The following is a 56,283-nucleotide window of genomic DNA, read 5'->3' as shown; positions in this document are numbered from 1 at the left end:
CCAACGCGCCGCCGCTCACTATCAAGTGAAGGATCTGTCACCTGATGACGCCCGGCGGGCGCCTCGCGTCACGCCCCGGGCCATAGCAGACTGGCAGGTCAGCCGCGTGTTGCTGCACGCCGTCAGGCAAACCCACCCCCTTTCTGGCGTGATGTCGCTGAGCCACAGCCATGGGCACGCCCTGTGTGGCCGGGCGCCTGCGGGCTGGGCGCTGGGCGTGGATCTGGAACGCCTGCGCCCGCGCAACTTTCTCCAATTGGCGGCCTGGGTGTGTTCCGCGCAAGAGGCGGCGGCGCTGTCCGCGCTGACGGGCAAGGCGCAAGCGGAACGGTTCTATCTGCTGTGGACATTGAAAGAAGCGTTCATCAAGGCCGCCGGGCTGGACTTTCCGGCGGACATGGCCACGGTGGGCCTGGAAACGGATGCGCAAGGCCGGTGGCGGCTGCGCGCGCCGGCAGGCGCCTGGCGCGCGTGCACCTGGCGGGTGGGAACGGAATGGATGGCGTCGGCGGTGTGGCTGGCGCCAGATGGTGACGCGACGTTTCCGTCGTGGCGTCCGGTGGCCGATTGCGGCTTGCCCGCGCTGACACAACTGGGCATCTGGTCTTCCTGAAAGTAGGGATTGGCGCCTGCGCAGCGGGCGTTTTGCCATTGGCCGTTAAAGATGTATTATGAATATATGTTTAAGAGCGAGCACGATCGCAATCCAAGGAGCAGCAGATGTTGAGCCCCCAAATCCGCGCGCTGGTCAAAGCCACGGCCCCCGTTCTCAAGACCCATGGCGTGGCGTTGACCCGCCATTTTTACGCGCGCATGTTCGAGCACAACCCCGAGCTCAAGCACATCTTCAATCAGGGCCATCAGGCCGGCGGCCAGCAGCAGCACGCGCTGGCGGGCGCGGTCACGGCCTATGCGGAACATATCGACGATCCCTCAGTGCTGATGCCGGTGGTGACGCGGATCGTGCACAAGCATGTCAGCCTGGGCATCCGCCCCGAGCACTACGCCATCGTGGGCAAGCATTTGCTGGCGTCCATCCGCGAAGTGCTGGGCGAGGCCGCCACCGACGAACTGGTGGACGCCTGGGCCGCCGCGTATGGGCAGTTGGCCGATCTGCTGATCGCCGAAGAGGCGCGGCTGTACGCCGAGTCGGCCGGCAAGCCGGGCGGCTGGACGGGGTGGCGCGCATTCCGAGTGGTGGGCAAGCAGCCCGAAAGCGCCGAGATCACGTCGTTCTATCTGGCGCCGGCCGATGGCGGCGCAGTGCCGGCATATCAGCCCGGCCAGTATGTGTCTGTGCGCGTCTACGTGCCGGAACTGGGCTTGATGCAGCCGCGCCAATACAGCTTGTCGGATGCGCCGGGCCAGGACCGCCTGCGCATCTCGGTCAAGCGCGAAGCCGCTGGCGTGCAGACGCCGGCCGGGCGTGTGTCCAATGCCCTGCATGACCGTCTGGAAGAGGGCGGCGTGCTGGATGTGGCGCCGCCGCAAGGGGATTTCCATCTGAAGCAAGACGGCGATGCGCCGGTGGTGCTGCTGAGCGGCGGGGTGGGGCTGACGCCGATGGTGTCGATGCTGAACCATCTGGTCAAAACCAACGACGCGCGCCAGATCCGCTTTGTGCACGGCTGTCGCAACCGCTCGGTGCATGCCATGAAAGACCACGTGAACCGCATCGCCGCCGAACGCGGCAACGTGCAAAAGGCCGTGTTCTACGAGGAAATCGCCCACGACGACCAGCCCGGGCGAGACTACGATCACGCGGGCCGCGTGGACTTGCACGCCATCCGCGACAACGCCATCGTGCCCGGCGCCGACTATTACCTGTGCGGCCCGGCGCCCTTCATGCAGGCGCAGCGCGCGGCTTTGCTGGAACTGGGTGTTGCCGCCGATCGCATTCACGCCGAGGCCTTTGGCACCGGAGGCGCGCCGGCCTGAGCGGTGTATCCTGGCGGGCTGATCCGGCTAATCCCGGCTGATCCCGGCTGATCCCGGCTGATCCGGCTGAGTCCGCCCGACCCGGCTGACCTGCCTTACCCGCCTGACCCGCCTGGGCTGACCGCAACCCCGCCGCCCCTGCCACTCCTGCCATGCAACTGACCCGATTCACTGACTTCGGCCTGCGCGTCCTGATGTACCTGACGCAATGCCGCGACCGGCCCGCCGCCGTGACCATTCCCGAAATCGCGGAACGGTTCGCGGTGTCGCGCAATCACCTGGTCAAAGTCGTGCATTTCATGTCGCAGCGGGGGTGGGTCAGCACGTCGCGCGGCAAGGGCGGGGGCATGAGCCTGGCGCGCCCGCCCTGCGATTACCGCGTGGGTGACCTGATCCGCGAACTGGAACAGCAAGGCCCGCTGATCGATTGCCGCGAACCGCCCTGTGCGCTGGACGGCGCCTGCCGCCTGGCCGGCGTGCTGGCGCAGACCTTGAATGCCTTCTACGACGCCCTTAACGGCTACACGCTGGCCGATCTGGTGCGCGACCCGACCGCCGCCGCCATCATCAAGCTGCACCGCGCCGCCTGAGCCGGGGCATGATGTTTTGTTATGGATGCTGCGGCGTTTGGCATTTGCCGGGCGGGCGGCGCGCGTTTCAGAATAGCGGCAACTTCCCGTTTTCTTGGATATAGGTATGCGCGTTTGCGTGATCGGTGCGGGCGTCGTCGGCGTGACGTCCGCCTATTTCCTGGCGCGCCAGGGGCACGACGTGGTGCTGGTGGACAGCCAGGCGCGTCCGGCCGAGGTGTCCAGCTACGCCAACGGCGGCCAGCTCAGCTATAGCTATGTGGCGCCGCTGGCCGGCCCCGGCGTGCTGCCCAGCGTGCCGGGCTGGCTGTTGCGCCGCGATTCCCCGCTGCGGTTCCGGCCCCGGATGGATCTGCATCAATGGCGCTGGTGCCTGCAATTTGCGCTGGCGTGCCGCGCATCGGTGGCCAAGGCGTCCACCGCGCAACTGTTGGGGCTGTCCTATCTCAGCCGCGACGTCATGCATACGCTGCTGGCGCAGGAAGACCTGGCGTTTGGCCATCTTAAAAACGGCAAGCTGATCGCGTATCGCAGCCCGGCCTTGCTCGACAAGGCGCGCGCGCTGGTGGCGTATCAGGCGGGGCATGGCGCCGAACAACAGGTGCTGGACGCCGCACAAACGCTGGCCATGGAGCCAGCGCTGGCCGCCATGGGCAGCAAGCTGGCGGGCGCCATCTACACGCCCAGCGAAGAAGCGGGCGACTGCCGCCAGTTCACCGAAGCCTTGTTCGACCGCCTGCTAGCCATGGGCAATGTGGAATGCGCCATGTCGAACCCGGTGTCGGGCTTGCAGCGCGAAGGCCGGCGCATTGTGGCCGTGAACACGCGCAACGGCGATATCGGCGCGGACGCCGTCGTGCTGGCTACCGGCATCGGCACGCGTAACTTGGTGAAGCCGTTGGGCCAGGACGTGCCGCTGTATCCGCTGAAGGGCTATAGCCTGAGCGTGCCGCTGGCTGATGACGAGACCGTCGCGCCGCGCATCAGCGTGACGGACTACGAACGCCGCATCGTCTATGCGCGCGTGGGCGGCGTGCTGCGCATCGCGGCCATGGTGGATATCGGCAGCGCCAACGCCGACATCGACCCTGCGCGCGTGGCCTTGCTGAAAGAACAGGTGCTGGAAGCGTTCCCCTCGCTGGACCTGCGCCAGGCCATTCCCTGGGCGGGTCTGCGCCCGGCCACGCCCACCGGCAAGCCCCTGATCGGGCGCAGCGGCGCGGCAGACAACCTGTGGCTGAACGTCGGCCAGGGCGCGCTGGGCTTCACCTTGGCTTGCGGCAGCGCGGCCTTGTTGACGGCCCAGATGGCTGGCGTGGAGCTGCCCTTGGACCCGGCGCCTTTCAGGCCCTGATGCGTCCACGCGGTGTCCGGCAGGCCTTTGTACGGCAGGCCCGGTCAGCGGCGCAATATCCCGCAGAGCAATGTCCATTTTGCGATAGTCCGTGCCATTTCATCGGGAGACGGGCTGAACGCCGCTCAATAGGATAGCGATCGTCCCCCGCGCCAACGCGCTTGCGCACGTTGAACGCGGGCGGGTCCGATCCCCTTCCTGCGAGCGTACGCATCATGTCCTATCTGTTCCCCTTGTTCGCCATTCTGTTCTGGGCGGGCAATGTCATCGTGTCGAAGATGGCCGCCAGCGCCATCTCGCCCACCGCCATCACCTTCTACCGACTGGTGCTGGCGCTGTTTCTGATGGGCCTGTTCACGGCCCGCCCGGCCTGGCGCAACCGCAAGGTCATTCTTCGCCACTGGCCCAAGCTGGCGCTGTACGGCGCACTGTCGTCGGCGGTGTTTCAGGCGCTGTCGTATCGCGCGGCCGAAACCACCACCGCCACCAACATGGCCATCCTGACGGCGCTGATTCCGTTGCTGAGCATGCTGCTCAGCGTCGTGATCCTTCGCGATCCGCTGACGCTGGGGATGGCGGCGGGCGGTGTGATGTCGTTTCTGGGGCTGCTGTACCTGGTGGGGCAGGGCGACATGCTTAGCGTGTTTCAGCACGGCATCCACGTGGGCGACGGCCTGATGCTGCTGGCCGCCTTGTCTTATGCGCTGTACGGCGTGCTGCTGCGTCATTGGAAGGTGCCGGTCCCGGCCTGGCAGTCCACGTTCGTGCAATCGATTTTTGCGCTGCTCTACATGCTGCCGCTGTATCTGCGCGTGCCGGCGGCGCAGGCCGCGCTGGATGTGAACACGATTCCGCTCATTCTCTACGCGGGCATTTTCTCGTCGGTGCTGCTGTCGTACCTGTGGATTGAAGGCGTGCACCGGCTTGGCCCCAACCGTTGCAGCATCTTCATCAACCTGCTGCCGCTGTTCACGGCGCTGGCGGCCTTCCTGATGCTGCGCGAGCAACTGCACGGCTATCACTTGCTGGGCGGCGCGGTGACCTTGGCGGGCGTGCTGTTGGCGCAGACGGTGCAACGTCCGCTGTTCGGCCGCCCGCCGGCCACGACGCTGGCCAGTGGCAAGGTGTAGGCGGAGGCGGTTCGATAGCCGCGGCTGAACCACGGGGCGTCCCGCTTCACGGGCGTCCCGCTGCACGGGCGTCTCGCTTCGCCTGGCGACCCGATTAGCCGGGCGACCCATTCACGGGCGTTCAATACGGACGCCCGCCAGCCCGCCATAGTGGTGCTCTCTAGCGGGAGCACCCATGAGCATTTTTCAAAGAACCACCATCGCGCTGGCGCGCAGCCCCCTGATGGGCCGCACGATGCGGGCGATGGCGGCCCGGACGTCACTGGCGCGCCGCTTTGTTGGCGGCGCGGACGTCGATGCGGCCGTCCAGACCGCCTTGCGGCTGCGCGACGCGCACGGCATCCGCGCATCACTCTTCTATCTGGGTGAGTACGTGGCCGAGCCGGTCGCGATCGAGCACAACGTGTCGCAAGCCATCGAAGCGTGCCACGCATTGGGCGCGGCGGGCCTGGATGTGCATGTCTCCATCGACCCCACCGCCATCGGCTTCATGGCAAGCGACGCACTGGGCACGGAAAACGCCCGGCGTATTGGGGCGGCGGCTAGTGCAGCGGCTGGGGCGACAGCTGACTCGGCCGCTCCCCACATCGGCGGCGCCGCCCGCAATTGGGTTGTGCTGGACATGGAAGACTCGGGCATCCGCGACCGCACCTGCGCGCTGCATCGCGACTTGCTGCAAGCCGGGCTACCCGCCGGGCTGACCTTGCAGGCGCGCCGCCGCCGCACGCCGGAAGACCTGGCCTGGGCGATCCGGCAACGCACGTCGCTGCGTCTGGTCAAAGGGGCATTCCCCGAGCGCGCGCTTGACCACGCGGGCCGCGCGCGCATCGATCAGGCCTATCTGGATGCGGCCAGCATCATGTTGTCGCGCGAGGCCCGCGAGTCCGGTTTCTACCCCGTCTTCGGCACGCATGACGACCGCTTGGCCGGCGCCATCATGACGCTGGCGCGCGAGCGCGGATGGCCGCCGGACGCGTTCGAATTCGAGATGCTTTACGGCGTGCGCCCCGACTGGCAACTGGCCCTGCGCGGCTTGGGCTATAACGTCAGGGTCTATCTTCCTTTCGGCGCCGATTGGTGGCCCTACGCCATCCGCCGGGTGGGAGAAAATCCTCGTAACGCGTGGCTGCTGGCCCGGTCGCTGACCTCCGACGGGCACTACTTCGGCTAGCCCCAAGATGGCGGTTTCATGGCGGTTTCCCAACACATCTGGCATTGCGGCGCGGGCCTGCCCGGCGACGTGCTGATCGCCGATCTGCGCGCGTATCGCTACGCGCCCCATTTTCACGACGCCTGGTCCATCGGCGCCATCGAACAAGGGCGCTGCTCCTTCACCGTGCATGGGCAAGCCCATGTGGCCGGCGAGGGCGATCTGGTGGTGATTGCGCCCGGCCAGGTCCACACCGGCGGCACGTCGGCCGCGCCGCTGGCGTATCGCATGGCGTATATCGACGCGGCCTGGTTCAACGACCATGCGCGCGCCCTGTTCGAAAGCGATGCGCAACTGCCCGGGCCGGTGATCAGCGCGCCCGCTTTGTGCACGCAGTGGCTGGCGGCGTTGGCGCCGGATGCCATGGCCGGGGCGGAGCGGGGCAAACAGCTATCCGCTGCCTTGTTCAGCTTGTTGGCGGCCCATGCCCATTGCGCCGACACCGCTTCCACGGATGCCCCCGACGTTTGCGAGCTGCTGCGCGCGCGCATGGCCGCCGATCCCGCTTGCGCGCCAGACTTGGAAGCCTTGGCGCGCGCGCAGCACCGCCATCGCACCACGCTCGTCAAACAGTTCGCGCGCCGCTATGGCCTGCCGCCACAGGCATGGCTGCGCAATTGGCGGGTGGCGCGCGCCCGCGTGTTGCTACGCGATGGCTTGCCGCTGGCGCAGGCGGCGCACGCGGTGGGTTTCGCGGATCAAGCGCACTTGACCCGCGTCTTCAAGCAGGTTTACGGCAGCACGCCCGGCGTGTTGCTGCGCGCGGGCGCGGCCGCTTCCCAGACGTTGTGAGGGCGGGGCGTTTCAACGCGGTAGTCTGAATACTTCCGTTCAAAGAACGACGCGCCCAATTGCTCGGCCGCCAGCAGCGGCTGGCGCGGGTCGGCCGCAATTTCACCCCGGTGGTTGCCCGCGCCATGCACGTAGCCAACAAAATCCGAATGCGTGTAGCGCGAAAATTCCTGCAACTGATGCACGATGCCCAGCGCCGCGCCGGGGTAGGTTTCCTCGGACGCCACCGCCAGCCCCAGCCGCTTGCCCGTCATGCGGGCCTTGACCCGTTCCGGCTCGGGCCCCGCGCCCGCGTAGTGGCTGAACGAGCGGTCAAAGAACGCCTTGGTCTGCGCCGACATCCCGTACCAGTAGATTGGCGTGCAGAACAACACGCCGTCGGCGGGCAGAAAATGTTCCAGGAATAGCTCGTCGTAGCGGTCGGCGGGCACGGGCCGGTGGCGCAGGTCGGGCAGGAAGCCCTGGATGTAGTCGTCCAGGAACAACAGGCTGGCGGGCGTGCCGGCCGCCTCGGCGCCGCGTTGCGCAGCGGCGCCCAATGCGGCGCTGTTGCCGTCTTTCCGGGGGCTGCCCACCAGGACGAGCAGGCGCTTTGATTGATGATGTGAATTCATGTCGGGGTCCTTGGTTTCGTAAGGCGCGCCGCGAAAGGGGCGGGATGCCTTGGTGTCGATGAATCAATATCGATGCCCCAATGTAGAAAACCCGGCTCGCCGCGACAAATGACGATTCCTTGATTAAGATGAATTCACTTCATCTATATAAGCCGCCTCATGTTCGCCTCATTGCCCGTGACCGCCTTGCGCGCTTTTGAAGCAGCCGCCCGGCTGCGCAGCTTCAAGCTGGCGGCGGCTGAGCTGTCGGTCACGCCCACGGCGGTATCGCATCAGATCAAGGCGTTGGAGCGCCAGGCGGGATGTGCGCTGTTTGACCGCGTGCCGCGCGGCGTGCGGCTGACGGACAAGGGCGCGCGCCTGTTTGTCAGCGTGCATGGCGGCTTGCTGGACATTGCGCAGACGCTGGACGCGCTACGGCCCGCGCCGGCATCGGGGGCGTTGACGGTATCCACCACGCATTCGTTTGCAGCCTTGTGGCTGGTGCCCAGGCTTGGCCGCTTCTATCAGGCCTTTCCGCAGTACCAGCTGAATCTGAATGCCAGCGCCGAGCCGGTGGATCTGCTGCAAGACGCCAGCGTGGACGTCGCGGTGCGTTACAGCCCGCATAGCTACCCGGCGTTGCACACTGCCTGTGTATTGCAGGAATGGTTTGGCGTCTACGGCGCGCCCGCGTTGCTTGCCCAGATGGGCAAGCGCAGCGCAAATCGCGCACCCGCGTTGGTGACCGTGCGCTGGCGTGATTCCGAGCTGTACGAACAGGGCTGGCAGGCATGGTGCGGTGCAGCCGGCTTGCCCGCCTGGCGCAAGCCGTCGGCCGTGCATGCCTATGCGGAAGAGCACTACGCGTTGCAGGCGGCCATTGCCGGGCAGGGGTTGGTGCTGGCCAGTTCCGTGATGGTGTCTGACAGCGTGGGCGCGGGCACCTTGGCCGCCGTGCGGCCAGACGTGCGCGTGCCGGGTTCGGCGTACACGGCGCTGTGCGCGCCGGGCCGCGAACGCCATCCGCCGGTCAAGGCGTTTCTGGGCTGGCTGAACCAGGAATTTCAGGCGTAACGCGCGATCGGGCAGGCGCGGCTGGCCGGGGCAGCAAGGGCAACGCGGCCAGCATGCACAGGCCAGCCACCGCCCAAACCAAGGGCCACGAACTTGCCGCAACGCCATGCGCAATGGCAAGCGGCGTCAGGAACAAACCCAGGTAGACGCAGGTGTTGGCCAGCCCCAATGCGGTGCCTGCGCGTTTGGCGCCCGCCAGCGTTGCCAGTTCCGTGTACGCCACCCCATGCCAGGCCGACGCGCAGATGCCCGCCACCGCCAGCAGGCACGCCACTGCCGTTACGGCCAACGGCGCCGATGCCGTGTCGTTGATGGCCCAGGCCAACGCGCCCAGCGCGGCAAACAATACAAAGCTCAACTGCACGCATCGGCGGAGAAAGGCGCGCCGGTTGCCACGGCGGTCGGTCCACCGGCCCGCGGCAATGCGCGCCACCATTGCACCTAGTTGGACGGCCACCATCACCGCCGTCAATGTGCCGATGCCGGCGTGGCTGAAGTCGTGGAGGAAGACGGTGGCGAAGGTCAGCACGGCAAATTGCGGGCAGCACATCACTCCGATGGCGACGGCCGCCCGCCAGACGCGAGCATCGCGTAACGGCGAGGCAGGGGCGGGGCCTGCATCGCGTGCTGACGTAGCGGTGGCCGGGTCCACATCGCGTACTGCCGTAGAGGTGGCCGGGTCCACATCGCGTACTGCCGTGGAGGTGGCGGGGGCCACATCGCGTGCTGCCGTGGAGGTGGCGCGGGTCACACAGCGTAGCGGCGTGGCGGTGGGCGAGCCGCCGTCAGAGGGCGCCACGCTGCCCCGCCTGACGGGTTCGCGCAGCCAGCAGACCGCAAGCAGCGCGGCCGTGGCGCACATCCCGGCCAGCACGCCATACACCGCCGCGAAGCCGGCGTGCGCCGCCAGCCACGGCAGCAACAACGCGCCCAGGCCGCCGCCCAACGGCACGGCGGTTTGCCGGATGCTCATCGCCAGGCCGCGTTCGCCTTCGTCGAACCAAGCCATCACCGCGCGGCCACTGGCGCCGTTGACGCTGCCGCCCAGCATGCCCACCAGCAACAGGCCCAGCGCCAGCAGCCACAAGCCAGGCACGTCGGCGCCGGCCGGGGCGGCGTATAGACTCATCCAGGCCAACGCCGCAGCGGTGGCGCCCAGGCCGGTCAGCAGCACCGGGCGGTCGCCCCAGCGGTCGGTCAGCAATCCCCATGGCAGTTCGAATAGCGCCACGCCCAGCCCCATCAAGCCCAATGCCAAGCCCAGTTGATCGTTGTCCAGCCGGTAGCCGGCACGCATGAACACGGCGGTGGTCGGCAAGCCTGCGGCGGCGGCGGAAAAGGCGGCGTTGGCGGCCACGCCCACGGCCAGCACTTTCCAGCGGTGGGCGGGGCGTTCGGCGGGGTCAAGAGTGACAGGCATGCAAGGCTCCAGCAGACAAATCAAAAAAAGACCTGGCCAGTCTGCGCCTCTGCTATCGTTCTGAAAATCAGGAAATATTGATTCAATAGTTTTGAAAATCAGGATTATTCATTGAGGACAACCATGCGGCAGATCACTTTCGACCTGGACGTGTTGCGCAGCTTCGTCGCAGGCGTGGACCTGGGCAGCTTCGGCCGGGCGGCGGATCGGCTGGGCCGGTCTACATCAGCGGTCAGCGCCCAGATGAAGAAGCTGGAAGAACAGGCCGGCGTGCCGCTGCTGCGCAAAGAAGGGCGAGGCCTGGCGTTGACCGACGCCGGTGAAACGATGCTGGCGTATGCGCGCCGGTTGCTGGACTTGAACGATCAGGCGGCGCGCGCCGTGCGCGGGGTCGAGCTGCAAGGCATCGTGCGCCTGGGCTTGCAGGAAGACTTCGGCGAAATGCTGTTGCCCCAGGTGTTGGGGCAATTTGCGCGGGCGCATCCAAAAGTCAGGATCGAAGCGCGGGTCGCGCGCAACACCGACTTGCTGGAACGCATTGCGCTAGGCCAGTTGGATCTGGCGCTGGCGTGGGATCACGACGCGCGGGTGCCGCATGCGCAGCATTTGCTGGACTTGCCGATGCGCTGGATCGGCCCCGCACAACCCGTGTCCGCGCCGCTGCGGGACGACGCAGGCGAGGTGCCGCTGGTGGCCTTCGAGGCGCCTTGCCTGTTCCGCAACTGCGCGACGGGCGCGCTGGACCGCGCCAATCAGCCGTGGCGCGCGGTCTACACCAGCCCCAGTCTGGCGGGGTTGTGGGCGGCGGTGGCGGCGGGCCTGGGGGTAACGGTGCGCACCCCGCTTGGGTTGCCCGCATCGGTGCGCGCCTTGGCCCCGGGCGAGCACGATTTGCCGGCGCTGCCATCTATAGCGCTATCGCTGTATCGCAGCCAGGCGCAGCCCGATTCCGTTGCGGCCGCGTTAGGCAATATCGTTCGCCAGTGCATCCAGGACAGCGCCGCCCGCCTGTAGGCCGCGCAAGACCGAGACCCCACCATGAATCAATTCCATGAAATGACCGTGTTCCTGGCCGTGGCCGACGCGCAAAGCTTCGCCGCCGCCGCCCGGCGTCTGGCCATGTCGGCGCCGACGGTGACGCGCAGCGTGGCGGCGCTTGAACGGCGGCTGGGCGCGTTGCTGCTGGTGCGCACCACGCGCAGCTTGCGTCTGACCGAAGCGGGCCAACGCTATGCCGCCGACTGCCGCCGCATTCTGGACGAGGTCGAGCAAGCCGACGACGCCGCCGCCGGCGTGATGGCCGCCCCGCGGGGCGCGCTGCACATCACCGCGCCCGCGCTCTTCGGCGAGCTTCACGTGATGCCGGCGGTGCTGGGCTATTTGCGCGCGCATCGCGAAGTGTCGGTGCGCACCTTGCTGGTGGACCGCGTGGTGAATTTGATGGACGAGGGCGTGGACGTGGCCGTGCGCATCGGCCCCTTGCCGGATTCGTCATTGACGGCGGTGCCGGTGGGGCAGGTGCGCCGCGTGGTGTGCGCCTCGCCCGCCTTCCTGCGCGAACACGGGGTGCCGGAAGATCTGGAAGCGTTGCAACGGCGCTGCACGATCACCGCCGCCATGGAAGGGCGCAGCGCGCAATGGCGCTTCATGCAAGACGGCGAACTGCACCGCCTGAGCATGGAGTCGCAGCTGACGGTCACGTCGTTTCAGGCCGCTGTGCTGGCCGCGTGCGAAGGGTGGGGGCTGACGCAGGTGGTGTCGTATCAAGTGGCCCGCCACCTGCAAAGCGGCGCCTTGCAGGTGGTGCTGCGCGAATTCGAAGCGCCGCCCATGCCGGTGCATGTGGTGTATCCCGAGGGCAGGCGCAGCTCGGCCAAGGTGCGCAGCTTTGTGGAATTCTGCGTTGAAGCCTTGCGCCGGGATCTGGCGGCGCTGCCGGTATAGGAGCCGCGCGTCCGGCGTTCTTTCAGTTTCTGTAATAGTGTCTTGCCGCCGCTGGCGGTTCACGGCAGGCGCGCATCGGCTCAAGATGCAGACATCGCTTATCCATTTGGAAACTACGCCATGTCTGCCGCTCCGTTGACCTTCTACAGCTTCCCCTTGTCTGGCCACGCGCACCGCGTCGCGCTGATGTTGTCTTTGCTTGACGTGCCGCATCGTTGCGTTGACGTCAATTTGCGCCAGGCCGAACAGAAGCGTCCCGAATTCCTGGCGCTGAACGCCTTCGGCCAGGTGCCGGTGATTGACGACAACGGCACCGTAGTGGCGGATTCCAATGCCATCCTGGTCTATCTGGCCAAGCGCTACGGGGGTGCTGCGTGGTTGCCCGAAGACGCCGTGGGTGCGGCTGCGGTGCAGCGCTGGTTGTCAGTAGCGGCCGGCCCCTTGGCCAACGGCCCCGCTTCGGCCCGCCTCGTGACCGTGTTCGGCGCGGCGTTCGATATCGACGCCACGCTGGCGCGCGCGCATGCCTTGCTGGCGGTGATGGATAGCGAACTCAGCCGCCGCGACTTCCTGGCGGGCGACACCCCGACCATCGCGGACGTGGCCTGCTACACCTATGTGTCGCATGCGCCCGAAGGCAATGTGGCGCTGACGGGGTATCCGAACATCCAGCAGTGGCTTGCCCGCATCGAGTCCCTGCCGCGCTTCGTGCCGATGGCGCGCACGGCGGCCGGCTTGCAAGCGGCTTGAATGGCTTAACGGCTTGAACGGCTTAATGGCTTGACCGCCTTAACGCCTTAACGGCTTAACGGTTCGAGCGGCTTGAACGGAATGTACCCCGGCCCCCGCGCCGGCAAGGAGCGCATCATGATCCCCGCTGATTCCCTACCCGAAGCCTCGCCCTGGCATGCCGGCGAACGCGCGCTGCATGCGCACGTCGGTATGGCCGAACGCATGGCGCAGATCGGCCCCAAGCTGCTGCGCGACTACATGCCGGACCAGCACCGCATGTTCTTCGCGCAACTGCCTTTTCTGGTGATGGGAACGGTGGACGAGCAGGGCGACCCCTGGGCGGGCGTGCTGGAAGGCCAGCCGGGGTTTGCGATGTCGCCGGACCCCCACCTGCTGCGCGTGGCGGCCGTGCCGGATGCCGACGACCCGCTGCGCGCGGGCCTGGCCGATGGCAAGTCGGTTGGCCTGCTGGGCATAGAACTGCATACGCGCCGGCGCAATCGCATGAATGGCCGGATCGCAGCCTGGGACGGCAAGCGTTTCGACGTGGCGGTGGCGCAGTCCTTCGGCAATTGCCCGCAGTACATCCAGTCGCGCGAGTTTTATTTTTCGCGCTCGCCCGCATTGCGATTCGCCGCCCCGCCGCAAGAAAAATCGCAGCTGGACGACGCCGCCCGCGCGCTGATCCAGGCGTCCGACACGTTCTTCGTGGCGACCTATGTTGACGACGCGAAGGGCGGCCGCTCGGTCGATGTGTCGCACCGGGGCGGCAAGCCGGGCTTCGTGCGCGTAGACGGCAACGTGCTGACCATTCCCGATTTTTCAGGCAACCGGTTCTTCAACACGCTGGGCAACATCGTGGCGAACCCGCGCGCGGGACTCGTCTTCATCGACTTTGAACGCGGTGATGTCTTGCAGGTGTCAGGCCAGGCGGAAGTGGTGCTGGACAGCCCCGAGATCGACACCTTCGCCGGCGCGGAACGGCTCTGGCGTGTGGACGTGCGCCGCGTGGTCCGGCGGCCCGGCGCGTTGGCGCTGCGGTGGAAATTCGATGCTTATTCGCCGACGTCGCTGGGGACGGGGGCGTGGCCGCCAGCGGCCTAAGCCACCTAAGCCACCTACGCTGCCTGCGCTGTCTTCTGCACCAGCGTGTCGTCCGGCTCCAGCAAGCGTCCGTCTTGCGCGCGGATTTCCAGGCGGCGTACCGGCTGGCCGCGCTTGCGGTCGATCAGGGTGGAATGGGCTTCGGACGGGCCGTAGTAATGGTCTTCGCCCCATTGGCGCAAGCCCACGATGACGGGGAAGAGCGCGCGGCCTTTGTCCGTGAGCACGTATTCCTGATAGGCGCTGCCGTCCGACGCGGGAGCCACGGCAAGGATGCCGTGGGCGACCAGGGTGCGCAGCCGGTCGCTCAGGATGTTCTTGGCCACGCCCAGGCTTTTCTGGAATTCGCCAAAGCGCCGCAATCCATCAAACGCATCGCGCACGATCAACAGCGACCACCAGTCGCCGATCGCGTCTAAGGAACGCGCCACTGGACAGGCGGCGCCTTCAAGGCTGGTGCGTTTGACCATGTCGAACCCTTAAGCAAGTAGAAGACGGGGGACTGCGCATCGGACTTAACGGTTGCATTATAAAACCTTAAGATCTAGCATTCTGGTTTCGTAATAAAACCATAATAGGAAACCTGATGCTKCCCCAATCTGACCCCGCAAGAGGGGAACCCGAGGTTCGCCTGCCCACGTCGACGGTGTTGCTGCTGGCTGTGGCTTGCGCGTTGAGCGTGGCCAACGTCTATTACGCGCAACCCTTGCTGGATGCGATCGGGCGCGAGTTCGCGCTGGACGACGCCGCGGTGGGCGTCGTTGTCACCGCCACGCAATTGGGCTGCGCACTGGCCTTGCTGTTCGTCGTGCCGCTGGGTGATTTGCTGGACCGGCGCCGCTTGATGATCGGGCAATTGGGCTTGCTGGTGCTGGCGTTGATGGCGGTGGCGCTGTCGTCCAACACGCCCTGGCTGCTGACCGGCATGGTGGCGCTGGGATTGCTGGGAACGGCGATGACGCAGGGCTTGCTGGCGCTGTCTGCCGCGTTGGCCGCGCCGGGGGAGCGCGGGCGTGTCGTGGGCGCGGCGCAGGGCGGGGTGGTGATTGGTTTGCTGCTGGCGCGCACGGTGGCGGGCGTGGTGGCGGATGCCGCGGGATGGCGTGCGGTGTATGTCGTGTCAGCGATAGTGGCCGCCGTGCTGGCGATGGTGCTGATGCGCCGCTTGCCGCAACGCCGTTTGCCCACGGCGAACCTGTCGTACTGGGCGCTGCTGCGTTCGCTGTACACGTTGCTGGCCACCGAACCGGTGCTGCGCGTGCGCGGCATGATCGCCTTGCTGATGTTTGCGGCTATCAGCGCATTCTGGACGGCGCTGGTGTTGCCGCTGAGCGCGCCGCCGCATGGCTTGTCGCACACGGCGATTGGCGCGTTTGGGCTGGTCGGCGTGTTGGGCGTGTTGATGGCGGCGCGGGCCGGGCGCTGGGCTGACAGTGGGTTCGCGCAGCGCACCACGGGCGCGGGCTTGCTGCTGTTATGCCTGGCGTGGGCGCCCATTGCGTTGCTGGACCACAGCCTGTGGGCGCTGGCGCTGGGCGTGCTGATTCTGGACGTGGCGCTGCAAGCGCTGCACGTGACCAATCAGACGATGATCTTCAGCATCAGCGCGCAGGCGCACAGCCGCCTGGTCGGCGCCTACATGATGTTCTACGCCGTGGGCAGCGGGCTGGGCGGCATTGCCTCCACGGCGGTGTATGCACGAGCGGGCTGGCTGGGGGTGAGTGCGCTGGGCGCGGGCATCAGCGTGGTGGCGTTGCTGTTTTGGGTGGCGACCTTGCCGCGCAAGGTATCGCAGCCGCTGCGGTGCTGAATCAAGCCCGTGATTTCAAGCCCGCATATACGCCCAGCCGTCCGCCTGACGCTGCGCAATATGCAGCACCGCGGCAGGCGCCGTTTGCACGTGGGCTGGCGCGGTGGCGCCCGTCGCGGTCAGCGTGTTCTGGCACAGCACCAGATGTTCGTCCGTGGGATGCGGTTCGGCCAGCGCGGCGGCCACGGCGCCGGCGTTGGCCACGATCTCCACCCGGGCTTGCGGGTCGGCCTTCTTCAGGTTCGCGGCGTTGCGGCGGGCGCGGTCCAGCGAGGCGGGAGTGGGGGCGTGTATCAGCAGTTGAATCATGTCAGTGGTGTTCCAGCGTGTGGGCGATGGCCGCCACCTGTGCGGCGAAGGCCGCCGCGCCACGGTCGCGGGGGCGCGGCAGGCCGATATCGTAACTGCCCACGATATTGGCGGGGTGCCCGCCCAGCACCACGACCTTGTCGGCCAGGAACACCGCTTCTTCGATGTCGTGCGTCACGAACAGCACCGCCGCGCCAGAAGCCTGCCAGACGCGGATCAGCTCTTGTTGCAGGTTGCGGCGCGTGATGGCGTCAACCGCGCTGAAGGGTTCGTCCATCAACAGCAGGTCGGGCTTGACCGCCAGCGCGCGCGCAATGCCCACCCGCTGCGCCTGGCCGCCCGACAGCTGATGCGGCCAGCGCCGGCCGTAGTCGGCCATGTCGGTCAGTTGCAGCGCCGAGGCGATGCGTTGCGATTTTTCTTCGCGGTCCAGCCCCAGGCCTTCCAGCCCATAGCCCACATTGCCGCCCACCGTGCGCCACGGCATCAGGCGGCTGTCTTGAAACACCACGGCGCGTGTGCGGCGGCCCGGGCGCGGCTGCGCCTGGAACTGGACGTCGCCGGAGGTCGGCTCGGTCAGCCCGGCGGCGGCGCGCAGCAAGGTGGACTTGCCCACACCCGAGCCGCCCACCACCGCAACAAAGCTGCCCGCTTCAATCTGCAACGACAAGCCCTGGATGACCGGCGCGGCCGCGCCCGGATGCTGATAAGACAGCTTCGAAAACTCAATTACGGACGCCATTGCAGCACCTTGCTTTCGACGGCGGAGAACGCCAGGTCGCAGATTGTGTAGACCAGCGAAATGATCAGCATGTAGACGACGACGGCGTCGTAAGCGCCGACGCCCGCCGCAGCGTTCATCTCTTGGCCCATGCCCGGCACGCCCAGCAGTTCGGCCGCGATCAAGGTCATCCAGGCCTGGCCAATGCCGGTGCGCACGCCCGACAAGGCGCCGGGCGCGATGGCGGGCAGCGTCACGGAAAACGCGCGCGCCAGATAGCCGCCGTGGCCAAACGCGCGGGCCAGTTCGTAATAGCGAGGGTCTACGTTGCGCACGGCGCTGTAGGTGGCGAAGTAGTTCACCCAGAACACGCCGATAGCGATGACGAAGGCCGCGCCCGCGTGGCTGACCTTGAACCAGGCAATGGCGAATACCACCCAGGCCAGCGGCGGAATCGGGCGCAGGATGCGGGCCAGATACGCCTGCATCAGATCAAAGCGCGGCAGCGTCGCGGCGGCCAGCCCCACGCCGAAGCCCAGCGCAGTGCCCAGCGCCAGCCCCCAGAAATAGTGCACCAGGCTGGACCCGATGGCGGGCAGTAAACGGCCCGATTGCCATTCCTGCGCCAAGGTGCCGGGCAGCGCGAACGGATCGGGCAGGGTGCCGCGCGGCGCCCATTCCCAGATCAGCGCGGCTTTCCAGATGCCTATGAAAATGATCAGCCCCGCAATGCCATAGGCCGCCCGGCGCGCGGCGGCCAGCCAGGGCGGCGGGCCGTTGCGGGGCGATGACTGCGGGGCTGTCCGCAGGGATGATGACCCCGGCGCGGCGGTCACGTGCGCGCCCTGGCTCATGGCTTGGCGGCCTTGTCGTAGTAGCGGGTGTCGAACAATTGCTTCACATCCACGGGCGGCGCTTCCACCGTGCCAAGCGTGGCCTGGAACGTTTGCAGCTCGGCCGTCGCATTGACGATGGCGTGCGGGTTGGCCTCGAATTGGTCGTGCGAGCTGCGGATGGCTTTCTCGACCAGCGCGCGGTCCAGGCGGCCGCCACCCACGTATTTCTGTACGTAGCCTGCGGCCTTGGCCGGGTCGTTCTTCAACAGCGCCGTGGCCGCCAGATGCGCGTTCACCAGTTGCTGCACGGTGTCGGGATGGTCGGCGATGAGCTTTTCACGCACCAGCAGCACAGCGCCCGGCTGCTTGGGAAACAGCTCGGACCCCCGTGCCACCACGCGCGATTCCGGGGCGCGGGTCAGCACGGTGGTGACGGTGGGTTCCAGGATGGCCGCGCCATCAATGGCGCCCGTCAGCAGCGATTGCTGAATCTGGGCTTCGCCTTGATAGATGAGTTCGACGCTGGCCGGGTCAGCCTTGATCTGATTGCGTAGCCAATATTGCAACGCGGCTTCCGGCACGGCGCCCTTGGGATAGCTGGCGATGACGGGCTTGCGGCCGTGATCCTTGGCGAAGCGGGCGAAGGCGGTGGCCGGGTCGCCCGACGCGAAGTAGGGCGCCAACGGGCCCAGCGCCACCACGTTGACCTGTTCAACGATGTTCGACGCCACGACCTTGATCGGCGCGCCCTTGGCGCGCGCCACCAGCGCCGGCCCAATGCCCACGTAGGCGGCGTCCAACTGGCCGGCGATCAGCGCTTGCGTCAGCGCCGGGCCGCTCTGGAATTGCACCAGCTTGGGCGCGGGGGCGCCCTTGGCTTGCAGCGTGCCTTCTTCCAGTCCGACGAACAATTGCGCGTCGGGCAAGATCGGCAGATAGCCGATTTCCAGGACGGGCGGGGCGGACAGGGCGGGGGCAGTGGCGGCAGCGGAAAGCAGGGTGGCAATCAAGAGCTTGCGGAACATGGGGAATCCTGTGAATCGCGCCTTGATACGGCTGGCGCTTTGCCTACGGGCAAAGGGTTTTCCGGTGTCCGTTTAATGATTTTAAATATGTTTATTCTCGTTCTTTATTCTTTATGGTTATATGCTTAATGACGGGGCCAGAGCGCATTCTGACCGCCCGCGCATGCAAAGAGACCGCCCTGAAGGCGGTCTCTTTGGGTAGCACACGCTGTCACGCTGGCTATTGCGCTCGTTGTCGCACGAGGGGCAAGCCAAGTGCCCAGCTGCCGCGCTCGTTATCCTTCCGGGCGCGAACCCCGTGCCGAGCCGGTCGCTTGCTGGCTTAAGGCTGGACCTCGTAATCCTTCGAACCCAGCACCACCGCTGCCAAGCCCGGCGCCTGCGTCAGCTTGTGCAAGGCGTAGCACTGCACGGTGGCGATCTTGGCGTCGTGGAACGCCGGGTCTTCCTGGCGATGGTCCAGGCTCGCGAGCAACGCGCGCGCCATCTGCCAACCGGCCAGCGTCGTGCCCGCCAGCAGCAGATACGGCACGGCCGAACCGAAGACGGCGTTGGGCGCGCCGGCCGCGTTGGCCAGCACGAAGTCCACCACATTCGCCAACGCCATCCGTGCCTGGCGCAGCGGCTTCAGCACCAGAGCAGCGGCCGGTTCGCTGCGCGATTCCAGCTCCTTTTCCGTTTGCTGGATGCCGGCGAGCAAGGCTTGCGCCACCGCGCCGCCATCGCGCAAGGTCTTGCGGCCGACCAGGTCATTCGCCTGGATGGCGGTGGTGCCTTCATAGATGGTCAGGATGCGGGCGTCGCGGTAGTACTGCGCGGCGCCGGTTTCCTCGATGAAGCCCATGCCGCCGTGCACCTGCACGCCCAGGCTGGCGACGTCGATCGACATTTCGGTGCACCAGCCTTTCACGATGGGCACCAGAAATTCCTGGATGGCCAACTGGTGTTTGCGTTCGGTGGCGTCGGGGCTGGCGTGCGCCAGATCGGCATGGCCGGCGGTCACATAGGCCAGCGCGCGGCCCGCTTCGGTCAGGGCGCGCATCGTGCCCAGCATGCGGCGCACGTCGGGGTGCTGGATGATGGGCACTGCCTCGCGCGATGAGCCATCAACCGGGCGGCTCTGCACGCGTTCGGCGGCGTAGGCCAGCGCATGCTGGTACGCGCGGTCAGCGATGGCGATGCCCTGCACGCCCACCGCGTAGCGCGCGGCGTTCATCATGATGAACATGGCGTCCAGCCCGCGGTTTTCCTGGCCGACCAGATAGCCCAGCGCGCCGCCCGCATCGCCGAATTGCAGCGTGGCGGTGGGGCTGGCCTTGATGCCCAGCTTGTGCTCAATCGACACGCACTCGACGTCGTTGCGGGCGCCCAGCGAGCCGTCTTCGTTCACCAGGAACTTGGGCACCAGGAACAGCGAAATGCCCTTCACGCCTTCGGGCGCGTCGGGCAGCCGGGCCAGCACCAGGTGCAGGATGTTCTCGGTCAGATCGTGGTCGCCATAGGTGATGAAGATCTTGGTGCCGGACAGCCGGTACGTGCCATCGCCCACGGGCTGTGCGCGCGTGCGGATCATGGCCAGGTCGGAACCGGCCTGCGGCTCGGTCAGGTTCATGGTGCCCGTCCACTGGCCCGAAATCATGGGGCCGATGAAGCGCGATTTCAGTTCGGGCGAGCCGGCCGTCAGCAGGGCTTCGATGGCGCCGTTGGTCAGCAGCGGGCACAGCGCGAACGACAGATTGGCGGCGTTCAGCATTTCAGAGCAAGGCGAGCCGATCAGGCCGGGCAGGCCCTGGCCGCCGTACTCAACGGGATGCGACATGCCCTGCCAGCCGGCTTCGGTGTATTGGCGGAAAGCCTGCTTGAAGCCGGGCGAGGTCGTGACCTTGCCGTCGCGCCAGGCGCTGGGTTCGCGGTCGGCGGCGTGGTTCAGCGGCGCCAGCACATCGGCGGCGAAGTGGGCGGACTCTTCCAGCACAGCTTGGGCGGTGTCGGGCGTGGCCTCCTCGTAACCGGGCAGCGCGGCAACTTGCTGCAGGCCGGCCAGATGGTTCAACACGAACAACATGTCTTTCACGGGGGCTTGGTACGTCATGGCCTCGGAGCTCCTGATTGGGGGTGTTGGCGCCGGCGTTCAGACGGCTTTCTTGGGATTGGCCACCGCGGTGGCGTCGGGATTGGCGTTGGGCTTGGCGTCGGACTTCGCATCAGACTTTGCGCCAGGATTGGCCACATCAATGGCCTGGGTCGCGCCGACCGCGGCGCGCAGTTCAAACTTCTGAATCTTGCCGGTGGACGTCTTGGGCAGTTCGCCAAAGCGCACCGCGCGCGGGACCTTGAAGCCCGGCAGCAGCAGTTTGCAGTGCGCAATGATTTCTTCGGCGGTAGCCGTGAACCCGGGCTTCAGTTCGACGAAGGCGCACGGCGTTTCGCCCCACTTCGGGTCGGGCATGGCCACCACCGCCACGGCGGCAACGCAAGGGTGGCGGTACAACGCGTCTTCGACCTCGATGCTCGAGATGTTTTCACCGCCCGAAATAATGATGTCCTTGCTGCGGTCTTTGATGCGCACGTACCCGTCCGCCGTCATCACGCCCAGGTCACCCGTGTGGAACCAACCGCCCGCAAACGCATCGTCGGTGGCGCGGTCATTCTTCAGATAGCCCTTCATGCAGATGTTGCCGCGGAACATGACTTCGCCAACGGTCTGTTCGTCGGCGGGCACTTCTTCCATGGTCTCGGGGTTGCGCACCGACACGCCCGCCTGCAAGTGATAGCGCACGCCCTGGCGCGCGGTCAGCATTGCGCGGCGTTCGTCGTCCAGCGCGTCCCACGCTTCCTGGCGGGCGCAGACGGCGGCCGGGCCATAGACTTCCGTCAAGCCATAAACGTGCGTCAGCTCGAAGCCGATGTCGCGCATCTTTGCGATGACGGCCGGTGCGGGCGCGGCGCCCGCGACCATCGTGCGCACGGTATGCGTGATGCCGGCGCGCATCTCGGCGGGCGCATTCGCCAGCGCGCTTTGCACGATAGGCGCGCCGCAGTAATGCGTGACGCCTTCGGCACGGATCAGGTCGAACACGGTCTGGGGATCAAACTTGCGCAGGCACACGTTCACGCCCGCGCGGGCGGCCACTGTCCAGGGGAAGCACCAGCCATTGCAATGGAACATGGGCAGCGTCCACAGATAGACCGCGTGCTTGGGCATGTCCCATTCCAGGATGTTGCTGATGGCGTTCAGGTAGGCGCCGCGGTAGTGGTAGACCACGCCCTTCGGGTCGCCTGTGGTGCCTGACGTGTAGTTCAGCGCGATGGCGTCCCATTCATCAGCGGGCGGCTTCCAGTCGAAAGTGGCGGGCGCGTCGGCCAGGAAGGCTTCGTAGTCGGTCGCGCCAGGCAGGGTGGCGGGCGCGGATGCCAGGTCGTGCACGGACACGATCTTCAGATGCGGGAATTCGGCGCGGGCGCGCTGCGCGACGTCGCCGTATTCGGTGTCAACGATCAGCGCGCGGGCTTCGCCGTGGCCCAGCATGAACAGCACGCTGGGCGTATCGAGCCGGGTGTTCAAGGTGTTGAGCACAGCGCCCAGCATCGGCACGCCGAAGTGGGCCTCGACCATGGCGGGAATGTTGGGCAGCATGACGGCGACGGTATCGCCGCGCTTAATGCCGGCCTGCGCCAGCGCGTTAGCCAGCCGCTGGGCGCGTTCATAGGTCTGGCCCCAGGTGCGGCGCACGTTGCCATGCACCACGGCCAGGCGGTTGCCGTAGACCTCGGCGGCGCGCGCGATGAAATCCACGGGCGTCAAGGCTTCGTAGTTGGCGTCGCGGCGCGCCAGGCCCTGGTCGAACATGCTGCTCATGCGTTGTCTCCGAATGGAACGCACAAGGCGCCCCTTATTTATTTCGGGGAAAAGGTTGATCCCCGTCGCTTGCGTGAGCGTAGGGCCGGCCGGAAAATACTGTCTGTCGTCTGCATGACAGACCGCCGTCTGAGCCCGCAAACTTCCAGTTTTACACGGTTTCCACCCATGTCCGATGTTTTAAACCCTGTTTCCGCCACGGAGCTTGCCCGCCTGTTTCGGGCCTGTGCCTGGTTCGGCGCGCTGGACGCCCGCCACCAGAATCTGGTGCTGGCGACGGCGCGCGCCGAACACGTGGGAAGTGGCGCGTGGATCGCGCGGCGCAATGCGCCGTCTGATTACTGGCTGGGCGTGCACACGGGCTTGCTGAAGCTGGCGATCTACAACGAATCGGGACGCAGCTGCACATTTTCCGGCGTGCCGCCGGGCGGCTGGTTTGGCGAAGGCAGCGTCATCAAGCGCGAGCTGCGCAAGTACGACGTGGTGGCGATTCAGCCGTCGCTGGTGATGTCGGTGCCGGCCGCCACCTTTCACGCGTTGCTGGCGGCCAGCCTGCCGTTTTCGCACTTTGTCATTGGCCAATTGAATGACCGCATGGGCGAGTTCATTGCGTCCATCCAGAACCATCGGCTGTTGGATGCGGATGCGCGCGTGGCGCAATCGCTTGCGCAGTTGTTCAACCCGCAGCTGTATCCGTCCACGGACTTGACGCTGGCGATTTCGCAGGAAGAGCTCGGCTATCTGACCGGCCTGTCGCGCCAGCGGGTCAACCAGGCGTTGCAGCTGCTGGCTGACCTGGGCATCCTGGCGCTGGCGTACAACCAGATCAAGGTGATGGACCTGAGCCGGCTGCGCCAATACGGCCTGGACCAGATTTAGCCGCAGTCAGCGAAGGAGTGAGCGCCGGGCAACGCCGAGTTGATGGCCGCCGTGAGCGCCGCGCGCGCCAGCAGCCGGGTGGAATCCAGCGTGGGCAGCACCGAATTCGTGTCGTTCAACACCAGCGGTAGTTCCGTGCAGCCCAGCACCACCGCATCGCAACCGGCATCGCGCAAGTGTTCGATGATGGTTTGCAGCCGCGCCACCGACTCCGGCTTGAACTCGCCATAGACCAGTTCGTCCATGATGATGCGGCCCATCGCGATGCGGTCGTCTTCCGAAGGCCGCACAGCCTCCAGCCCCACCGCGCCCAGTTTTTCCGGGTAGACCTCGCTATCCACCAGCCAGCGCGTGCCCAGAATGCCGATGCGCCGAAACCCGCGCGCCACGGCGTCGGCGGCCACCGCTTCGGCGATGTGCAGCCAGGGCAGCGGCGACGCCGGCTGCACATGGCCCAGCGCCTGATGGATGGTGTTGTCGGGGCAAATCAGGAAGTCGGCGCCGGCACGCGCCAGCTTTCCGGCAGACGACAGCATCAGTGCGCCCACGCCGGGCAGGTCGCCTTGATCCAGGCAGACCACGTAGTCGGCCAGTGAATGCGTGTGCAGTGAAATTTCCGGATGCGCGTGCGGCCCCATGCGCGCGGCGCCCTCCGCGCACAGCGTGCGATAACACAGCGCCGCGCCTTCGGCGGAGCAGGCGACGATGCCGATATGCAGCGGGCGGGCGTGGGAGGTCATTGCGAGAATTCCTGGTTCACATTGTGGGTGGTGCGCTTTTGGCCCGCACGTGGCGGGCGATGTGGCGAAAGCTCTCGGCCATGGCGGCTTGTTGCGCTTCGGGCAATTGCGACAGGAACAGCTCGTCGATGGCGGGGCCGTAAACCTTCCACATTTCGCGCCGCAGAGCCCGGCCCTTGGGCGTCAGCCGCGCATAGGTTGCGCGCCGGTCTTCATCGGAACGAAAGCGTTCGACCAGGCCAGCCGCTTCAATGCGGTCCATCAGACGCGTCAGGTTGTAGCGCGCGATCACCATGCGTTCGGCCATTTCGAACATGCGCGCCGTGCCATCGGGCGCGCGTTCCAGCGCCCACAGCGCGTCGTACCAGGCCAGCGGCGGCAGGTCGGCGGCCGACAGCCGCTTTTCAATTTCCTCGACGACCAGCGCATGCGCGGTCAGAAAGAGGCTCCACGCGTCAGGCTTGCCCGTGGCCATGCGATCCATTCCTTTTGATTCAGAGGTGCAGCGGCGATTGTAAGAGGCTGGCGTTCGGCCGTGCGCGCGGATTTGTCCTGAAGTAGTTGCACTTGCAATTGTTCAAGATCCTTTTTACGATTGCAATTGCACATGATGCAATTGCAATTCACGATGTGAAATGCGAGCGCCGTTGGACCTGATCCCGGCGCCGCCCACGCACCCGAAGGAGGACGCCCATGGATACCCCGCTCGACCCGATAGACGCTGACCCGATTGACGCCGACCCGATAGCCGCTGACCCGATTGACGCCGACCCGCAGGAAACTCAGGAATGGCTGGAAGCCATGCAGGCTGTGCTGGCGCATGAAGGCCTGCCGCGCACGCACTATCTGCTGGATCAACTGATCAATCAGGACCGCGCCGCCAACGGGCGCTATGCCGCGCCCGGCGTCACGCCCTACGTGAACTCCATTGCCCCGGCCGCGCAGGGCGCGTTCCCGGGTGACGTGGGCATCGAGCTGCGCCTGGACGCCTACCTGCGCTGGAACGCCATGGCCATGGTGCTGCGGGCCGGCAAGACCTCGGGCGTCGGCGGGCACATCGCCACCTACGCATCGGCCACCACGCTGTACGAAACCGGCTACCGCCATTTTTTCCGCGCCGCGACGCCGGAATTTCTGGGCGACATGCTCTATATCCAGGGCCATTCGGCGCCCGGCATCTATGCCCGCGCCTACCTGGAAGGCCGCATCTCGGAAGCCGAGCTTGACCGCTTCCGGCGCGAGATCGGCGGGGGCGGGCTGGCCTCGTATCCGCATCCGCGCACCATGCCGTCGTTCTGGCAGTTTCCGACGGTGTCGATGGGGCTGGGGCCGTTGATGGCGGCGTATCAGGCGCGCTACATGCGCTATCTGGAAGACCGCGAACTGATCCCTGCACAGGGCCGCAAGGTATGGGGCTTTCTGGGTGACGGTGAACAGGATCAGCCTGAAACGCTGGCGGCAGTGGCCATGGCTGGCCGCGAGAAGCTCGACAATCTGATCTTCGTCGTCAATTGCAACCTGCAACGGCTGGATGGGCCGGTGCGCGGCAACGCCAAGATCATCCAGGAACTGGAAAGCGTGTACCGCGGGGCGGGCTGGAACGTCATCAAGGTGATCTGGGGCGCGGGCTGGGATGCGTTGCTTGCCCAAGACCACGACGGCCGCTTGCGCCGCCGGATGATGCAGTGCGTGGACGGCGAATACCAGGTGTTCAAGGCACGCGGCGGCGCTTATGTGCGCGAGCATTTCTTTGGCGCCGACCCGGTGCTGCGCGAACGGGTGGCGCATCTGTCCGACGACGAGATCGGCGCGTTGAACCGCGGCGGCCACGACCCGGCCAAGGTTTACGCGGCCTATGCCTCGGCTGTGGCGCATCGTGGCCAGCCTACGGTCATTCTGGCCAAGACGGTCAAGGGCTACGGCATGGGCGCGGCGGGCGAGGCCGCCAATACCAACCACCAGCAAAAGAAAATGGCCGACCCGGCCGTACGCGCGTTTCGCGATCGCTTTTCGATTGCCGTGCCTGACGACCAACTGGAACAGATTCCTTACATCAAGCCTGCGCCGGGCAGCGCCGAACAGGCCTACTTCGATGCAGCCATCGCGCGGGCGGGCGGCCATTTGCCGCGCCGCGCGGCGGGCCCCGGCCCCTTGGTCACGCCGTCGCTGGACGCGTTTGCATCGCACCTGAAAGGCAGCGACGGCCGCGAGTTTTCAAGCACGATGGCGTTCGTGCGGGTTTTGGCGCAACTGCTCAAAGACCCCGTGATTGGCCAGCGCGTGGTGCCCATCGTGCCGGATGAGTCGCGCACGTTCGGCATGGACGGCATGTTCCGCCAGGTGGGTATTTATTCGCATGTGGGCCAGCTGTATACGCCGCAGGACGCGGACCAATTGAGCGTCTATCGTGAAGACCGCAAGGGGCAGATCCTGCAAGAAGGCATCAATGAATCCGGCGCGATGTCGTCATGGATTGCCGCCGCCACCGCGCACAGCACCCATGGCGTGGCCACGATTCCGTTCTACATCTTCTATTCGATGTTCGGTTTCCAGCGCGTGGGTGACCTGGCCTGGGCCGCAGGCGACATCCGCGCACGCGGGTTCCTGTTAGGCGCAACGTCGGGGCGGACCACGCTGGAAGGCGAAGGCTTGCAGCATGACGACGGCCACAGCCAGGTGCTGGCCTCGGTCATTCCGTCGTGCCGCGCGTATGACCCGGCCTACGCCTATGAAATTGCCGTGATCGTGCAGGACGGCATGCGCCGCATGTATCAGGAGCAGGAAGACGTCTTCTACTACCTGACGCTGATCAACGAAAAGACCGCGCACCCGCCCATGCCGGAAGGCGCGCAGGACGGCATCCTGCAAGGCATGTACCGTTTGCGCGAAGGCGCGCCGGGCCAGCTGCGGGTGCAACTGTTGGGCAGCGGCGCGATTCTGCGCGAGACCCTGGCCGCGGCCGATTTGCTGCAACAGGATTTTGGCGTGGCCGCCGACGTCTGGAGCGTGACCAGCTATTCGGAGCTGGGCCGTGACGGGCAGGAAGCCGAACGCTGGAACCGTCTGCATCCGCTGGAAGACGCGCGGCGCGGTTACGCCGAAACCGCGTTGTCAGCCAGCAGCGGGCCGGTGGTGGCCGCCACTGACTATATGAAGACGGTGCCTGAACAGATTCGCCCGTTCATGGCCGGGCGGCGGTATGTGACCTTGGGTACCGACGGTTTCGGCCGGTCAGACACGCGGCAGGCGCTGCGCGCGTTCTTCGAGGTAGACCGCCACCACATCGCACTGGCGGCCTTGAAGGCGCTGGCGGATGACGGCTTGATCGACCGGACTCGCGCCGCCGAAGCCATCACCCGTTACGGGATCGACCCTGAATCGGTGTCGGCGGCGCTGCCGTAACGACAGAGCAGTGCACTGCCGCCGTGCGGCGGTGCTGTGCGGTGCAGCAGTGCAGCAGTGCAGCCGTGCAGCAATGCAGCCGTGCAGCAATGCAGCAATGCAGCAATGCAGCAATGCAGCAATGCAGCAATGCAGCAATGCAGCGGTGCGCTGCCCGCCGTGCCGTCCGCGGTTCGCCTTCTACACCCGCCGCGCCAGCATCGCCCAGACGCCGGCGGCGGACAGCATGGCGCCGCCGCCCAGGTTGAAGCCACGCTGCGCGCGGGGCGACGACAGCAAGCGGCGGGCCGATCCGGCAAACACCGCATAGGCCGCGGCGTTGATCCCCGCGCAGGCGACAAACGTGGCCGACAGCATCCAGAGCTGGCGCGTCACGTCGCCTGCCGGGTCGATGAACTGCGGCAGGAAGGCCACGAAGAAAATCATGCCCTTGGGGTTCAGCGCCGTCACCAGATAAGTGTTGGCGAACAGCTTCCAGCGCGAGCCCACGGCTTCGGTCTTGGGCAGGGTGGCGGGGGCGACGCCCGCGCGCAGCAGCTTGAAGCCCAGGTACAGCAGATACAGACCGCCCACGGTTTTCACTACCGTGAACCAGAACGCGGACGCCGCCAGCAGTGCGCCCAGGCCCAGCAGCGACAGCACAAGTGCAGTGGAATCCCCCAGCGCCACGGCCAGCACCAGCGGCAGGCGGGCGCGTTTGCCATGGGTAATGGAATAGCTGATGACGGTAAGGATGGTGGGGCCAGGCAACATCACAAGCAGGKCCGACGCGCCTAAAAAGGCCAGCCAGGTTTCAAGCGACATGAGTGAAACGCTCCGGTGATTGGGGCGGCGTGATGCCACCGTGGCAACGACTGTAGGCCAATCGTCATACCTTGGGAATGCCCAGCGTGACCAATCCGCCACGCCGGGTAGTGTTAAATACGGTTTTCCCGGACAGTGAACGCGGGCCCGCAAGGCGCACGCGAAGGAAACAACATGGCATTCGATTTTGATCTGTTTGTAATCGGCGCGGGCTCGGGCGGCGTGCGCGCGGCCCGTTTTGCGGCAGGCTTTGGCGCCCGCGTGGCCGTGGCGGAAAGCCGCTACCTGGGCGGCACCTGCGTCAACGTGGGTTGCGTGCCCAAGAAGCTGCTGGTCTACGGCGCCCATTACAGCGAAGACTTCGAACAGGCCCACGGTTTTGGCTGGACGACGGGCAAGCCGTCGTTCGATTGGCCCACGCTGATTGCCAACAAGAATCGCGAAATCGATCGTCTTAACGGCATTTACCGCAACTTGCTGGTCAATAGCGGCGTGACGCTGCTGGAGGGCCACGCCCGCATCGTCGACCCGCACACGGTCGAGATCAATGGCCAACGCCACACGGCCGCCAACATCCTGGTGGCAACTGGCGGCTGGCCGCAGGTGCCCGATATTCCCGGCAAGGAACTTGCCATCACGTCCAACGAGGCCTTCTTCCTGAAGGCGCTCCCGCGCCGCGTGCTGGTGGTGGGCGGCGGCTACATCGCCGTGGAATTTTCTTCTATTTTCAATGGCTTGGGCGCGGAAGTCGTGCAGGCCTATCGCGGCCCGCTGTTCCTGCGCGGCTTTGATCAAGGCGTGCGCGAACACCTGCGCGACGAGCTCGTGAAGAAGGGCGTCGACTTGCGCTTTTCCACCGACGTGACGCGTATCGACAAGCAGGCCGATGGGTCGCTTGTGGCCACCTTGAAGGACGGCTCCGTCATCGAGACCGACTGCGTGTTCTACGCCACCGGCCGCCGTCCGATGCTGGACAACCTGGGCCTGGAGAACACCGGCGTCAAGCTGAAAGACGACGGCTTTATCGACGTGGATGACGAATACCGCACGGCCGAACCGTCCATTCTGGCCATTGGCGACGTCATCGGACGCGTGCCGCTGACGCCGGTTGCGCTGGCCGAAGGCATGGCGGTGGCCCGCCGTCTGTTCCGCCCCGAGGAATACCGCAAGGTCGACTACAAGCTGATCCCGACAGCCGTGTTCAGTCTGCCGAACATCGGCACGGTGGGCATGACAACCGAAGAAGCGCGCGAGGCCGGCTACGAGGTCAAGCTGTTCGAAAGCCGCTTCCGCCCCATGAAGCTAACGCTGACCGAATCGCAGGAAAAGACGCTGATGAAGCTGATCGTGGACGCCAAGACCGACCGCGTGTTGGGCGTGCACATGGTCGGCCCGGACGCAGGCGAGATCGTGCAGGGCATTGCCGTGGCGTTGAAGGCCGGCGCCACCAAGCAAGTGTTTGACGACACCATCGGCATTCACCCGACGGCCGCCGAAGAGTTCGTCACGCTGCGCACGCCGGTCGCGCAGTAAGTGGCGTAATCCGCCGCGCAGTAAGCGGCGCAATCAACCGTGCAGTAAGCGGCGCAATCAGCCGTGCAATAAAGCGGCGCCATCAACCGCAGCATCAACGGTGCAATCGCGGCGGCCACGATGGCCGCCGCTGTCACGAAAGCCGTTCAATCATCGCGCGCGCCGCTGCCGGCGCGCGTTCTTTTGCCCCATTGATGAAGAACGCGTACACGTCTTGCGGCCGCGCCGTGCCCGATGGCGGCTGGCCGATGCACGGCAAATCCGCCGGATCGGCCCCTCGCGCCCACGTGCGCAGGCGGTCGGCCCAGGCGTCCAGCACCTTGGGCGCGTAACCGGCCTTGAACGTGGTGCTGGCCCGCATCAGGCGCGCGTAGACGAAGTCGGCGGTGCGGTCGGCAATGGACGGAAAGTCTTCACTGTCGGTGTAAACCGTGGCCACGCGGTGTTTTCGCGCCAGCGCCAGATAGTCTTCGCAGGCAAAGCTGGCGTGGCGCACGTCCACCACATGGCGCAGCGGCAAGCCGTCGACCTTGTCTGGCAATAGCTCAAGAAAGGCGCCGAAGTCGGCCGCGTTGAACGTTTTGGTAGGCGCAAATTGCCACACCACCGGCCCCAGCTTCGGGCCGAGTTCGGCGATGCCGCTATGCACGAAGCGGTGGATGGAATCTTTGGCGCCCGCCAGTTCGCGGCGGTTGGTCGCGTAGCGCGACGCCTTCAACGAAAAGACGAATCCGTCAGGCGTTTCGTCGCGCCATTTGGCGAACGTGGCGGGCTTCTGCGTGCTGTAGTAGGTCCCATTGATTTCGATGGCGCTGAGCTGCTGGCTGGCGTATTCCAGCTCCCGAGCGTGGGGCAGGCCTTCGGGATAGAACGGGCCGCGCCAGGGGGCAAACGTCCAGCCGCCGATGCCGACGCGGATGATGGGGGAAACGTTGGGCCGATGACGATGCGGCATGTCCAGGCGCTCCATGCAGACGAACGAACCGGTTCACTGTATTCCTGTGCAGAGGCGGGCGTAAAGCCCACGCCGCGGGATTCGCACCGCTTGATCCGGGGTTTGTCGTAGCGGTGATACGGACCGTTGGCCGTTGCCGCCGTGCACAAAAAAACACCTGTTTCGATACAGTTTTGCGATAACGTGTGCGAATCTCTTCCGATATCGCCCGGCGCGCGCCGGCTCATCATGCCCGATCTGACTCATCTGCTGACGTTCGCCCTGGTTGCGCTGGGCATGGTGCTCACCCCCGGGCCCAACATGATTTACCTGGTGTCCCGTTCCATCTCGCAAGGCCCGCAGGCTGGCTTGATTTCCCTGGGGGGCGTGGCGGTTGGCTTCATCTTTTATGTGTGCTGCGCGGCGTTCGGCATCACAGCGCTGCTGCTGACCGTGCCGGTGGCCTATGACGCGCTGCGTATCGGCGGCGCGCTGTATCTGCTGTACATGGCGTGGCAGGCAATCCGGCCCGGCGGCCGCTCGCCGTTCCACGTGCGCGAACTGCCCAAGAGCAGCCCGCGCACGTTGTTCACGATGGGGCTGGTGACCAATCTGCTGAACCCGAAGATCGCCGTCATGTATGTGTCGTTGCTGCCGCAATTCATTCAGCCTGATCATGGCAGCGTCTTCACGCAGTCGCTTGTGCTGGGCATGACGCAGGTTGCCGTCAGCCTGTCGGTGAATGCCGTTATCGCCATCACCGCCGGCTCCATCGCCGGTTTCCTGGCGGGCCGCCCCTTGTGGATGGTGATTCAGCGCTGGCTGATGGGCACCGTGCTGGCCGGTCTGGCCGTGCGCATGATCATGGACACGCGCCGCTGATGCCGAAAGAAGACGGTTTCTTTGCATCGCTGGGCGTCATGCTCGGCGAGGCCCTGCGCGCCATCGTCGCGGGCATCAAGTGGTTGCTGGGCGGCCTGGGCGGCGCGTTGGGCGACTTCTATTCCGGCTTGTCCAAGGCAATGGGCATGAGCCCGTCGCTGTTCAACTTTGTGCTGCTGGTGCTGGGGCTGATGTTCCTGTGGGCGGCCGTCAAGGCATTGCTGCGCCGCTCCATCGTGGGCTTTCTGTTCTGGCTCGTGCTGGCCGTGCTGGTGCTGGGCGGGCTGGTCGATTAGGACCGGCAGCCGGCGTTCGCGACGGCCGAGCCGATTCCGACTGGCAAGGGCGCTCAGGCCGTTCTTCGCGCCTGACGCGCCACGTCACCCAGCCGCTTGATCAAGGCAGGAAAGCGGTCGGCGCTGGTGTTGCCATAGCCGATCACCACGCCGTTATCTTCGGGCCGTGGCCTCACGGCGAACGACGACAGCGAGCTGGGGTTCATGCCGAGCTTGCGCGCGTCGTCCACAATGCGCTGATCGGGAAATTCAGGCGGCAAACGCACCGTCAAATGCAGCCCGCTATGCCCGCCCAATACCTCGTGGTCTACGCCCAAGTGCGCCGCCAATGCGTCGCGCAGCGCCGTCTGGCGCTGGCGGTACAAACGCCGCATGCGGCCCAGGTGGCGTGAGAACTGCCCGTTCTCAATGAAGGCAGCCATCGTCAGCTGCTCCAGCCGATGGCCGCCGCGCAGCATCTCGATGATGGACGGCATTGCGGGCTTGGCGATGGCTTCGGGCAGCACCAGAAAGCCCAGTCGCAGAGCGGGGAACATCGTCTTGCTGAAGGTGCCCACGTACAGCACGGGCGCGTCCGGCAGCAGGCCCTGCATGGCCGCGATGGGTTCGCCCTGATGGCGGAATTCGCTGTCGTAATCGTCTTCGATAATCCACGCGCCCGCCTGCCGCGCACGTTCCAGCAATTCCAGCCGGCGCGCCACCGACAGCACAGCGCCCGTCGGATATTGATGCGTGGGCGTGGTCTGGATCAGGCGCGGCGGGTTCGACAGCCATGCGTCAGCCGGGATGGCAATGCCGTCGGCATCCACCCGCATGGCCACCACGTTCAGGTCGCCGGCATTGAAGGCGGACTTGGCGCCCCGATAGCCGGGTTCTTCGAGCCAGGCCGTGTCGCCCGGGTTGGTCAGCAACTGCACGCAGAGCGCCAGCGCCCCTTGCGCGCCTTCGGTGATGATGATGCGCGAGGCATCGCAATGCACGCCGCGCGACACGCGCAGGTATTGGGCGATGGCTTCGCGCAAGGCGGGTTCGCCGATGGGATGGCCGTAGCCCAAGGTGGCTGCGGGTGCGGCTTGCAGGGCGCGGTCTTGCGCGCGGCGCCACGCGTTGATGGGGAACTGGGTCAGCGCGGGCGTGCCGGGCGTCATCGGCAAGGAACTGTCGACGGGTGAACGCGTGGAGACGATGCGGGACAGCCGCGTGGCGGTAGCCAGTGCGTGCGCGGCTGGCGGCGATGAGGAGTCGGGCGCGCGGGCGGCACGGGCGGCACGGCCCGCGGGTTCGAGGGCGGCGGACGACGCGGCGGTGGACGACGCGGCGGTCGTCACCGCGGCGGTCGATACCGCGGCCGTCGACAACGCGGCCGTCGACAACGCGCCGGTCGACACTGCGGCGGCCGACAAGGGCGCGGCCGACAAGGGCGCGGCCGACAACGCCGCAACCCGAGTTCCTTGCCGGTCGGCGATGACGTAGCCTTCGGCCGTCAACTGCTCGTAGGCAATCAGCACGGTGTTGCGGGAAATCTCCAGGTCTTCGGATAGCGCGCGGGACGAGGGCAGCTTGCCGCCCGCAGGCAATTGGCCGGCCAGGATGGCCTGTTTGAGCCGCTGGATCAGCTGGCGCTGGCGTGGCGGCGCGCCGGGGCCGCGCTGCAATGGGCTGGAAAGCAGGGGGCTGGACCGCAGTGGGCTCGCAAGCGCAGCAGGGTCGGCAGGATGGCCCGGGGGTGAGGGTGTCATGGCCCTATTAAATTCAGTCGTCGTGGTGCTTTTTATGATGCCACGATTCCGATATCGTGAGGCCATGCGTGTTGCGTCCGCCACGGCCGGCGGCGCGCGCTAACCAGGATGAGGCTCCGTCGCATGCAACCCCGCGTCAATGCATTTCAACAACCGATTGGCCCCGATGTACCCGGCTGGACCCCGCGCGCGCGTCCGCCGCTGACCCCCGCCGTGGGCCGGTATTGCCGGCTGGAACCCTTGTCCGCCGAGCGCCACGCGGCTGACTTGTACCAAGCGTTCAGCCAGGCGCCGGACGATAGCGACTGGACTTACATGGGCGTCGGCCCCTTTGCCGACGAGGCCGCGTACCGCGCGTTCGCCGAGTCCGCACAAGCGGGCAACGACCCGCTGCACCACGCCATCATCGATCTGGAAACCGGGCGCGCCATTGGCACGCTGGCGCTGATGCGCATTGACCCGGCTAACGGCGTCATAGAAGTCGGCTTCGTGTCATTTTCGCGCCAGCTCAAGCGCACCCGCATCGCCACCGAAGCGCAATTTTTGCTGATGCAACGCGCGTTCGATGAACTGGGCTACCGGCGCTACGAATGGAAATGCGACAGCCTGAATGCGCCGTCGCGCAAGGCGGCGGCAAGGTTGGGCTTCCAGTTTGAAGGCGTGTTCCGCCAAGCCACGGTCTACAAGGGCCGCAGCCGCGACACGGCGTGGTTTTCGATCATCGACACCGAATGGCCCGCGCTGCGCGTTGCCTACCAACGCTGGCTGAGCCCCGAGAATTTCGACGCCGAAGGCAATCAGCGCGTGGGTCTGGCTGAACTGGCCGCCAAGGAAAAGGCCGCGTGCGCCTGATCCCGGTTGCGCTCGCCCTGTTCTGGGGGCTGAACTGGCCGGCGGTGAAGATCATCCTGTCGATCTTCCCGCCGTTTACGTTGCGGCTGCTGGGCCTGGGCAGTGGCGCCGTGCTGCTGTTGTTGCTGGCGGGCGCGAAGCGGGTGGCCTTGTTGCCACCCCGCGCGTCGTGGCCCGGCATTATCGTCGGCGGCGTGCTTGCCGTGGCCGTGTTCAACCTGGCGGTGGCCTGGGCGCAGCTCAGCACCAGCACGTCGCGCGCGGCGGTGCTGACGTTCACCATGCCCATGATGTCGGCGCTGCTGGCCTGGGCCGTGCTGGGCGAACGCCTGGACCGGCGGCGCGCGCTGGCGTTGCTGCTGGGCGCGATGGGCGTGGCGATTCTGGCGTGGCCGGTACTGCAAGCGGTCTTCGGCGAACATGACCCGGCAGCCGCCAAGGGGCTGGTGTTTCCGCTGGTGGCGGCATTTGGGTGGGCGGCTGGCACCGTCTATCTGAAGCGCTGGCCGGTGGCGGGCAACCGCATCGTCATCACGGCATGGCAATTGGTTGTGGGCGCCACCTGCGCGCTGGCGGGCATGCTGATCGCGGGCGAATCGTTTCCCACGCAGGGCTGGAATGGACGGGTCGTGGCGGCGCTGGCGTTCCACATCATCTTGGGAACGGCGGTGGCGTATTGGCTGTGGTTCGTGCTGAGCGAACGCGTCAGTGCGACGGTTGCCGCGTTGACGACGCTGATGGTGCCCGTGGTGGGCGTGCTGGGCGCGATGGCCTTGGTAGGCGACCGGCCCGGCGCAGCGGATTGGTGGGGGTTTGCGCTGGTGTTGGCCGGCGCGGCGTTGATTGTGTTGAACCTTGGGGCGGTGCAAAAACGCGCCTGAGGTGGGTTTGACCCGGGTCCGCTGCGGGCCTGAAGCGGGCCTGCCTCGGGTCTGAAGCGGGTCTCGCCTCGGGCCTGAAGCAAGCCCAAGGGATATCCACTTCACCGCCTGCGCAGCTTCTCGCGCAGCAAGCCAGCGCCGCTGACCAGTGTGATCCCCGCCAGCACCATGACCGCGCCCAGCACGAAATGGCGGTCCAGCGGTTCGTCCAGAATCAGCACGCCAAAGCTCACGCCAAACAACGGTGTCATGAACGACAGGATCGACAGGCGCGACGCCAGATACCGGCGCAGCAGCCAGAACCAGGCCAGATAGCTCGACAGCGCCACCACCACCGACTGAAACGCCACGCTGAGCACGGCGGCCTGCGTGTAGCGGATGCCGTGCTGGCCCGTGAAGGCCGCGTAGGCTAGAAGCACCACCGAGGCCACGGCCATTTGATAGAACAAGGTCTTCGACGGCGCGGCTTCCGACAGCGAGGTCTTGCGGATGGCGACCGTGGTTGCGCCCCATAGCAAACCCGCCGCCAAGCCCATGGCGTCGCCCAGCAGCATGTTGATGCCGGCCGCCGCAGTGCCGTCCGCCGCATCACTGCCTCCGCCCAGGAACGCCACCCCAATCCCTCCGAACGCCACCGCCACGCCCAGCCATTGCAACGGCTGCATGCGCTCTTCGGGCAGCAGCCAATGCAGCCCCAGCGCGGCGAAGATCGGCGCGGTGTACAAGAACACCGACATATGCGAGGCCGTCGTGTACAGCAACCCCTGCGCCACAAACAGGAATTCGCCCGCGAACAGCAGGCCCACGATCAGGCCGGGCAGGGCAGTGCCGTCGCGGAACGCGCGTCCGCCTTCCGCGCGGCCCACCACCACCGCCAGCACCAGCGCCGCGAACGTCGAACGCAGGCCAATCTGCATGATCGGCGCGATGTCGCTCGCGACGAGCTTGATGGCGATCTGTTGAAAGCCCCAGCACACGCACAGCGCCAGCATGCCGGCGGTGGCCAGCGTGTCCAGCGGCAGACGCAGCGGTTTGGAGGAGGGGGCTGAGAGCGGCGCGCTCACGGCAGTTCGGCGGGGTAGCTGTCCAGCGCCAGGCCGATCTGCTGCCGAAGATCCCATTCGGCAAGCGTCGATTGCACCGGACCAAAGAAAGCGCCGTCGCGCGTGACGAACATGGCGGGCAGGTGGAAGACTTCGTAGCGTTCCACCAGGCCGCGGTTGTCGCCCGCATCCACCCAGCAAACGCGTTCGACGGGTAATTCCAGCGCAGGCAATTGCTCACGCGCGATGCGGCAGGTGCCGCAGGTGCGGCTGTGAAAGACCAGCAGCGTCAGGCCGGGGGCATCCAGCAGGAAGCGGTCGGCGGTGCTGTCGTTGAGTTCTATCTGTTCCATGGGCGGCAAGAATACGTGCGGTGGGCGCCGGGCGAACCCGGCGCAAGGCGTCCATTATGGCAGCGCACCGCCTGCCGCCCGGCGATAACCGCAGCGGCGGCAGGGGTCTGCCGATATCGGGGCTGCCGAAGCCGGTCTGCCAGCAACAAGCCGGCCTCAGTTGCCGCGCAGCACGCGGTCAAGCTCCAGCACCGATTGATACAGCACGCGCGTGCCGTCCAGCAACTGCGCCGGTTCAATCCACTCTTCCGGGCAATGGCTGCGGCCATTCAGGCAGGGGATGAAGATCATGCCGATGGGTCCGGTGGGCGCCATGTAGACGGCGTCGTGGCCCGCGCCGCTGGGCAGGCGCATGGACGCGTAACCCAACTGGTCGGCGGCGGCCTTCACCGCGTCCATCACCAGCGGCGAACAGTCGGTGGGTTGGGCGCGGCTCAGCTGCGAGAAGTGGGCCGTCAGGCGCAGCGCCTTCAGGTCTTCGGCCACGCCCGCCATCAGCGTTTCGGGAAAGGCGTCCAGCACGGCATTGCTGTCGCTGCGCATTTCAAGCGTCAGCTCGACGCGGCCCGGCACCGCGTTGGCGGCGTTGGGCGTCATCGACAAACGGCCCACCGTGGCCACCACGTAATGCGGATTGCCGCTGGCCGCGCTGGCCTGGCGGCTGGCGGCATCAATAATGCGCGCCGCGCCCACCAGCGCGTCGCGCCGGATATCCATGGGCGTGGTGCCCGCGTGGTCGGGCTGGCCTTCCACCACAATCAGCACGCGGCGGATGCCGACGATGTTGGTGACCACACCAATCGGCAGCCCACGGCTTTCCAGCACGGGGCCTTGTTCGATATGCAGTTCAACGAACGCGGCCGTGTCGCCCGCGCGGCGCAGCGGCGCACTCAGCGCGGCCGGGTCGCCGCCGATGCGGGCGATGCCTTCGGCCAGCGTTTCGCCTTCCGGGTTGCGAGCGGCCAGCATGTCGGCCGAGAGCTGGCCGCACAGCGCGCGGCTGCCCACGCACGAGATCCCGTAGTCGCTGGGCTCTTCAGACAGGAAGTCGATAACTTCAAACGGATGGTCCAGTTCGATGCCGTGTTCCTGCATCGTGTGCGCAACTTCAATACCCGCCAGCACGCCGATGATGCCGTCAAAACGGCCGCCTGCCATGACGGTGTCGCAGTGCGAGCCGGTGGCGATGGGTTTGCCGCCCGGGTTGCGGCCGGCGCGCGTGCCGACCAGGTTGCCGCCCGCATCCAGGCGCGTGGTCAGGCCCGCCGCTTCAAACTCGCTGCGCAGCCAGGCGCGCGCGTCGTTGAACAGCGGCGAAAACGCGCGGCGCGTCCAGGGGACGTCGGGCAGGGTGAAGCGGGACAGGGTTTCAACGCGGGCCCAGAGGCGTTCGGCATTGAGAGGGGGAAAAGCGGGGGAGGGGTGCGGCATGAGAATTCCTGAACGATGCGCCAGGGATTATGTCATGACGAACTTCCGGTCTGGGCTGCGTTGCGGACGTCACGGTATCCCGCGTGCAAATGGGGCATGACGTCACGCTGACGCAAGGCGCTGGCGTCATCGTTCACGTCTGCTCGATTCAGCGCATGATGCCGCTGCTGGACATCAATGCCAACTGCCTACTGCTGATCTTGCCTTCCTCCAACTGTCGAACGGCCTCAATCTTGAACTCTCGGCTGTGGTGCTGGCGCTTGGCATCGCTCGGCTTGGCTTCGGGTTCGAGTTTGGATTTGGATTTGGATTTGGATTTATCCATGGGACACCTCCTTCAAGTATTGCCTACGTCTTAGGGTGTCCGGAAAACCCGGGTTCGCTCAGACTGAAATATCATTGATAGCTCATCCGAGGAAACCGACATGACATCGCAACAACGCTTCCTGGATCATCTCGCCGCTCATGGCTGGACGGTGCTGCGGACCACGCCCACCTCGACGCCAGCGGGCGCGCCGGGCGAGGCGTACGGCTATGACGCTTTCCTGGCGGCATTCACAGAATTGCACAACGCAAACCAGACACGCTGGTTCCTGAGCGCAGCCGACCATGACTGCACGGCGGACAGCGCCTTTCCCTGGCACACCCTGCGCGATATCAGCCTGGAGGCCGCGCTGGACGACGCCGGCCGGCAGGCGGTCCTGGACTTCTGGCAACAGCACACGCCGATCTACATGAGCGTTGCCGGCGATTACGAATTCCTGGCGATAGAACGCGACTCGGGCCGCATCGTGCACGGCATCGAGCCGGAATTCGAGGACACCCGCGACGTCGCCCCGAATCTCGCGGCCCTGTTCGAAGACATGATTGCGGGCCGCGCCATGGCGGCGCTACTGACGTAACGTCGTATGCAACAGCCTACGCAGCCCCATATGCCGCCCGATCTCAAGGCGTATACCCACGACGATATTCCGGCTCAGGAAACTGGGTTGGACTGTGCAACCGCCGACGTCTTCCGGCCCGTTGCTGCCGTTCAAACTCCGTCGAGAAAACGCTGATTCGTAGCGGATGATCCTGCGGTATGTCGCTAGACGCGCTACTTCTTCGCGAGAAACGCCGCCACTAAGGCGTTTGCGTGACCGTGACCAATCTGGTGCTGTCCCCAACGCCTACGCGGCCATTGGCGCGTTACGGGTTCGCACATCCCGTTGATTGGCTGGCTGCCCAGTGCCGCATCCCCCCGGATCTCCACATGGGTGGGCTTTGTTCTATTGATGGCGCCTACGACTTTAGTCTGATGTGGGTCTTGCCAGATGCTGGTCCAATCGGCCCCTATTTCTTTTGAATGTCCCCTAGGCATCCACGACTTGCCATCCATCTTCGGTGGCCTGTGGGGTGGCGCTTGGCGGGGCAGTCAAAGAAGCATCTAGGCATTTATTGCCAGGTCGACCATAAGATCTATTCGAAGAGTGGCCCCCCGGTTTGGAAACACGGCTTACCTATAGGCATCGCGTGTCACACCACCGTGTGAGCATTCGCGACGTATGAGCGACCTGCAATTGATTTACGCCGGCTACACAAGGACGGAATCGACATGACGGATCGCCAGTTTCCCACCGTGCTGACTGCACTCAGCGCCGCTATTGCAGGCGCGTTGCTCTCGGCCACGGCGTCGGGCCAGACGACGCTGCCCTGCTCAGGTAGCGCTGCACTCAATTGCCAGGTGTCTGGGACCTATTCCCAAGAGATATTCGTCCATCCCACTGGAAATAATTCGCCGGTGCCCACGATGACAGTTGGCGCGACGGCCGACGTTACCGTTTCGGTGCAGGCGTCCACCACGGCGGCGCTGAAGATCTTGTCGTTCGGTGATAACGGCAACCCCAGCGGCACGCTGACCGGTGGCGATACGCAAGGTTTAACCGTTACCAACAGCGGAAATCTGACGCTTCAAGGTAGCTCGACCGCCATCAGCGGGGACTTCTATGGCCTGTTTGCCCAGATGCTGGGCGGCAACGGCGTGAGCAGCAATGATGGACATGATGGGGGCAATGGCGGCGTGGCAGGCCGGTCGCCGGCACAGATTTTGTCGCTGACCAATAGCGGCGCGATCACCATGACGATGCCAAGCGTGAGCGTCACCCAAGGCGYAGCCTTATCTGCACTGTCCGAAGGCGGTGTGGGTGGCGAGACGTCGGAAGGCAGCGGGGGCGCAGGCGGTCAGTCTATGGGTGTCACGTTGGTCAACACGGGCGGCATCAATGTCACGCTGACGGGGACCGGTAGTTACGCAGGGATTCAGGCCGTCAGCAAAGGGGGCTCTGGGGCGTCCAATAGCGAAGGCAACGGCTTGGACGGTGGCGGTGGGGGCGCCGTGTCCGTGATTAATTCCGGCGCGGTCGCACTGAATTGGAATTGGAATAGCGGCAGTGACAGCGGCTCCACGCTATACGGCATTCAGGCTCAGGCGCAATCGGGCGATGGCGGCACCGCAAGCCTGGACGGCAATGGCGGCAACGCGGGGCAGGGCGCCGCGCAATTGATGAGCGCGTCGATGACGTTGAATGCGGGTGGAAACGTCAAGGTGACCCAAACGGGCGCGCCGCCCGGCACGGGGGCGGGAGCCGCAGTCATCATCAAGGGCGGAAAAGGGGGGGATGCCCCCTCCAATCACGATGACGTGATTGGCGGCAACGGCGGCGATGCCGGTCAGATTCAGTCTGGCAAACCCGTGTCATCCGCGTCGGCGCAATTTACGGACACGGATGCAAGCGTGACCACATCCGGCGACAAGGTGTCGGCGATTGTGGTCACCACGACGGGCGGTAACGGTGGCGGCAATTTCAGCACGGGAAGCTACCACGACTTGAACGGCGGACGTGGCGGCATCGCAGGCGATGGCAGCATCTTGGTCTCTGCATTGACGACTGCCATCACCTTCTCGACAGACGGCTCAACGGCGCCTGGCGTCGTCGCCTTGCTGCAGGGTGGGGCAGGAGCCGCTGGCGGCTTTTACGGCGGTGACATTGCGGGCCTGGGTTCCAGCAATGCGGGTAATGGCGGCGCTGGCGGCAATGCTGGGCAAATCAATATTGCGCTGAACGGGCAGTCCCAACTGCCGATTACCGTCAAGACAACCGGTAGTGACTCGGCGGGCGTGTATGCGTTCACGGGCGGCGGCAAGGGCGCGGATGGCGGCGCGTTGTCGGGCACGATCGGCGGCGGGGCGGGCGGCATCGGAGGCGCGGGCGGCCGCAGTGGTGACGTGAACGTGACCTTGGCGTCGACGGTGCTTACCACGCTGGGTGACAACTCCCCCGGCGTGGTGGCCCAAAGCATCGGCGCCAGCGGGGGAACAGGCGGCACCGCCTCTCAAACGGTGGCCAATGGCGCGCCGGGGGGCGCGGGCGGATCGTCCGGCAACGTCAGCGTGTCGATCGATGGCGCCTCCACCATCACGACGCAAGGAGTTGACGCGATTGGCATATTGGCGCAGAGCGCCAGTGGAGGCGGAGGGAATGGCGGGGGCAGCGATGGCGAATTGGGCGGAACCGGGGGAGCGGGGGGCGCGGGCGGCAACACCGKGGCGGTCACCGTCAGCAATAACGGTGTCATCACGACGTCGGGCAACACCGCACGCGGCATTCTTGCGCAATCGCTCTCCGGATCGGGCGGAGCGGGCGCGGATGGATACGGTGTCTTCTATAGCGGCGCGGGAACGGGCGGATCAAGCGGCGAAGTGGGTACCGTCAACATCACCAACATCGGCACGATCTCGACCGCGGGCAGTAATGCGCAAGGCATTCTGGCGCAATCGGTTGCGGGCGGGGGCGGTGCGGGCGGTCAGGCGGGCGGGCTGATTTGGTCGGTTGGCGGCAACTCGACAACCAACCCGTTTACGGCCAATGGCAACTTGGTTTCGGTGAACGGTTCATCGGGCAGCATTACGACCACGGGCACCGCCGGCATCGGTATTTTGGGGCAGTCCATTGGCGGGGGCGGCGGCGACGGCGGCGGCTCGACTGGCATCGTCAGCATCGGGGGAACAGGCGGTCTGGGCGGCGCGGGCGGGGTGGCCTCTGYCAACCTCAGCAGCGTCAAAATCGCCACGAGTGGAGACGGCGCGCACGGCATCGTCATGCAGTCGGTGGGCGGCGGCGGCGGGAATGCCGGCAACGCCGGCAGCACGGGGCTGTTTGTATCGGTGGCCTTGGGCGGGACGGCGGGCGACGGTGGAGCCGGCGGCAATACGTCGGCCAATCTGACCAATACCACTATCAGCGCATCGGGAACCAAAGCCGCCGGGTTAATCGCGCAGTCTGTCGGTGGCGGGGGCGGCACGGGCGGGCAGGCATTTGCGAGTTCGGTCGGCATGGGGTTTTCCGCTTCTGTCGCACTCGGCGGCACAGGCGGATCAGGGGGAAATGGCGCCCCGGTCTCATCGCAAATGATTGGGGGAAGCATCGCCACTGGCCAAAATCCGCTATTGATATTCGGCGCTGGCGCGTGCGGCGGATCTTGCGCCCCGATTGCCTACAACACACTGCCGGTTGACGCCTATGGCGCGGTGGTTCAAAGCATTGGTGGCGGCGGTGGGCTGGGCGGCTCGGCATCGGCGCAAGCGCTGGCGTTGTCGGTTCCTGTCGTCCCAAGCGGCAGTGTTCAGTTTGCGCTCGCGTCGGCGGTCAGCATGGGCGGCGCTGGCGGCAGCGGTGGAGACGGTGAATATGTCACTTTTGCGGCGTCTCAAGGGGCGCAAATCACCACCAGCGGGCAAGGCGGAACCGGCGTACTGATTCAAAGTATTGGCGGAGGCGGCGGTGCAGGCGGCGATTCGTCGGCGCTTGCTGCCAGCGCGGGCTACGGGACTCTGCCGGACGAGGCGATCTCGCTTTCCGTGACGCCCACGTTCACGGTGGGCGGGTCGGGCGGCGTGGGCGGCAATGGCGCTGCGGTCTCGATGGCGCTGGGTGGCTTGATCAATGTCTCAAACGGCGTAGCAAGCTTCACGCCGGATGCGGCGGGCACGTCCACATCCCGTATCACCACCTTTGGCGACTACGCGAATGGCGTCAAAGCCCAGTCGATAGGCGGGGGCGGGGGCGATGCGGGCTTTGGCACGGGAAATACGCAGGCGTTTGGCAGCGGTTATAGCCTGACGGCCAATGTGTCGCTGGGTTCGACGGGTGGCTCAGGCGGTGACGGCGGCGCGGTGCAGGTGCAAGTGCTTCCCACCGCCGCCATCACCACCTATGGCTCGGGCGCGATCGGTGTAATTGCACAAAGCATCGGCGGCGGCGGCGGCACCTCGCAAGGCGGATCGATCAACGTCGGCATCAGCGCCAGCAATATTTCGCCGACAGCGAACCTCGCAGTGGGTACGAAGGGCGGTGGCGGAGGCAGTGGCAGTACCGTCATCGTCGACGTTGATGGAAGCATCATCACAAGCGGGGGCGACGCGGTGGGGGTGTTGGCGCAATCCATCGGTGGCGGTGGCGGCCTGGGTGGTTCAGCCGGCTCAGATGCGTCAGCCGACAACCCGGTCATTGCAGCCACTTTCGTGCGCGCAGGGGTAACCAACATCACCAACGCAGCCGTTGCCGATAGCGCTAGCGGCGCGCGGGTATTCAAGGGCTCGTTCAGCGTGGCCCTGGGCGGCACGGGAGGCGCCGGCAATACCGGGGGCGCTGTGACCGTGAACCTGGGCGCTGGCGGCTTCATTCAAACGGCGGGCGACTGGGCCAGCGGCATCGTCGCCCAGAGTGTTGGGGGGGGCGGTGGCAAGGGCGGCATCGCCGCAGCAACCGGCATTGCCCACCTGCCGGACGTGACCATCAATTCCAACGTCACCCTTGGCGGATCGGGCGGTTTAGGCGCCGATGGCGGTCAGGTCACGACCAACCTGTCGGGTGGCGCGATCAAGACGGCGGGCTATGCGGCGTCGGGCGTGCTCGCGCAAAGCATCGGCGGCGGTGGCGGCTGGGGAGCCGACGGGTCGGACAAGTCTGGCGGGCTGTTTTCAGTGGGCAGCGGTAACGGCGGCAGCGGTGTCGCTGGCGGAGTCGGCGGCAATGTCACCTTGGTCACCAAGAACAGCAATACGATCACGACCACAGGCGAAGGGGGCTTTGGCGCGGTGCTGCAGTCGGTAGGCGGCAGTGGGGGTTATGCCGGTTCGGGCAGCGGGCAAACGCTTGGCCTGGGGCCGCTTGCCATGCCGGCCACCCAGTTGGTTAGCGGCAGCCAGGCAAGCTATAACTCTGGCGGCGGCGGCACTGTGGCCTTCCAGGACCAAGGCAGCATTACCTTCAACACCTATGGCAATAACGGTTTCGGCATATTGGCGCAGAGCATTGGGGGCGGTGGCGGCATCATTGCCAATTCCCAAGCCCAGCTTGCATCCAGCGTTCAAACCAGCATCTATGGTTCCAAGCCGTTTTCAGATAGTGTTTCTGACGGTGGCGCGGTCAACGTGACCTTGGGCGCGGCCAGCAGAATCAACACATCGGGTACCGGTGCTCACGGTATCGTCGCGCAATCGGTGGGCGGCGGGGGCGGCATCATCGGCCTGCCGAACACCGGGGCGATATTGACAATCGACCGCAGCAAAGTCGGTACATTGACGCCGGGGTCTGGAAGCGGCGGAGATGTCACCGTGACGGTGCCAGGCACCATCTCGGTCACCGGCGATGGCGCAGTAGGCATCCTGGCGCAAAGCGTAGGCGCTGGCGGTGGCCTGCAACTGGGCACTGATGGCAACTCCGTCTACGCGGGCTCCGCCATGAGGGGCGTCATGAACGATGCCACCGTCACGGTGAATGTGCCCGCCAGCGGCTATATCGGATCGCACGGCATGAACAGTGTTGCTATCTTTGCGCAAAACACCAATGGCAGTGGCGGTGTCAAGATGACGATCGATGGCCTGGTCGTGGGCGGCGGCGGCCCCGGCGCAAGCGTATGGATCGACAGCGTTGTCGACAGCACGCTTACCATCGGTCAAGGCGGTGAGCTGACACAGGTACAAGAGAACGCCATTCTTGCAACGGGTAGCGCGCTTGGGGTCACCAACAATGGAACGATCCAAGGCTCCGTGGCGTTGAATGGGGGCAAGATGGTCAACAACGGCAGTGTGATGGCCGGCGTGGAATTTGAAGGCGACCTCGTCAACAATGGCTTGGTTGCACTCGGCGGCAAGGAAGGAAGGCTGCTGGGGTATCAACGCACACGGTTCGCGCAAACCACGTTGACGGGTGACTTCTCGCAAAGCGCGTCGGGCGTCTTGCAAGTGGGTGCGGATTTCAACGCGCTGGTGTCCGACAAACTGCTCATCAACGGCCCGGCCACGCTTGATGGCGGCGTGCTCATCGCGCCGCGCGCGTTGCTGCCAAAGCGTGAGCTGTCGGTATTGACGGTGAATGGCACGCAGGCCGGCGCGCTCATGGCCGTGGATTCACCCGTGTTCGATTACTCCGCCCGGCAAAGCGGCCAAGAGACGTATGTCCATGTGGCTAGCGCCAACTTCAACGCCAACTCCATGGGACTGGCGGGGAATCAATCCGAAGTGGGCAAGCACCTGCAACAAGGTTGGGATCTGGGTGGCAGCAGTGCGCTCTCGACGCTGTACGCCGTCTTGGACACCGCATCCAGAACCGGCGCGGGCGAATACCAGGCGCGCCTGACGGACTTGTCGCCAGGCGTGGCCTTGGCGCCGGCTGCGCAGATGCAGTTTGCGATGGCACGGTTCACCGGCGCGATGATGTCTTGCCCCACGTTCAATGCCGCGGACTCGTCTACCAAAGAACAGAACTGCTTCTGGGGTGAAGTCAGCGGCCGCCGCACGAAGCAGGATGGGGTCGACCGCACATCAAGCTTTAGCTACGACAGCACAACGTATCAGTTTGGCGGTCAGCGCGAGATTGCACCCAACACATTTCTGGGTGGTTCCATGGCATACCAGAACTCCCGCCTGGCGGGTGATGACCGTCGTGTCAGCGGATCGGGCGATGCGGGTTACGCCGGTATCGTGCTCAAAAGGCAAGTGGATCAGTGGACGTTTTCGGGTGCACTGGGCGGCGGGTATGGTTCGTACGATATGGACCGGAACCTGAACATTGCGCGCTACGGCAATACGGCCAAGAGCAGCCCGAATGTGTATAGCTTTGGCGCACGGCTGCGCGCCGCGCGCACCTTCGCGCAAGGCAGCTTCTATCTGAAGCCCTATGTAGACCTGGATGCCACGTACTCCCGCATGCCGGGCTACACCGAGTCGGGCGACGCGTTGCGCTTGAAGGTCGATGGCAGCGACCAGTTCGTGCTGGGCGTGGCCCCGACGCTGGAGCTGGGTGGGCGAGTCGACCTGCCCAACGGCGCAATGATGCGGCCGTTTGCATATGCCGGCGTGTCGTTGCTGTCGGAAGACGGCTGGAAGACCAAAGCGCGTCTCGACGGGGCGCCTGCGGGCGCGGGTTCGTTCACAACCTCCATGCCAACTGACAACGTGATCGGACGCGTGGGAGCCGGCTTCCAAGTATTGAACGCCGCCGGTCTGGACTTCCGCTTGCAGTATGACGGCGAGTTCGCCTCCAAGGGCAGCAGCCATGCGGGAGCTCTGAAGGTATCGATGCCGTTTTAGGCAGTGTGCCGCTGCGGGAGTATGCGCCGCATGTTCATCGTGACCAAATAGCGCATTTGTGGCGGTGCGCCAGCACCGGTTCACCAGGGGCGACGGCTAGGAAGGCGGCCTTTTCTGGCAACCGGGTCACAGATGAATGGCGGGCGGCGCGGCTGCACCCATCGAAGGCGAGGGTACTTTTACGCGCATCCAGATGAAGAGGCCGGCAAACAGCATGAGACACCCTCCTGCAACGAAAACGCCTTCAATGCCCCTCAGGCTGAACATTGCACCGCCTGCTGCGGCGCCTATGGCGATTGAGGACTGCACCGACGCTACGACCATCCCGCCCGCACTTTCGGCTTGATCCGGCACGGCGCGCGCGACCCAGTTTGACCATGCAACGGGAACGCCTCCGAACGCGAGGCCCCACGCTGCAATCAGCGTTGCCTGACCCGGTATGGACGCCGGGAAAAGCGCCATCGCCAAGGCGCTCCCGCCGACGAGGGCCGGCATCAGAGCCAAGGTGACATACAAGCTACGCTGCATCAGCCAACCTGCCAGCATGGTGCCTGCGAAGTTCGCAATGCCGAAGCCAAGTAGCATCAGCGCCAGGCCGTTCGTTCCAACGCCCGCAGTGCTTTCCAGGAACGGCCGGATATAGGTAAAGAGAGCGAAATGGCCTGTATGCGCCAAAATGCAGCCAAACATTCCAAGGGCAATTCCGGGCCGCAAGAGCACGTCCAAAATCGTTCTGAGCCGGGCGGGCCGGCGCGGCGCCATGCGCGGCAACGTGAACCATTGGAACGCCAGCGTCAATACACCTACTGCCGCAGCGGCGACAAAGGCGCTGCGCCATCCGAACTGGCCGCCAAGATAGCTCCCCAACGGTACGGCGACCACTGTCCCCACGGCAATGCCGCTAAAGATGATGGATAACGCGCGTGGCAGGAGCGCCGCCGGTACCAATCGCATGGCGACAGCTGCCGCCATGCTCCAGAACCCTCCTAATGCGATCCCGAGCAGGACGCGCATCAAGAGCAGCACCCACATGCTCGACGACGCCGCAACCAGCAGGTTGGACACAATCATTAACGTGGAAAAGCCCAGCAGAACCGTACGCCGATCGAGGCTGCGGGTAAGACCGGGCACGAGCAAGCCTGCGAAAAGCGCCACCACCGCAGTGACCGTCACTGCCTGACCCGCCATGGCTTCTGATACGCGTAAAGCTTCCGCCATGGGCGTCAGGAGGCTTGCCGGCAAGTACTCCGCGGTCAATAGGCCGAATACACCCATCGCCAGCGAGAACACTGCGGTCCATGCGGCTGACACCGGCTCAATGTCCACCGGGCTGGCTGAACCTTCGGGGTTGGAAAGATCAACAAAACTACGCATTGCACTCATCCAAGAAAATCAGTGAGTGCAGTCTAGGACTTGGAATCGGGATGATCTATGATGTTCCGTACTGAATTTTTGATAGAAAATCCGATGTCGTTGTCGCACGATTACGCTCTTCCTCCGCACCTGATCAGTGAGTTGCTTACCGGAATGCGTCTGCGCGGGGTGCAGTACCGGCGTGTGCAGACCGGGCCCAGTTTTGGACTGAGCTTTGAAGCGAAGGCTGGCCACGGTTTTTTCTACTACTTGGCTGTGGGCTCGGCCGTACTACGTACCGAGGCGGGCGGCTTGCACAAGTTGAGCGCCGGCAATGCGGTGTTTCTGCCTCATGGGCAGGCTCATCAATGGCTTTCCGCCGAGGACGCCGACTTGCAAGATATCGAGACGCTTGAAGCCGCCTTGATCGGCAATTCCGTGACCGACGTGGATGCCTGCCCAAGTACCAGCATCGTACCCAGCGCAATCTTCTTTTACGGTTGCATGGAGTTCGACCTTGGCGGCATGCGGGCTCTGGGGCAACTGATGCCGGACGTCATGTGCGTGAATGCCGACAGCGACCGCTTTCCTGGCATGGTCCCAATCCTGTCCGCGATGAAAGGCGAAATCTGTTCCCGACGCGTGGGGTTTGCGGACATTCTGGCCCGATTAGCCGAAGTGGTCGCCGCGATGATTGTCCGGGGATGGATCGAGTGCGGTTGCGACAATGCCTCCGGCCTGGCCGCAGCGCTGCGTGATCCAAGGCTTGCTCGCGCCATTCTCGCCTTGCATCGCCAACCAGCCCGAGATTGGAAATTGGCTGAGTTGGCGAGCGAGTGCCATATTTCTCGCTCTGTTTTTGCCGAGCGATTTCATGCCACGGTGGGAACGCCACCTTTGCGCTACGCCAACGAGTTGAAGATGCGTCTTGCCAGGCAATGGCTGACGCACGACAGGTTGCCGATCGACACGGTAGCTGAACGCTTGGGATACACGTCGCAGGCAGCATTCAGCCGTGCGTTCAAGCGTGTTACCGGTCTTCCCCCAGGCTCTAGCCGAAATGCGCGTTGAACTTCCACGTAAGGGCCCACGCAGACAGCGTTGGCCGGAACGGCGGTGGATAGCAACGCATCACGCATCACGCATCGCCTTCGCCCTATGTTCGGCCAAGGAAGGCTAATGGACAGCATGCAACCAACGTCCGATTCTGGCCGATTAACGTCGTAGCGGAAGTTCGATTGGATAGCCGAAGGCAAGCTCAGAGTGCTTATCGTAGGCGAGTATCCACTTGCCGAAGCCGCAATGGCCCCCGTAGAGATGGCAAGCCGTTTCACCGTGGGCAAGCTGCTACTGCACATGGCTTGAAACTGAAGACGCTTCAGCGCGTGGGCGCATGAGTCAGATGTGGGCTGGTTTGAGCAACCGGGGAAATCGGGTGAGTCCAGCCTGACCCCATCGTTTCGCATCTGACTATCAGCATGGCGCGAATTGCCGTGTATTCGACATTCCCGCCAACACGACATTGGCCTATTCTGCGCTCGCCCAGAACCGTCTTCGAGTGCCGTCATGACCGCGCAGACCGATTCCCGCAGCCGTGACGTCCAGACCGAGCGCCTGCTGACCGCCCCGATTTTGCCTGTGATGTTGTCGCTTGCCGGCCCGACACTGCTGGTGATGCTCAGCCAAACCTTTGTCGGACTGATGGAGGTGTGGTTTCTCTCCCAGCTCGGTGAAGACGTGCTCGCTGGCGTGTCGGTTGTGTTTCCACTGCTGGCATTGACGACGGCGCTTGCGACCGGCGCGGTCGGTGGGGGAATGCTTGGCGCAGTTGCGCGGGCGCTGGGGCGCAACGACCGCGTGCAAGCCAACGCGCTGGTTTGGCATGCTGTCGCCATTGCGGTGGCGTTTGGGCTTGTCACGGCAGGGCTCGTCTTGACTTTTGGCTCCGCGGCGTTCAGTGCCATGGGAGCTAGCGGCGAAGCGCTTGCGCACGCCGACCACTATGCCGCCGTCGTCTTTGGCGGCGCACCGCTGATATGGCTGTTCAATGCACTGCTGGCGGTCATTCGGGGCAGTGGCAATGTGCGCTTGCCGATGCGGGTGGTGTGCGGCGGCGGCGTCATCCTGATACCGGTATCGTGGCTGCTGATCTTTGGCGCGGCAGGCTTTCAGGGGCTGGGCGTGACAGGCGGCGCGTTGGCAATGGTTTTGTATTACGCCGTTGGTAGCCTGGTTTTCGCAATATATCTTTGGCGTGGCCAAGGGGTGCTGCAGCCGGCCGCCAGACCGGTGCGGCTGCAACGTCGGCTATTTGCCGAAATTCTCAAGGTCGGCGGCGTGTCGGCCCTTATCGCGACAAGTACCAATCTCACCATCGCCATCGTTACCGGCTACGTTGGGGCGTACGGTCTGGCGGCCGTGGCCGGATACGGCGCGGCTGCGCGATTGGAATTCTTGTTGGTGCCGCTCAGTTTCGGCATCGGCGGGCCTGCCGCGATCCTGATTGGCACCAACGCGGCGGCAGGCAGGATCGATCGCGCACGCCGCGCCGCGTTGATCGCAGCCTGTCTGGGGTTCGGCGTTGCCGAGACTATTGGGTTGGTGGTTGCGATATGGCCCGAGTTATGGCTGGGCGCGTTTTTGACGGACCCCGAAAGTGTGGCGACGGGAAGCGTTTACCTGCGCCATGTTGGCCCCTTTTTTGGCTTCTTCGGGCTTGGATTCACCCAGTACTGCGCCGCGCAAGGCACCGGAAAGATGGCGGTACCGTTGGCGGGGGCCTTGGCGCGCACGGTGGTGGCGTTGTGTGGGGGGCTGATCGCCACCACGCAGACCGGGCTGTTCGTCAGCGTGGGCCTGGGTATGGCGGCTTTTGGTGCGGCGGGGCTTTATGCGCTGCTGCGCGATTGCCGGAAACAGGAATAACGAAGGATGGCTTTCGACGTCCAAATGGCGCAACAAAGTGGGCCGATATTTTTCAACAACGTGGATGCCGTTCCCCGTGCCGGATTAAGCTGATCTTTCATTGCCTGAAAAGGAAGCATGATGCGGCACGTTGGTTTGATCCTGGAAGATGGCTTCCAGCTGATGGGTTTGGCGGCGCTCTCTGCCTTTGAGCTCGCCAATACTGAGCTGGGCGATAAGGGCTATCGGCTGACGGTGCTCTCTGAAAAAGGCGGCACGGTCAGGTCGTCCATGAACGCAGGTATCGAAACGACGCCGCTAGGTGTCATACCCGATACCCTGATGGTTGCCGGCCAATTGGCGCCCCAGGATATTTCGCCCGGGCTGCGTGCGTATCTCGCCCGTGCGGGGGAACAAGCCCGCCGGGTGGCTGGGGTATGCACAGGCGCTTTTGTACTAGCGCACGCCGGTCTGCTTGACGGCCGTACCGCCACCACGCACTGGGCGCATGCGCCGGCGCTTCGGGCGCGCTTTCCGAAGGTCAGGGTCGAAGAGGACCGAATTTTCATCCGTGACGGCAACATCTGGACGTCGGCGGGAATGTCATCGGCCATCGACCTGACGCTTGCGCTGATCGAGGACGACCATGGGGCTGCGCTTTCCCGGGCACTGGCTCGTAGGCTTGTCGTCTACCATCGTCGCCACGGCGGGCAATCGCAATTTTCGGCGATGCTTGCGCTGGAGCCTCGCTCTGACCGGGTAAAGCGCGCGCTGGCCTACGCCCGTGAAAACCTGCGCAATCCCTTGTCTGTCGAAGAGCTTGCCGAGGCTGCCAGCCTGTCACCGCGTCAGTTCAGCCGGGTATTTCGCGAAGAAACCGGGCGGTCTCCGGCCAAGGCCGTGGAAATGCTGCGCTTGGAGGCTGCGCGCGTCATGTTGGAAGACGGTCGTCACCCTTTGGAAATCGTGGCGCGTGACACGGGTTTTGCTGACCGTGACCGAATGCGGCGCGCCTTCCTGCGCAACCTTGGCCAGCCCCCGGCCAGCGTGAAGCGGAGCCTGGTGTCGATGCAAGACCGCGACGCCGCCTGACTGACCTTGGGCGGCCTGCTTATAACCCGTGTCCGTTTTTGCCGGATCTATGGCATTTGAGACTTCACCCGACCCGCGCATAGTACGTCCATCGAAGGCGCTATCCAGGCGCAATACAAGGACAAATCATGCAGATGACGGGCAACACAATCTTTATCACGGGCGGCACCTCGGGCATTGGCCGCGCGCTTGCCGAACAGTTTCATTCCCTGGGTAACAAGGTCATCATCGCCGGGCGCCGTCAGGCGCTGCTGGATGAAGTGGCGGCGGCCCGTCCGGGGATCGAGGGCGTCGCCCTGGACATCTCGGATGCGGCCGACATCGACCGCGTTGCCGCGCAACTGATCCGCGACTACCCGACGCTGAATGTACTGATCAACAATGCGGGGATCATGCCGTTCGACGATCCTTCGGGCCGGATCGATGATGCCGTGTCGCGCCAGATTCTCGACACGAACCTGCTTGGCCCGATCCGGCTGACCTCTGCGCTGATCGAACACCTGAAGGCGCAGCCGCGCGCGACGATCATTCACAACACCTCGGTTCTGGCCTACGTGCCTATCGCCACCAATGCCGTCTATTCCGCTTCGAAGGCGGCGCTGCACTCGTATGCCTTGTCGCAACGCTTCATGCTCAAAGGCACCAGCGTGTCCGTCCAGGAAATCGCGCCTCCGTGGGTCGACACCGACCTGATCAAAAAGAGCGGTGACCCTCGCGCCATGCCGCTGGACGCCTTTATCGCCGAAACGATGAAGGGGCTGGCGACCGACGCACCGGAAGTATTTGTTGAGGCGATTCGTGCCCTGCGAGACAACCCCGGCATTGGTGAACATGCGCTGATTGACGGTTTCAACACTGAAATCGCCGCCAATCCCATCCCCGTCTAAGACGCCTGATAGGCGGGCTTGCGCCCGCACAGACTGCATTTTTAGGAGAGTTGCGTCATGACCGCAACGCTTGCCGACGATTCGCGCACGGTGTTGCTGCCGGCGGGATTCCTGGCCTTGGGAACGTTCGCCATTGGCACCGAAGGCTTCATGATCGCGCCCTTGCTGCCGGTCATGGCGAAGGACTTTGCGCTGCCCGTTCCCACGGTCGCCCTGTTGGTGATCGTGTTCACGCTGGTGCTGGCATTGTCGTCGCCGGTGACCACCGTGGCCACCGGCCGCATGGCGCGCAAGCAGGTGCTGCTGATTGCGATGGCCCTGTTCGCCATTGGCAACGTCGTGGCCGCGCTGTCTTCGTCGTTCACCGTGCTGATCGCCGCGCGCGTGCTGATGGCCATTGCGGCGGGGCTATATGTGCCCGCCGCCAATGGCCTGGCCGGCGTCATCGTCCCACCCACGATGCGGGGGCGTGCGCTTGCCATTGTCAGCGGGGGGCAGACATTGGCCATCGCATTGGGCCTGCCGCTTGGCGGACTGATCGGCCATGCCTTCGGCTGGCGGGCAACCTTTCTGCTGGTCGGCGCGATGAGCCTGGTGGCCATTGCAGGCATTTTGACTGGCATCGACCGTGACGCGGGGCAGGGCATCGCGGTGGCCAGTTTGCGCGAACGTGTCTCGGTGGTGGCGCAGCGTTCCGTGTTGCGCTTGCTGGCGGTCAGCCTGTTCTGGTCGATCGGCGCCTTTGCTGCCTACCCGTATATCGCCGAGTATCTGAGCGCCGTGTTGGCCTTTGGTCCATTGGAGATCACAGCGTCTGTCTCGCTCTGGGGGCTTTGTGCAGCGGCTGGGGTCATGACGGGTGGGGTCCTCAATGATCGCTTCGGGGCTGACACGGTGGTGCGCGGGTCGCTCGTGCTGTTGGCGTTGTCGTTCCTGGCTTTGGCCGTTGCAACGACGCTGCCATCGGGCGTTTCGTTGGGTCTGGTGATGGTCGCCGTGGCTGTGTGGGGCTTCACCGTGTGGTCATTCTTTCCCGCGCAGATGGCACGGCTTATCGGCGCGGGCGTCCCCTCGCAAGCGCCCGTTGCGCTAGCGCTTAACACCTCGACGATGTATTTCGGATTTTCAATCGGCAGCGCCCTGGGGGCCACCGTGTTGGGCGCTGGCGCCATTTGGGCAATTGGCGTCGTGGCGGCCATGGCGGAACTGATCGCCTTGGGCCTGAACGCCGCCATTGCGCGTAGAGCTTGAATTTCTCTGGATCGGCGGGTTCACCGCTGCCGGTTTTCAGCAACACCACTTTGAAAGGAACCAAGAAAATGACTTCCCGTATCAATACGCCCGCCGCCGCTAGCGCCTCCGGCGAAACCGCCGACGTTTTCGCCGCTATCCGCAAAGCGGTGGGCATGGTCCCCAATGCCTATGCGGCCATTGGCGCCTTGAATACGCCCGCACTTAAGGCGATGCTGTCCGCCGACGCGGTGCTGGCGCAAGGTGTCCTGTCCGCGCAGGACCGGGAAACTATCAAGTTGGCGGTGAGCGCGATTGCCGGTTGTGACTACTGCGTCGCTGCACACAGCTTGGCGGGCAAGGCGTCGGGCCTGCCCGTGGACACCGTGCGCGCCATCAGGGCGCTGCAGCCGACCGGCGATGCAAAGCGCGATGCGCTGATCCAGTTTGTCCGGCACCTTCAAGAAGGCCGAGGCACCCTCGACGCCGAGCAACTCACGGCCTTGCGCTCGGCGGGCTTTCCAGACGCGGCCGTCGTGGATATCGCATTGGCCATCGCCGTCATCACGTTTACGAACGTGTTCAATCGTGCGAATGACACCGTGGTGGACTTTCCAGAACTGAAGTGATGGGAGTGACGGGGGAACTAGAGCAGTAAGGAGGGGCGGCCGAGTCGGGTCGATGACCGTTCCCGACCCATAGCGGGCGCCCCGTCAGCAATGAAAGCGGACAGTGGGGCACTGCTGCAAGCTGCCCAAATGTTCGATGAAAACTCAGCACACCTGAGTTGCAGGCTTTTGCGCCCTCCCGTGAAGCAGCACGTCATCGTCCAATCTTCGGCGGCGGCCGGACGATCAGTGGGTTTAGCCACTCCCCTACAGAATCCGCAACGACACCGACTACCCAATCGACAAATACCCGCACTTGCGGTGCCAGGTGCTGCCGGTTGGGATACATGAGCGAGAGGGGCCAGAGGACAGCGCGCATTGCGGGTACCACCTCAACGAGCGCGCCGCTCGCAAGGTGATCTGCGACCACCATCCCAGGCACCTGGATCAGGCCGAGTCCATTCAGCGCGCAGGCAACAAACGCCTCGGTATCGTTGACCATGATGCCGCTGCGCAGGGTGAACTGAGGCAAGTCCATGTCACTAGGCAGGGACCAAGCGACGGGCCTATGCCCGCGCCCAGAGAAATAGTTCACCGCTTGATGCTGCTTCAGTTCTTCAACCGTATTTGGGATTCCATGTACGGCCAGGTAAGCCGGCGATCCGCAAACCACCATCGTCATCGAGGCAAGCTTGCGCGCGATCATGCTGGAAGGAGCAAGGTCTCCTATCCGCAACACGCAGTCGACTCCATCTGCAAGAAGGTCGACTGGCTGATCGCTCACTCCGAGGATGACATCCACTTCCGGATAGAGCGCCTTGAACTCCGGAATTCGATTGATGATGAGTGGGCGTGCGAGCGCTACCGGTATGTCAACGCGCAATCGACCGGTGGGCGCGAGAGAGTTGCCGCCGAACATATTCTGGGCTTCAGTGATGTCGGTCAGCAGGCGGGTCGCTCGATCATAGAAGCGTTCGCCCTCCGCCGTTAGGTTGAGCCGGCGTGTCGTCCGCTGAAGTAGCCGTGCGCCTAGCCCAGATTCCAGGGCATTGATCGCGTTTGTGACGCCCGGCCGCGCCATTCGCAGTGCCTCGGCGGCGCGCGCGAAACTGCCGTTGTCAACGACAGACACGAAGATGCGGAGCTGCTGCGGGAAATCCATCACCTGAGACTATTACGGATCTAGATAACAATCAAGTACTCACAGGGTGTCTTCCGGTTAACAGCGCCAAACCCTATTCTTGCTCCATTGGGTGGCATCGCTGCCTCAACGGGAAAGTGAAAATGGCTGAAGGACACGCAAACGAGCTTGCCAGGGCGGCAGTTCAGTGGAAATCGCGCTGGGCTGAAACGGTCCAGCCTCC

General features: G+C 65.1%; 50 protein-coding genes (2 of these 50 only partly in view). 30 read left to right on the top strand and 20 right to left on the bottom strand.

Annotated features, from left to right (window positions below; translation table 11 throughout):
* The 7 genes from AC1DB0_RS12880 to AC1DB0_RS12850 form a co-directional block, all read left to right on the top strand.
* Positions 1-613, top strand: partial view of a 4'-phosphopantetheinyl transferase family protein gene (locus AC1DB0_RS12880; RefSeq protein WP_476757016.1) — the 3' portion only. Its footprint begins 14 nt before the window's first position; the window shows 613 of its 627 coding nt (coding positions 15-627); its start codon lies beyond the left edge, outside the window; the stop codon is at positions 611-613.
* 107 nt (positions 614-720) lie between these two features.
* Positions 721-1,938, top strand: a complete 1,218-nt coding sequence (gene hmpA, locus AC1DB0_RS12875; protein WP_346552718.1) for an NO-inducible flavohemoprotein — start codon at positions 721-723, stop codon at positions 1,936-1,938.
* Between the two features lie 152 nt (positions 1,939-2,090).
* A complete protein-coding gene (locus AC1DB0_RS12870) occupies positions 2,091-2,528 on the top strand; it encodes an Rrf2 family transcriptional regulator (RefSeq protein ID WP_054422257.1) in 438 nt (145 codons plus the stop codon).
* 106 nt (positions 2,529-2,634) lie between these two features.
* Complete coding sequence (locus AC1DB0_RS12865) at positions 2,635-3,882, top strand: D-amino acid dehydrogenase (protein ID WP_476757015.1); 1,248 nt, start codon at positions 2,635-2,637, stop codon at positions 3,880-3,882.
* A gap of 215 nt (positions 3,883-4,097) precedes the next feature.
* Positions 4,098-5,012: a DMT family transporter gene (locus AC1DB0_RS12860; protein WP_476757014.1), complete on the top strand. Its 915-nt coding sequence runs from the start codon at positions 4,098-4,100 to the stop codon at positions 5,010-5,012.
* Positions 5,013-5,187: 175 nt separating this feature from the next.
* Positions 5,188-6,183 (top strand): proline dehydrogenase family protein, encoded by a 996-nt coding sequence (locus AC1DB0_RS12855; protein WP_476757013.1) that lies wholly within the window; start codon positions 5,188-5,190, stop codon positions 6,181-6,183.
* 18 nt (positions 6,184-6,201) lie between these two features.
* Positions 6,202-7,014 carry a helix-turn-helix transcriptional regulator gene (locus tag AC1DB0_RS12850; protein ID WP_476757012.1) on the top strand — a complete coding sequence of 271 codons (813 nt, stop codon included), beginning with the start codon at positions 6,202-6,204 and terminating at the stop codon, positions 7,012-7,014.
* Here the strand turns inward: AC1DB0_RS12850 and AC1DB0_RS12845 are convergent.
* Positions 6,954-7,628, bottom strand: coding sequence for a flavodoxin family protein (locus AC1DB0_RS12845; protein WP_476757011.1), 675 nt, complete (start codon positions 7,626-7,628; stop codon positions 6,954-6,956). The genes AC1DB0_RS12850 and AC1DB0_RS12845 overlap by 61 nt on opposite strands.
* A 159-nt stretch (positions 7,629-7,787) precedes the next feature.
* Between AC1DB0_RS12845 and AC1DB0_RS12840 the strand changes: the two genes are divergently transcribed.
* On the top strand, positions 7,788-8,684 hold the full coding sequence (locus AC1DB0_RS12840; RefSeq protein WP_476757010.1) for a LysR substrate-binding domain-containing protein: 897 nt from the start codon (positions 7,788-7,790) through the stop codon (positions 8,682-8,684).
* Here AC1DB0_RS12840 and AC1DB0_RS12835 read toward each other — a convergent pair.
* Positions 8,641-10,104 carry an MFS transporter gene (locus AC1DB0_RS12835; protein ID WP_476757009.1) on the bottom strand — a complete coding sequence of 488 codons (1,464 nt, stop codon included), beginning with the start codon at positions 10,102-10,104 and terminating at the stop codon, positions 8,641-8,643. The two genes, AC1DB0_RS12840 and AC1DB0_RS12835, sit on opposite strands and share 44 nt — an antisense overlap.
* A gap of 123 nt (positions 10,105-10,227) precedes the next feature.
* Here AC1DB0_RS12835 and AC1DB0_RS12830 point away from each other — a divergent pair, with 123 nt between their 5' ends.
* The 4 genes from AC1DB0_RS12830 to AC1DB0_RS12815 all read left to right on the top strand — a co-directional run bounded on the left by AC1DB0_RS12830 (position 10,228) and on the right by AC1DB0_RS12815 (position 13,884).
* Positions 10,228-11,118, top strand: a complete 891-nt coding sequence (locus AC1DB0_RS12830) for a LysR substrate-binding domain-containing protein (protein WP_476757008.1) — start codon at positions 10,228-10,230, stop codon at positions 11,116-11,118.
* A 24-nt stretch (positions 11,119-11,142) separates the two neighbouring features.
* Positions 11,143-12,048 carry a LysR family transcriptional regulator gene (locus AC1DB0_RS12825; RefSeq protein WP_175169882.1) on the top strand — a complete coding sequence of 302 codons (906 nt, stop codon included), beginning with the start codon at positions 11,143-11,145 and terminating at the stop codon, positions 12,046-12,048.
* A gap of 120 nt (positions 12,049-12,168) precedes the next feature.
* Positions 12,169-12,798, top strand: coding sequence for a glutathione S-transferase family protein (locus tag AC1DB0_RS12820; RefSeq protein ID WP_476757007.1), 630 nt, complete (start codon positions 12,169-12,171; stop codon positions 12,796-12,798).
* 117 nt (positions 12,799-12,915) lie between these two features.
* Positions 12,916-13,884 (top strand): pyridoxamine 5'-phosphate oxidase family protein, encoded by a 969-nt coding sequence (locus AC1DB0_RS12815; RefSeq protein WP_476757006.1) that lies wholly within the window; start codon positions 12,916-12,918, stop codon positions 13,882-13,884.
* Between the two features lie 14 nt (positions 13,885-13,898).
* Here AC1DB0_RS12815 and AC1DB0_RS12810 read toward each other — a convergent pair whose 3' ends face one another.
* Positions 13,899-14,354 carry a winged helix-turn-helix transcriptional regulator gene (locus AC1DB0_RS12810; RefSeq protein ID WP_175169886.1) on the bottom strand — a complete coding sequence of 152 codons (456 nt, stop codon included), beginning with the start codon at positions 14,352-14,354 and terminating at the stop codon, positions 13,899-13,901.
* Between the two features lie 116 nt (positions 14,355-14,470).
* On the opposite strand from AC1DB0_RS12810, the gene AC1DB0_RS12805 reads away from it, so the two are divergent.
* Positions 14,471-15,694: an MFS transporter gene (locus AC1DB0_RS12805; RefSeq protein WP_476757005.1), complete on the top strand. Its 1,224-nt coding sequence runs from the start codon at positions 14,471-14,473 to the stop codon at positions 15,692-15,694.
* A gap of 15 nt (positions 15,695-15,709) precedes the next feature.
* On the opposite strand, the gene AC1DB0_RS12800 is transcribed toward AC1DB0_RS12805, so the two are convergent.
* The 6 genes from AC1DB0_RS12800 to AC1DB0_RS12775 form a co-directional block, all read right to left on the bottom strand.
* The gene (locus tag AC1DB0_RS12800; protein ID WP_175169888.1) at positions 15,710-16,003 is read right to left on the bottom strand and encodes a hypothetical protein; all 294 of its coding nucleotides are present in this window, start codon (positions 16,001-16,003) and stop codon (positions 15,710-15,712) included.
* Between the two features lies 1 nt (position 16,004).
* Entirely contained in the window at positions 16,005-16,745 is a 741-nt protein-coding gene (locus tag AC1DB0_RS12795) for an ABC transporter ATP-binding protein (RefSeq protein ID WP_447981385.1), read from the bottom strand.
* Positions 16,733-17,578: an ABC transporter permease gene (locus AC1DB0_RS12790; RefSeq protein ID WP_245636287.1), complete on the bottom strand. Its 846-nt coding sequence runs from the start codon at positions 17,576-17,578 to the stop codon at positions 16,733-16,735. Before AC1DB0_RS12790 ends, AC1DB0_RS12795 begins: the two co-directional genes overlap by 13 nt.
* Positions 17,575-18,585 carry an ABC transporter substrate-binding protein gene (locus AC1DB0_RS12785; protein WP_054422242.1) on the bottom strand — a complete coding sequence of 337 codons (1,011 nt, stop codon included), beginning with the start codon at positions 18,583-18,585 and terminating at the stop codon, positions 17,575-17,577. The genes AC1DB0_RS12790 and AC1DB0_RS12785 overlap by 4 nt, the downstream gene beginning before the upstream one ends.
* A gap of 322 nt (positions 18,586-18,907) precedes the next feature.
* Positions 18,908-20,677 (bottom strand): acyl-CoA dehydrogenase, encoded by a 1,770-nt coding sequence (locus tag AC1DB0_RS12780; RefSeq protein WP_175169890.1) that lies wholly within the window; start codon positions 20,675-20,677, stop codon positions 18,908-18,910.
* A gap of 39 nt (positions 20,678-20,716) precedes the next feature.
* Positions 20,717-22,444, bottom strand: a complete 1,728-nt coding sequence (locus tag AC1DB0_RS12775) for an acyl-CoA synthetase (protein ID WP_476757004.1) — start codon at positions 22,442-22,444, stop codon at positions 20,717-20,719.
* A gap of 168 nt (positions 22,445-22,612) precedes the next feature.
* On the opposite strand from AC1DB0_RS12775, the gene AC1DB0_RS12770 reads away from it, so the two are divergent.
* Positions 22,613-23,323 carry a Crp/Fnr family transcriptional regulator gene (locus AC1DB0_RS12770; protein ID WP_476757003.1) on the top strand — a complete coding sequence of 237 codons (711 nt, stop codon included), beginning with the start codon at positions 22,613-22,615 and terminating at the stop codon, positions 23,321-23,323.
* Here the strand turns inward: AC1DB0_RS12770 and AC1DB0_RS12765 are convergent.
* Positions 23,320-24,063, bottom strand: a complete 744-nt coding sequence (locus AC1DB0_RS12765; RefSeq protein WP_476757002.1) for an aspartate/glutamate racemase family protein — start codon at positions 24,061-24,063, stop codon at positions 23,320-23,322. The two genes, AC1DB0_RS12770 and AC1DB0_RS12765, sit on opposite strands and share 4 nt — an antisense overlap.
* Positions 24,064-24,079: 16 nt before the next feature.
* Positions 24,080-24,538: a MarR family winged helix-turn-helix transcriptional regulator gene (locus AC1DB0_RS12760; protein ID WP_054422237.1), complete on the bottom strand. Its 459-nt coding sequence runs from the start codon at positions 24,536-24,538 to the stop codon at positions 24,080-24,082.
* Between the two features lie 218 nt (positions 24,539-24,756).
* Between AC1DB0_RS12760 and aceE the strand changes: the two genes are divergently transcribed.
* A complete protein-coding gene (gene aceE / locus AC1DB0_RS12755; protein WP_476757001.1) occupies positions 24,757-27,465 on the top strand; it encodes a pyruvate dehydrogenase (acetyl-transferring), homodimeric type in 2,709 nt (902 codons plus the stop codon).
* A 180-nt stretch (positions 27,466-27,645) separates the two neighbouring features.
* On the opposite strand, the gene AC1DB0_RS12750 is transcribed toward aceE, so the two are convergent.
* The gene (locus AC1DB0_RS12750; protein ID WP_476758680.1) at positions 27,646-28,269 is read right to left on the bottom strand and encodes a LysE family translocator; all 624 of its coding nucleotides are present in this window, start codon (positions 28,267-28,269) and stop codon (positions 27,646-27,648) included.
* Between the two features lie 174 nt (positions 28,270-28,443).
* Between AC1DB0_RS12750 and gorA the strand changes: the two genes are divergently transcribed.
* Positions 28,444-29,802, top strand: coding sequence for a glutathione-disulfide reductase (gorA, locus tag AC1DB0_RS12745; RefSeq protein ID WP_476758679.1), 1,359 nt, complete (start codon positions 28,444-28,446; stop codon positions 29,800-29,802).
* Positions 29,803-29,935: 133 nt separating this feature from the next.
* Here the strand turns inward: gorA and AC1DB0_RS12740 are convergent, their stop codons facing one another.
* Positions 29,936-30,757 carry a DUF72 domain-containing protein gene (locus tag AC1DB0_RS12740; protein WP_054422458.1) on the bottom strand — a complete coding sequence of 274 codons (822 nt, stop codon included), beginning with the start codon at positions 30,755-30,757 and terminating at the stop codon, positions 29,936-29,938.
* 228 nt (positions 30,758-30,985) lie between these two features.
* Between AC1DB0_RS12740 and AC1DB0_RS12735 the strand changes: the two genes are divergently transcribed.
* Both AC1DB0_RS12735 and AC1DB0_RS12730 read left to right on the top strand, forming a co-directional pair.
* A complete protein-coding gene (locus AC1DB0_RS12735) occupies positions 30,986-31,618 on the top strand; it encodes a LysE family translocator (protein ID WP_476756999.1) in 633 nt (210 codons plus the stop codon).
* The gene (locus tag AC1DB0_RS12730; protein ID WP_054422233.1) at positions 31,618-31,914 is read left to right on the top strand and encodes a hypothetical protein; all 297 of its coding nucleotides are present in this window, start codon (positions 31,618-31,620) and stop codon (positions 31,912-31,914) included. The genes AC1DB0_RS12735 and AC1DB0_RS12730 overlap by 1 nt, the downstream gene beginning before the upstream one ends.
* 53 nt (positions 31,915-31,967) lie before the next feature.
* On the opposite strand, the gene pdxR is transcribed toward AC1DB0_RS12730, so the two are convergent.
* Positions 31,968-33,653 (bottom strand): MocR-like pyridoxine biosynthesis transcription factor PdxR, encoded by a 1,686-nt coding sequence (pdxR, locus tag AC1DB0_RS12725; protein ID WP_476756998.1) that lies wholly within the window; start codon positions 33,651-33,653, stop codon positions 31,968-31,970.
* A 123-nt stretch (positions 33,654-33,776) separates the two neighbouring features.
* On the opposite strand from pdxR, the gene AC1DB0_RS12720 reads away from it, so the two are divergent.
* Both AC1DB0_RS12720 and AC1DB0_RS12715 read left to right on the top strand, forming a co-directional pair.
* Positions 33,777-34,505: a GNAT family N-acetyltransferase gene (locus tag AC1DB0_RS12720; protein WP_476756997.1), complete on the top strand. Its 729-nt coding sequence runs from the start codon at positions 33,777-33,779 to the stop codon at positions 34,503-34,505.
* Positions 34,496-35,386 carry a DMT family transporter gene (locus AC1DB0_RS12715; RefSeq protein ID WP_054422231.1) on the top strand — a complete coding sequence of 297 codons (891 nt, stop codon included), beginning with the start codon at positions 34,496-34,498 and terminating at the stop codon, positions 35,384-35,386. The genes AC1DB0_RS12720 and AC1DB0_RS12715 overlap by 10 nt, the downstream gene beginning before the upstream one ends.
* A gap of 101 nt (positions 35,387-35,487) precedes the next feature.
* Here AC1DB0_RS12715 and AC1DB0_RS12710 read toward each other — a convergent pair whose 3' ends face one another.
* The 4 genes from AC1DB0_RS12710 to AC1DB0_RS12695 form a co-directional block, all read right to left on the bottom strand.
* A complete protein-coding gene (locus tag AC1DB0_RS12710; protein ID WP_476757093.1) occupies positions 35,488-36,378 on the bottom strand; it encodes a DMT family transporter in 891 nt (296 codons plus the stop codon).
* Positions 36,379-36,446: 68 nt separating this feature from the next.
* On the bottom strand, positions 36,447-36,782 hold the full coding sequence (locus tag AC1DB0_RS12705) for a thioredoxin family protein (RefSeq protein WP_006226863.1): 336 nt from the start codon (positions 36,780-36,782) through the stop codon (positions 36,447-36,449).
* Positions 36,783-36,938: 156 nt separating this feature from the next.
* Positions 36,939-38,213: an allantoate amidohydrolase gene (locus AC1DB0_RS12700; RefSeq protein WP_476756996.1), complete on the bottom strand. Its 1,275-nt coding sequence runs from the start codon at positions 38,211-38,213 to the stop codon at positions 36,939-36,941.
* A 148-nt stretch (positions 38,214-38,361) separates the two neighbouring features.
* Positions 38,362-38,538: a hypothetical protein gene (locus tag AC1DB0_RS12695; RefSeq protein WP_476756995.1), complete on the bottom strand. Its 177-nt coding sequence runs from the start codon at positions 38,536-38,538 to the stop codon at positions 38,362-38,364.
* A gap of 100 nt (positions 38,539-38,638) precedes the next feature.
* On the opposite strand from AC1DB0_RS12695, the gene AC1DB0_RS12690 reads away from it, so the two are divergent.
* Together AC1DB0_RS12690 and AC1DB0_RS12685 are read left to right on the top strand one after the other, a co-directional pair.
* The gene (locus AC1DB0_RS12690) at positions 38,639-39,115 is read left to right on the top strand and encodes a hypothetical protein (protein ID WP_476756994.1); all 477 of its coding nucleotides are present in this window, start codon (positions 38,639-38,641) and stop codon (positions 39,113-39,115) included.
* Positions 39,116-39,807: 692 nt separating this feature from the next.
* Complete coding sequence (locus AC1DB0_RS12685) at positions 39,808-46,845, top strand: autotransporter outer membrane beta-barrel domain-containing protein (RefSeq protein ID WP_476758678.1); 7,038 nt, start codon at positions 39,808-39,810, stop codon at positions 46,843-46,845.
* A 126-nt stretch (positions 46,846-46,971) separates the two neighbouring features.
* Here the strand turns inward: AC1DB0_RS12685 and AC1DB0_RS12680 are convergent, their stop codons facing one another.
* The gene (locus tag AC1DB0_RS12680; protein WP_476756992.1) at positions 46,972-48,219 is read right to left on the bottom strand and encodes an MFS transporter; all 1,248 of its coding nucleotides are present in this window, start codon (positions 48,217-48,219) and stop codon (positions 46,972-46,974) included.
* Positions 48,220-48,276: 57 nt separating this feature from the next.
* Here AC1DB0_RS12680 and AC1DB0_RS12675 point away from each other — a divergent pair, with 57 nt between their 5' ends.
* The 7 genes from AC1DB0_RS12675 (at position 48,277) to AC1DB0_RS12645 (ending at position 54,940) form a co-directional block, all read left to right on the top strand.
* Positions 48,277-49,269: an AraC family transcriptional regulator gene (locus AC1DB0_RS12675; RefSeq protein ID WP_476756991.1), complete on the top strand. Its 993-nt coding sequence runs from the start codon at positions 48,277-48,279 to the stop codon at positions 49,267-49,269.
* 171 nt (positions 49,270-49,440) lie between these two features.
* Entirely contained in the window at positions 49,441-49,563 is a 123-nt protein-coding gene (locus AC1DB0_RS12670) for a hypothetical protein (RefSeq protein WP_476757092.1), read from the top strand.
* Positions 49,564-49,764: 201 nt separating this feature from the next.
* Complete coding sequence (locus AC1DB0_RS12665) at positions 49,765-51,123, top strand: MATE family efflux transporter (RefSeq protein ID WP_476756990.1); 1,359 nt, start codon at positions 49,765-49,767, stop codon at positions 51,121-51,123.
* 120 nt (positions 51,124-51,243) lie between these two features.
* Entirely contained in the window at positions 51,244-52,194 is a 951-nt protein-coding gene (locus AC1DB0_RS12660; protein WP_006385423.1) for a GlxA family transcriptional regulator, read from the top strand.
* A gap of 128 nt (positions 52,195-52,322) precedes the next feature.
* Positions 52,323-53,081, top strand: a complete 759-nt coding sequence (locus tag AC1DB0_RS12655) for an SDR family oxidoreductase (protein WP_346552744.1) — start codon at positions 52,323-52,325, stop codon at positions 53,079-53,081.
* Between the two features lie 57 nt (positions 53,082-53,138).
* Complete coding sequence (locus AC1DB0_RS12650; protein WP_088589717.1) at positions 53,139-54,332, top strand: MFS transporter; 1,194 nt, start codon at positions 53,139-53,141, stop codon at positions 54,330-54,332.
* Between the two features lie 68 nt (positions 54,333-54,400).
* A complete protein-coding gene (locus AC1DB0_RS12645) occupies positions 54,401-54,940 on the top strand; it encodes a carboxymuconolactone decarboxylase family protein (protein WP_441371313.1) in 540 nt (179 codons plus the stop codon).
* Positions 54,941-55,133: 193 nt separating this feature from the next.
* On the opposite strand, the gene AC1DB0_RS12640 is transcribed toward AC1DB0_RS12645, so the two are convergent.
* Positions 55,134-56,081, bottom strand: a complete 948-nt coding sequence (locus AC1DB0_RS12640; protein WP_476756989.1) for a LysR family transcriptional regulator — start codon at positions 56,079-56,081, stop codon at positions 55,134-55,136.
* Positions 56,082-56,203: 122 nt separating this feature from the next.
* On the opposite strand from AC1DB0_RS12640, the gene AC1DB0_RS12635 reads away from it, so the two are divergent.
* Positions 56,204-56,283 carry the beginning of an LLM class oxidoreductase gene (locus AC1DB0_RS12635; protein ID WP_476756988.1) on the top strand. It continues 928 nt past the right edge of the window, so only the first 80 of its 1,008 coding nucleotides appear in the window; it begins with the start codon at positions 56,204-56,206; its stop codon lies off the right edge, out of view.

The sequence above is a fragment of the Achromobacter sp. 10T422 genome, assembly GCF_056394065.1.
Note: the sequence above shows the minus strand (reverse complement) of the source record. Positions and strands in the feature narration are given on the sequence as shown.

Excerpts from the sequence above, each read along its gene's own strand:
- hmpA (WP_346552718.1), top strand. The coding sequence starts at position 721 with ATGTTGAGCCCCCAAATCCGCGCGCTGGTCAAAGCCACGGCCCCCGTT.
- AC1DB0_RS12870 (WP_054422257.1), top strand. The coding sequence starts at position 2,091 with ATGCAACTGACCCGATTCACTGACTTCGGCCTGCGCGTCCTGATGTAC.
- AC1DB0_RS12865 (WP_476757015.1), top strand. The coding sequence starts at position 2,635 with ATGCGCGTTTGCGTGATCGGTGCGGGCGTCGTCGGCGTGACGTCCGCC.
- AC1DB0_RS12860 (WP_476757014.1), top strand. The coding sequence starts at position 4,098 with ATGTCCTATCTGTTCCCCTTGTTCGCCATTCTGTTCTGGGCGGGCAAT.
- AC1DB0_RS12855 (WP_476757013.1), top strand. The coding sequence starts at position 5,188 with ATGAGCATTTTTCAAAGAACCACCATCGCGCTGGCGCGCAGCCCCCTG.
- AC1DB0_RS12850 (WP_476757012.1), top strand. The coding sequence starts at position 6,202 with ATGGCGGTTTCCCAACACATCTGGCATTGCGGCGCGGGCCTGCCCGGC.
- AC1DB0_RS12845 (WP_476757011.1), bottom strand. The coding sequence starts at position 7,628 with ATGAATTCACATCATCAATCAAAGCGCCTGCTCGTCCTGGTGGGCAGC.
- AC1DB0_RS12840 (WP_476757010.1), top strand. The coding sequence starts at position 7,788 with ATGTTCGCCTCATTGCCCGTGACCGCCTTGCGCGCTTTTGAAGCAGCC.
- AC1DB0_RS12835 (WP_476757009.1), bottom strand. The coding sequence starts at position 10,104 with ATGCCTGTCACTCTTGACCCCGCCGAACGCCCCGCCCACCGCTGGAAA.
- AC1DB0_RS12830 (WP_476757008.1), top strand. The coding sequence starts at position 10,228 with ATGCGGCAGATCACTTTCGACCTGGACGTGTTGCGCAGCTTCGTCGCA.
- AC1DB0_RS12825 (WP_175169882.1), top strand. The coding sequence starts at position 11,143 with ATGAATCAATTCCATGAAATGACCGTGTTCCTGGCCGTGGCCGACGCG.
- AC1DB0_RS12820 (WP_476757007.1), top strand. The coding sequence starts at position 12,169 with ATGTCTGCCGCTCCGTTGACCTTCTACAGCTTCCCCTTGTCTGGCCAC.
- AC1DB0_RS12815 (WP_476757006.1), top strand. The coding sequence starts at position 12,916 with ATGATCCCCGCTGATTCCCTACCCGAAGCCTCGCCCTGGCATGCCGGC.
- AC1DB0_RS12810 (WP_175169886.1), bottom strand. The coding sequence starts at position 14,354 with ATGGTCAAACGCACCAGCCTTGAAGGCGCCGCCTGTCCAGTGGCGCGT.
- AC1DB0_RS12800 (WP_175169888.1), bottom strand. The coding sequence starts at position 16,003 with ATGATTCAACTGCTGATACACGCCCCCACTCCCGCCTCGCTGGACCGC.
- AC1DB0_RS12795 (WP_447981385.1), bottom strand. The coding sequence starts at position 16,745 with ATGGCGTCCGTAATTGAGTTTTCGAAGCTGTCTTATCAGCATCCGGGC.
- AC1DB0_RS12790 (WP_245636287.1), bottom strand. The coding sequence starts at position 17,578 with ATGAGCCAGGGCGCGCACGTGACCGCCGCGCCGGGGTCATCATCCCTG.
- AC1DB0_RS12785 (WP_054422242.1), bottom strand. The coding sequence starts at position 18,585 with ATGTTCCGCAAGCTCTTGATTGCCACCCTGCTTTCCGCTGCCGCCACT.
- AC1DB0_RS12780 (WP_175169890.1), bottom strand. The coding sequence starts at position 20,677 with ATGACGTACCAAGCCCCCGTGAAAGACATGTTGTTCGTGTTGAACCAT.
- AC1DB0_RS12775 (WP_476757004.1), bottom strand. The coding sequence starts at position 22,444 with ATGAGCAGCATGTTCGACCAGGGCCTGGCGCGCCGCGACGCCAACTAC.
- AC1DB0_RS12770 (WP_476757003.1), top strand. The coding sequence starts at position 22,613 with ATGTCCGATGTTTTAAACCCTGTTTCCGCCACGGAGCTTGCCCGCCTG.
- AC1DB0_RS12765 (WP_476757002.1), bottom strand. The coding sequence starts at position 24,063 with ATGACCTCCCACGCCCGCCCGCTGCATATCGGCATCGTCGCCTGCTCC.
- AC1DB0_RS12760 (WP_054422237.1), bottom strand. The coding sequence starts at position 24,538 with ATGGCCACGGGCAAGCCTGACGCGTGGAGCCTCTTTCTGACCGCGCAT.
- aceE (WP_476757001.1), top strand. The coding sequence starts at position 24,757 with ATGGATACCCCGCTCGACCCGATAGACGCTGACCCGATTGACGCCGAC.
- gorA (WP_476758679.1), top strand. The coding sequence starts at position 28,444 with ATGGCATTCGATTTTGATCTGTTTGTAATCGGCGCGGGCTCGGGCGGC.
- AC1DB0_RS12740 (WP_054422458.1), bottom strand. The coding sequence starts at position 30,757 with ATGCCGCATCGTCATCGGCCCAACGTTTCCCCCATCATCCGCGTCGGC.
- AC1DB0_RS12735 (WP_476756999.1), top strand. The coding sequence starts at position 30,986 with ATGCCCGATCTGACTCATCTGCTGACGTTCGCCCTGGTTGCGCTGGGC.
- AC1DB0_RS12730 (WP_054422233.1), top strand. The coding sequence starts at position 31,618 with ATGCCGAAAGAAGACGGTTTCTTTGCATCGCTGGGCGTCATGCTCGGC.
- pdxR (WP_476756998.1), bottom strand. The coding sequence starts at position 33,653 with ATGACACCCTCACCCCCGGGCCATCCTGCCGACCCTGCTGCGCTTGCG.
- AC1DB0_RS12720 (WP_476756997.1), top strand. The coding sequence starts at position 33,777 with ATGCAACCCCGCGTCAATGCATTTCAACAACCGATTGGCCCCGATGTA.
- AC1DB0_RS12710 (WP_476757093.1), bottom strand. The coding sequence starts at position 36,378 with ATGCTGGCGCTGTGCGTGTGCTGGGGCTTTCAACAGATCGCCATCAAG.
- AC1DB0_RS12705 (WP_006226863.1), bottom strand. The coding sequence starts at position 36,782 with ATGGAACAGATAGAACTCAACGACAGCACCGCCGACCGCTTCCTGCTG.
- AC1DB0_RS12700 (WP_476756996.1), bottom strand. The coding sequence starts at position 38,213 with ATGCCGCACCCCTCCCCCGCTTTTCCCCCTCTCAATGCCGAACGCCTC.
- AC1DB0_RS12695 (WP_476756995.1), bottom strand. The coding sequence starts at position 38,538 with ATGGATAAATCCAAATCCAAATCCAAATCCAAACTCGAACCCGAAGCC.
- AC1DB0_RS12690 (WP_476756994.1), top strand. The coding sequence starts at position 38,639 with ATGACATCGCAACAACGCTTCCTGGATCATCTCGCCGCTCATGGCTGG.
- AC1DB0_RS12680 (WP_476756992.1), bottom strand. The coding sequence starts at position 48,219 with ATGCGTAGTTTTGTTGATCTTTCCAACCCCGAAGGTTCAGCCAGCCCG.
- AC1DB0_RS12675 (WP_476756991.1), top strand. The coding sequence starts at position 48,277 with ATGATGTTCCGTACTGAATTTTTGATAGAAAATCCGATGTCGTTGTCG.
- AC1DB0_RS12665 (WP_476756990.1), top strand. The coding sequence starts at position 49,765 with ATGACCGCGCAGACCGATTCCCGCAGCCGTGACGTCCAGACCGAGCGC.
- AC1DB0_RS12660 (WP_006385423.1), top strand. The coding sequence starts at position 51,244 with ATGCGGCACGTTGGTTTGATCCTGGAAGATGGCTTCCAGCTGATGGGT.
- AC1DB0_RS12655 (WP_346552744.1), top strand. The coding sequence starts at position 52,323 with ATGCAGATGACGGGCAACACAATCTTTATCACGGGCGGCACCTCGGGC.
- AC1DB0_RS12650 (WP_088589717.1), top strand. The coding sequence starts at position 53,139 with ATGACCGCAACGCTTGCCGACGATTCGCGCACGGTGTTGCTGCCGGCG.
- AC1DB0_RS12645 (WP_441371313.1), top strand. The coding sequence starts at position 54,401 with ATGACTTCCCGTATCAATACGCCCGCCGCCGCTAGCGCCTCCGGCGAA.
- AC1DB0_RS12640 (WP_476756989.1), bottom strand. The coding sequence starts at position 56,081 with ATGGATTTCCCGCAGCAGCTCCGCATCTTCGTGTCTGTCGTTGACAAC.